This is a genomic window from Methylophilus glucosoxydans (assembly GCF_042676145.1).
GTDB lineage: Bacteria > Pseudomonadota > Gammaproteobacteria > Burkholderiales > Methylophilaceae > Methylophilus > Methylophilus glucosoxydans.
In genome coordinates this window covers 456,720-512,456 of record NZ_JBHTJW010000001.1, presented here as the reverse complement: position 1 = coordinate 512,456, position 55,737 = coordinate 456,720, and the positions used below count along the sequence as shown (strand labels likewise).

The following is a 55,737-nucleotide window of genomic DNA, read 5'->3' as shown; positions in this document are numbered from 1 at the left end:
CGATTGAGATTCCGCACGTGAAAGACATGCAGGCAGGCGGCACTTACGCAGACAAGATGATACTTTCGGCGGCAGAATGGGATATGCCTACCCACGACCATGCCAACGTGGTCATGTTCCAGAATGAATCGACGCTGGAGACGTCTACCGATGGCGCCAAAGAATTCCAGTACCTGTTTACCACCCTGTCTGAATCGTTGTTTAACCCGCAGGATGTCGCGGCCTGGAAAAACAGGAACGGTTCGGTGCGCCCGAACCAAACCGGGGCAGACGCATTATCAGCAATCGCCTGGTTAAAAGCCCATTATCCGACCACCAGCTTTGCCACCATCAACCACCCGTCTCGCAATCCAAACAAGTATACGATCAAGGACTTTCGTCAAATGAATGACTTGGCCCCGGATATCGTGTTTATGATTGAAGGCATGGTCGGTAACCAGATGGAACCAGACCGTGGCGGCTATACCTCTGCCTATATTGACGCGAACCTGCCTAACCGCACCTATGGCGGCGTGGACGCCGTTGTTGCCAAAGTGGGTGGCGTATGGGATGCGCTGTTAGGCGAAGGTCGCCACGTTTGGAACATCGCAGACTCCGACTCACACTTCAAGATTGATGCGGCCAGCAACAGCAGCGGCTACTATCCAGGCGAATATGCCAAGAACTACGTGTGGATGCCAGAAAGCGGCAAAGGCACAGCCACCGGCTTGATCGCCAGCCTGCGTGAAGGCCGCATGTTTGGCGTGTTTGGTGACTTGATCAATGCGCTGGACTTCCGCGTCGTCGGTTCGTCTGGCACCGCATTTATGGGCCAGGAAATCAAGGTTGGTGCGGGTGAAAAAATCAAATTGACCATCCGCTTCAAGAGCCCGGATCTTAACAATTACCTGAAGCCGGTTGATGGTAACACCCTCGCCAACATGAAACCTGTGGTCAACCATGTGGACTTAATTGTCGGTGATGTCACGCCCAAAGCCAGCCCGGACTCTGCGGCTTACAACGTTGCCACCAACCCGTCTACACGCGTGCTGAAGCGATTCACCGCAGCCGACTGGAAAGTAGGCAAAGATGGGTTTGCCTCGGTGACTGTGCAGCTGGTCGCCAACAAAAACCAGTACTTCAGATTGCGCGGCACCAATCTGGCGGTGGATGCGCCTGGATTCAGCTACAACGGCGAACCGCTGGCAGACCAGAAAACCTGGGTACTGAACAATCAGGGCGGCGTGGATAACAATGGTCGTGTCAACGCGATTAACGACCGCAACTACAGCAGCCTCTGGTTTTACTCCAACCCGGTGTTCGTTTCCGTTCGTTAAGATGAAATAGGAGGCGCAAGACGCGCCTCTTCATCGACACATGACGGGCGTTTGATTGATTTAACTTTTTTAGGATTTGTGATGCAATTGATTAAATATTTAGTAGTGTTTCTGGCGCTCACCTTTGCTGGTAGCGGTGTAGCACTGGCCGATTATCGTTACAACATTGTGGCGGTCGATGATGTGAATGGCGACCCAACCTTCTCTGGCAGCATGACCACCAGCGCGCCATTTTCATTAAACTATCATTTCAGCGTGCTGGACTTTGTCCTGAATGACCCCTTGGACAACGTCAGCTATCGCTCTAGCGATGCCAGCATTAGCATAGACAAACAGGGCTTTACGTTTGCAGCCAATAACGGCGCGTCGACGTTTATCCTGACGTTGTATCCTGATAATAGCTATTTCTCTGAGTTCACCGCACAGGGATTATCCACGGTCAACAACTCCGGTTATATTAGCTTTATTCAGCAAACGGCAGCGGTTCCAGAGCCAGCCACCAACGCCCTGCTGTTAGCTGGCCTGGCTGTGTTTGTTTTAGTGGCCCGTCGCCAACAAAAAGCCGGTTAGTTTCAGCGTGGCCTTGTGAGATACTTCAAGGCCACGTCCGAATCAAGCGCGAGCAGTCAACTCCTGACTGCTCGCTCAGGCAAGGTGAGTGCTGATCTGCCACTCACCTTGCAACCCCAGATATCCTCGCTATCAGGACGTGAGACCGTAGCAACGGCCACCTTCAGAAGCCTTGTAAGTCCACCAGCAATTGCCGGGTATGCAAGGGCTTTTCACCCAGATAATGCTGTAATAAATAACGCATCAACTGCTTGCTTTGCGCTTGAGTGGTGCTATCGCTGTAGTCGCCACGCGCCATTTGTAAGAGCGTATTACCCAGAATCAGCAGGCCGTTTTTAGTGGCAGACGGATCACAGGCGCCATAATCTGCCTCAAAACGGTAGGTGCTATCGGCATGGATGATTTCACCATGTTCATCATGGGTGAGCGGAACGGCGTAGCCGAGTTCTTGCAACATTTTGAGTTCAAACTTGCGCATCACCATGGCCAGTTGCGTGCCATCTACCGGCATTGGCAAGGCCGACAGTATCTGTACGGTTTGTGCGTAATATTCAAATAGCTGCACATGGGCATCGTCGCGCGGCAGCAGCCGCAGCAACAGCTCGTTCATGTAAAAGCCGCACATCAGCGCATCGCCCCTGAGCAAGGTGAGGCCGGTCATCCACTCCAGGTCATGCAGGGTTTTGAGTTCATTTTTACCCGACCAGGTGCCAGCCAGTTGCTGAAAAGACTGCAGCATGCCGCGCATGGCTGAAAGCGGGCGGCGCGCGCCTTTAGCCACGGCGGCAATGCGGCCCAGGTCGCGACTGAACATTTCGACGACCAGGCTGGTTTCTTTAAAGGGATAGGTATGAAGAATGAAAACCGGTTGCAGGCTTTGTTTGTGGCTGCCTGAATCAGAAGGTTTTACTGCCATGTGGATGCCAGTAGATAAGAACCTGCCAGGCTAGAAACCCAGGCTTTTTAGCGCGCGCGCATCGTCTGCCCAACCACCTTTTACCTTGACCCAGGTTTCAAGATAGACTTTGGAGCCAAACAGCTTTTCCATGTCCTGGCGCGCTTCGGTTGAAATCTGTTTTAATTTCTCGCCACCCTTGCCAATGATCATGGGCTTCTGGCTTTCTTTATCGACAATGATCGCGGCAAAAATGCGGCGCAGGTTTTTCACCGTTTCAAATTTTTCAATTTCTACCGTCACCGAGTAAGGCACTTCATCACCCAACAGGCGGAACACCTTTTCGCGGACCAGTTCGGCGGCCAGAAAGCGCTCGTTTTTATCTGTCAGTTCATCTTCGGCATACATGGCAGCTTGCTCGGGCAGATGCTCGCGAATCGCGGCTAACAGCTCATCCAGATAAAGATTCTTTTTGGCACTAACCGGGATAATGCCCGCAAAGTCAAACAGCAAGTCAAAGTCCTGAATCAGGGGCAGCAAGTTGCCTTTGTCGCCCATGAGGTCGGCTTTATTCACCACCAGCAATACCGGTTTGTTCTTAGGCAGCAGTTTAAGCACCAGCTCATCGGCCTCGCCCAGTTTCATCGGCTCGATCACAAACAGCACTACATCGACTTCGGTCAATACCTGGGTGACGGTCTTGTTAAGCGACTTATTGAGCGCGTTAATATGCTTTTGCTGAAAACCCGGGGTATCGACAAACAGAAACTGCGTGTCTTCAGTGGTATGAATCCCGAGCAGACGGTGACGGGTGGTCTGCGCCTTGCGCGAAGTAATCGCCAGCTTCAGGCCCAGAATATGGTTGAGCAAGGTCGATTTGCCCACATTGGGTCTGCCCACGATGGCAATGGTGCCGCAACGGAAATGGTCTGAGGCTGTTGTCTGTTCTGTCATGATTGTATCTTGTCCATGGCCAATTTGGCCGCTTGTTGCTCAGCCACGCGGCGGCTGGTGCCCACACCTGTGGTCGTCAACTTGAGTTTTTTAATTTCACATTGCACGGTAAACGTTTGTGCATGTGCTTCGCCTTCGATAGAGACCACCTGATATTCAGGCAAATCCATTTTTTTGCTTTGCAGATATTCTTGCAACTGCGATTTGGCATCCTTGTCGATCGATGTTGGATCTATGGTCTGCAGCTTGTCGCGATACAACAACGCCACCACTTGCTGCGCAGCGTCAAACCCGCCATCCAGATAGACAGCACCGACAATCGCCTCCAGCGCATCGGCCAGAATAGAAGGGCGACGCCAACCAGCACTTTTCAACTCGCCCTCGCCCAACTTGAGCGCATCGCCCAAATGCAGGCTGATGGCAATCTCGGCCAGGCTGGATTCTTTGACCAGCTTGGCCCGCAATCGGCTTAAATCGCCTTCTGGGATATCAGGAAACAAATTGAACAGCTGGTGCGCAATAATAAAGTTTAAAACGCTATCGCCTAAAAACTCCAGCCGCTCATTATTGGTGGCCGAAAAGCTGCGGTGCGTCAGCGCCTGCTGCAACAAGTCAGGTTGCGAAAATTGGTAACCAATTCTGGTTTGTAAGACAGGCAGTACGCTCATTGAATGACGATCCCTTTTGCCACTAGGGTTTGCTGGCAGCATCAAAATCAATCAACAGAGACATGGTCTCAGTGAGCGGGATCTTTTTCTGGTAGCGCATGGCCACCGCCCCTGCACTGATTTCGAGCTCACGGCTGGAAACGTCTTTAATACTATCGACCTGCATCTGACGATCAAACGCCGTACGCATGTCCTGCTCGCTTTGCAACAGCGGGTCATGCGCAATCCGGTTAATGGTGGATTGAATCGAGAAATACTCCATATAGGCAGGCAAGGCTTTCAAGGCGACTAGGCCCAAAATGCCAAATGCCGTCAGTACAAGTAAAAAACCGATAAAGCCGATCCCGTGTTGATCAGAAATCTTTGAGTATTTCATAGATGCTTTCCTCAAAAAGAGACGTCTCGCCACGGCTGACCGCAGCATTAGCCGATACGTTGCCCGATACGGCGCCACTGGTCAAAATTGAACCAGATAAAGAAGGCTTTACCCACCAGATGTTTTTCGGCAACAAAGCCCCAGACACGGCTGTCAGAACTATTGTCACGGTTATCGCCCATGGCAAAGTATTCGCCTTCAGGCACGGTAATGGTTTCGCCCTGCATGAAGCGGTCACCCAGACTACCTGGGCCATATTGGTTCATGATGTCATGAATCAGTACATCATGCTTGACGTCGCCCAATTGCTCGCTCAGGCGTGAGGCGGTGACATCCACCGCACGGGCGTTGCCGCTTTCGTCGTTGACGCTCAAGGCATATTGGTAAGGCGCGATAAAATCCAGGCTAATCACCTTGCCGTTAATAGTCAGCTGTTTGTCACGGTACTGAATCTTGTCGCCGGGCAGACCAACCACACGCTTGATATAGTCGATTGATGGGTCTGGCGGATAATGAAACACAAACACATCCCCACGCTGCGGTTTCCCCATGGGGTAAAACACATTATTGAGGATGGGTACACGCAGGCCATAGGTGAATTTGTTGACCAGAATATAGTCACCCGCCAACAGCGTCGGCATCATGGAGCCGGAAGGAATCTTGAATGGCTCGACGATAAATGAGCGGACGGTAAATACCAGCAGAATGACCGGGAAAAAGCTTTTACTGTATTCCACATACCATGGATCAGGCACCTCTCCGAGCGCCCCGGCTTGGCGCTGCTTGCGCAGCACCAGGATATCCAGCAGCCAGATCACCCCTGACACCAGCAAAATCACCAACATAAAAATTGCAAAATACATGCTTGTTTCCTGAGTAAGCACCATCACGCGCGGTGATGATGAATCGTGATTATTTATCTTCTACACGCAAGATCGCCAGGAAGGCTTCTTGTGGAATTTCCACATTGCCCACCTGCTTCATACGCTTTTTACCTTCTTTTTGTTTTTCCAGCAACTTGCGCTTACGCGTAATATCGCCGCCGTAACATTTAGCCAGTACGTTTTTACGCATGGCCTTCACAGTTTCACGCGCAATAATATTGGCGCCGATAGAGGCCTGGATGGCAATATCAAACATTTGCCGTGGAATCAGCTCGCGCATTTTAGAAACCAGTTCGCGGCCACGGTAAATGCTGTTGGCGCGGTGCACAATCAGGCTCAATGCATCCACACGCTCACCGTTCACCATGATATCCAGCTTGACCAGATCGGCCGCACGGAACTCGAGAAACTCGTAATCCATCGAGGCATAGCCACGCGAAACCGACTTCAGTTTATCAAAGAAATCGAGCACCACCTCATTCAGCGGCATTTCATAGCTCAACATCACCTGACGGCCCATATATTGCATATTGCGCTGCACACCACGCTTGTTATTACACAAGGTCATCACCGGGCCTACATAATCTTGCGGCATGAGCAGGTTGACCACAATCATAGGCTCACGGATTTCTTCAATGCGTGAAGGCTCTGGCAATCGTGACGGGTTTTCGATTTGTATGACCTCGCCGCTTTTGAGCAATAGCTCATAAATCACGGTCGGCGCGGTCGTAATCAGGTCCATATCGTACTCACGCTCCAGGCGCTCTTGTACGATTTCCATATGTAACAAACCAAGGAATCCGCAACGGAAACCAAATCCCAGCGCAGTGGAGTTTTCTGGCTCGAACTGCAAGCTGGAGTCATTCAGGCTCAATTTTTCCAGCGCAGTACGCAACGATTCAAACTGGTTGGATTCGACTGGATACAGCCCTGCAAACACTTGTGGCTTGACTTCTTTAAAGCCTGGCAGTGGCTCAGTGGCAGATTTCCCGGCCCCGGCAAGCGTCACCGTATCGCCGACTTTGGCCGCCGCCAGCTCTTTAATACCGGCAATGATAAAGCCGACCTCACCCGCACTCAGTTGCTGGCGCTGCAGAGACTTGGGCGTAAACACCCCCACCTGCTCACACAGGTATTCGGCACCGGTGGCCATCAGGCGGATTTTTTCCTTGGCGCGCAACACACCATCCACCACGCGCACCAGCATGACCACACCCACATAGTTATCAAACCAGGCATCGATCACCAGCGCTTTCAATGGAGCCGACACATCGCCTCTAGGTGGTGGCACTTTGGCAACCACTTCTTCGAGCACGTCTCGCACACCTTCGCCGGTTTTGGCTGAGCAACGCACCGCATCAGTGGCATCCACCCCAATCACATCTTCAATTTCCTGTGACACGCGCGCAGGGTCTGCCGATGGCAAGTCGATCTTGTTCAGAACGGGCGTCACTTCCACGCCGAGATCAATCGCGGTATAGCAGTTAGCCACACTTTGCGCTTCGACGCCTTGCGAAGCATCCACCACCAGCAATGCACCTTCACAGGCCGATAAGGAGCGGCTGACTTCATAGCTAAAGTCAACGTGCCCAGGGGTATCAATCAGGTTGAGGAAATAGGTTTCGCCATTATTGGCTTTGTATTGCAACGCCGCTGTTTGTGCCTTGATCGTAATGCCGCGTTCACGCTCGATATCCATGCTATCGAGCACTTGCGCTTCCATCTCGCGTGCTTCCAGGCCACCGCACAACTGGATAATGCGGTCAGCCAAGGTGGATTTGCCGTGGTCAATGTGGGCAATGATCGAAAAATTACGAATATTTTTCATGTTCTGTTATGCGTTATTTACAAGCAAGAAAGGCGCTTGAAGCGCCTTTCAAATCGTGCGTATTTTACAGCAAATGCATGAATATCAGTGATTTATTTTGTTTGCGGCAAGTGCGGGCGGCCCTATAAAGCGCACAGCCAAACCCAGGAAAATTTCCCAATTAATCGCATTTTAATGCGAACAGCATGCTCGCCTGACCGTTCTGCATTAAAGTTTGCAAACGTCCACGCTTATGGGGACGCTGCATTCACTAAAAACATATTTCAGGGAGTAAATCTTATGTACAAAGTCGTGCTTGTACTCACTTCAGCACTCTTGGCTGGTTGTGCCTCACCCGCCGCCATTGACAAAATGACAGTCAAACCGGCGACTCACAGCTCTTTGCCTAATGCGCAACTTAAAGAAAACGTCACCATTCAATCAGTCTCTGGCGGAAAATCGACCAATCCCCTGTGGGTTTCCAAGGTGGGCAATGATGGATTCAAGCTGGCACTTGAGGAGTCTTTGCGTAATGCAATGTTACTGAGCAACTCAGGACAAAGTAGCAAATACACACTGGACGCCAAATTACTAAGCCTGGATCAACCGGTTGCCGGGCTGGACATGACAGTGACAGCTGCCGTGGAGTACACCCTCACAGAACGCGCAACCCAAAAAGTCCTTTACTCAAAAATCATTTCTACGCCCTACACTGCGACGTTTAGCGACTCAGCGATTGGCTTTATTCGCATCAAAATTGCTAACGAGGGTGCCATCCATGAAAATATTCGCAGTGTGATTGAAGCGTTGAATCAATTAAAACTCAGCAGTGACACTATTTCCATGCTCGCCTACTAAATCCCCCACCTCAAAAACAAAAAAGACAGGTCGCCCTGTCTTTTTTGTTCACTGCAAGCAGCCGTGCCTTATTTTACTTTAATCGGCACATACAGCGTGCTATCTCCACGCTGCACCAGCACAGCAATCGTTTTGCCACTGGCAACCGCATTGATCTGCTTGTTAAAGGCATCCACGCTCTGGCTTTCATTGTTATTCAAACCGAGAATGACATCACCGCGACGGATCCCGGCCTGTGCAGCCGCGCCCACACTTTCAATCACAAGCAGGCCATTCTTGCCGTTGAGCTTTTTCTTTTGCTGTGGCGTCAATTCACGCAGGGTCAAGCCTATCTTGTTGGACTCTGCCTTAGTGGGTTCTTTGCTGGTTGCGGCAGCTTCAGGTTGCTCGCTCGGCATTTCACCAACGCCCAGTTGCAAGGTTTTGCTGGCGCCTTTACGCAGGATTTCTACCGGCACCACTTTACCCGGTTTGGTGGCTGCCACGACACGAGGCAAATCACTCGATGTCGTAATCGGCTTGCCGTCAAACTTGAGAATAATGTCACCGGCTTCCAGCCCACCTTTGTCGGCCGGGCTGTTTTTCTCGACGCCGGCAATCAAGGCACCGCTGGTTTGCTTGAGACCAAAGGACTCAGCCAGGTCCTTGGTCACTTCCTGAATACCAATCCCCAGCCAGCCGCGTGAAATGCGGCCATTGGCCTTGAGCTGGTTGGAAATATCAATGGCAACATCAATCGGAATACTGAATGACAAGCCCATGGAACCGCCATTCTTGCTGTAGATTTGCGAGTTGATGCCGACCACTTCACCGCGCAAGTTAAACAATGGCCCACCTGAGTTACCCGGGTTAATAGCGACATCGGTTTGAATAAACGGGACATAGTTTTCTTGCGGTAAGGCGCGCCCCTTGGCACTGACTATACCGGCCGTCATCGTGTTTTCGAGACCAAATGGCGAACCAATCGCTGCCACCCATTCCCCGACTTTCAACGCATTCGGGTCCCCTACAGTCACCTTGGGCAAGCCGGTCGCCTCGATCTTAATCAAGGCCACATCGGTGCGCTTGTCCGCACCAATAATCTTGGCTTTGAATTCACGCTTGTCATACAGTTTCACCAGCACTTCATCGGCCTCGTTCACCACATGCGCGTTGGTTAAAATATAGCCATCGCTACTCAGGATGAAGCCCGAGCCCAGTGACTGGGTTTTATAATCCTGCCCACCTTCCTGACCTGGCATCCCGGGCATGCCTGGAATGCCGAAGCGGCGCAAAAATTCTTGCAAGTTCTCATCGTTGGGCATGCCTGGAAAACCGATGGTACCGCCGCCGTGCACCACCGAAGTAATGCTGATATTCACGACTGCCGGACCTTGTTTTTCCGCCAGTTCGGTAAAATCAGGCAAGTCCTTTGCCTGGGCATGCAAGATTGGTTGGGTCAATGTGATGGCACACGCGAACATGAGGCCAGACATCCATCGTCTCATCATGATTATTCCTATCATTTAATGATTATTAAAAATTATGTTGTTGATTGTACATGCCGACCATTCCTGACCAGCATGCGTTTGCTATTGCATGTAAATGGTGCCATTGCTGAGAAATACAAGCGCCAACTCACACGCGCCAAAGCACAACATAACAGCGAATGAAAGAGGATAGCAACGAAATATTGCGGCATGATTTCAAGGAGGCGGGACCAAGGCAGGCACAAACAGACAGGCAGTCATTACTTTTTGAAGGTCACTTGCTGCGCAATCTGTTCCACGGTTTGCGCCGGAACTTCCCCCACCACCACCAGCTGGTAGCCATTGAGGACATGGGCGTACACATTGGTAGAGCCCATATTTTTCTTACCGACGCGGGGCTGCATGCCTTTGACCATCGGCTCGACAAACAGTGACACCGAAGCCAATCCATCAGAAAAAATCCATTGTTGCACGGGAGCAGCCCTGCCGGGCACTTTTAAACTGATCTGGTCAACCTTTTTATAGCCCGTCGGCAAATTCGGCACCACCAGATTGTCTTCTACATGCGTAAGCTCGGTGGTGTCATCCATCACATAAGGCTTGGTCGCATCAATCTTGGGCTGAAACCAGTCCAGATCTTTGGTATGCAGCATAGACACCTGGTTAAACCCAATTTGCTCCAAGGTATGCCCTTGCATATCCATCATGCTCATTTTGAGCAACAAGCCATATTCAGTATCAGACCAGATACGATATTGGTAACGCAGATTGTCATTCGGCACCATGTCGATGACCTGGGCCAGACGCCCGGCAATGCGTTCCTGTCCGACAAACTTGAGCTTGTAATTTTGCTTGAGGGGATACAGCTGTGTGGGCAGCATGGCCGGAAACAGGTTTTGGCCTCGGCGCTTCTCGATCACGACCTTGTCATTTTTAGCATTAAAAATGACGATATCATCGCCTTCACTGAATACTTCACGTGGGCGGCCATCCAGCACCACATTGCGTGTGAATTCGCGGCCGCCTTCATAAATGTGGGTGATTTGCACCGAACGGATCATGGAGCCATTGTGATAGACAAACAGCCCCTGATAATTGAGCTCTCTGGCAGCAGAGGCGGTTTTCTGCATGGTTGACCATAAATCTTCTTCAGCAAAGGCTGCCTGCTGTACCATGAACAGGCATGAAATCGAAGCAACAATCCGCCAAAACATAGCAGTAGCAACAACCAAATGATGAGTGAAAGAAATTTTATTCGCCAGCCGTATAGGCAACATTATGCGTGTAATAAGTCACACTACTCGGCGCATAATTATGATGAGCCAATACATATTGCTCGGTATCATTGTCGGCAATCTGCGCAGGGGCAGGCGCCTCAGGTTGATTAAGCACAAACATGCCAACAAAAAAGGCAGCAGCCACAGACGCGGCAATAGACCAGGTGTACTTGTCAAAACGCGGGCGGATACGCGTCACTTTGTCGGCATTGGCGATGGCTTGCGGCGCCAATAGTGTCGGTTCATCTTCAAGTGCGGTCATAATGCGGCTGGTCATGTCTGACTGCATCCACAGCTCATCGCGCATGACGTCACGGATCACGTGATACTCGCGCCAGGCTTGTGCAACCTCGCCAGTAGATTTGGCCGCCAAGAATATATGTTCACAGCGTTCAACATCGACCTCACCGTCGACCAAGGCAGATAATTGCTGCTTCATAATAACCCCAAATCAATCAATGTTTTTATGTTAGCATTTAACAAAAAATTTGTCATAACACCTACACACCCAATCAAATTTTTATAACAAATCATGCCACTACCAGCGTTTATTGTGTGGCGTATCCAACAACGGCCTCAATTTCGCGGCAATGGTCTCACGGGCACGGAAAATACGGGATCGCACCGTGCCAATCGGGCACTGCATGACACTGGCAATGTCCTCGTAACTCAAACCCTCTAGCTCACGCAAGGTGATCGCAGTGCGAAGCTCATCTGGCAACGCTGCAATCGCATCATTCACGGTTTGCGCAATTTCCTTGGTCATCAGGGATGTTTCAGGCGTCTCCATCGTACGCATGTCTTCACCTTCATCGAAATTCTCGACATCCTCAATTTCGACATCCTGCATCACCTGCGGCTTGCGGCCCATGGACACCAGATAATTCTTGGCCGTGTTAATGCCAATCCGGTACAACCAGGTATAAAACGCACTGTCCCCACGGAAGCTGTGCAGCGCACGATAAGCCTTGATAAAAGACTCCTGCACCACATCTTCCACTTCTGCCTGATCGCGGATCATACGCGACAGCAAGCGGCCCAACTTGCGATGGTATTTTTCCACCAGCAATCCAAAGGCGCGTTTATCGCCTTGTTGAGCGCGTTCAACCAGCATCTGGTCAAACTCTTTATTCTCTTGCTGTTTGGCGCTCGCCGCCTGAACAGTCATATCGCGATGACTCCCTTGGGTAATTTTATGATTGGGAGTAGTATACGCTTTTGTGTTATTTTCGACGAACCCAGTGCGCGTTAACGCCTCTAAATTTGCTGTGTGTAACATCGTCTCATCCCTTAGTATTGTTTGCAGTTGCAACACGCAATGCGAACACTAGTACGACTGACCGCCCTCTTCAAAAGTTCCGTTGACCACGCCCGTTTATGAATAAAGTGTTTGATGTCTTGATTATTGGTAGTGGCCTGGCTGGCCAATCGCTGGCCTTACGACTGGCCGATCAATACCGGGTATGCATCTTGAGCAAACGCGAACTGACCATGAGTGCCAGCAACTGGGCACAGGGCGGCATAGCGGCGGTACTCAATAGCGAAGATTCGGTAGAGGCGCATATCAAAGACACGCTGGACGCCGGCGCGGGCCTGTGCGACAGCGAAGTCACCCGCATGGTAGTGACCAGTGGCCGCGACAGCATAGACTGGTTATTGCAGCAAGGCGTGAATTTTACGCGTGAAGCTCAAGATGACCGCCTGCATCTCACCCGCGAGGGGGGGCACAGCCACCGGCGCGTCGTCCACGTGGCCGACGCCACGGGCCAGGCGGTGCAAACCACACTGACCGATCGCGTACGCGCGCATCCCAACATTACCATTCTGGAACACCATATTGCGGTGGACCTGATCACCACACACAAACTGTTCAAGCAAACCGAAAATGATGGCCCCAACCGTTGCCTGGGGGCCTATGTGCTCAACAACCAGACCGGCAAAGTAATCACACTGTCTGCCCAATACACAGTGACGGCCACAGGGGGCGCGGGTAAAGTCTATTTGTATACCACCAACCCTGACATCAGCACCGGCGACGGTATTGCCATGGCCTGGCGTGCGGGTTGCCGCGTGGCTAACCTGGAGTTTGTGCAGTTTCACCCTACTTGCCTGTATCACCCGCACGCCAAATCATTTTTGATTTCAGAGGTGCTGCGTGGCGAAGGCGGCTTGCTATTATTGCCTGATGGCACCCGCTTTATGCCTTGGCATGACGAGCGTGCGGAACTGGCCCCGCGCGATGTAGTTGCGCGCGCCATCGACTTCGAGATGAAAAAGCGCGGCCTGGATTGCGTTTACCTGGACATCAGCCATAAACCACTGGACTTCATCCAGTCCCACTTCCCGAATATTTACCAGCGCTGCCTGCAATTGGGCATTGATATCAGCAAGCAACCGATTCCCGTGGTGCCTGCAGCGCATTACACCTGTGGCGGCGTCATGACCGACATCCATGGCCGCACCGATATTGACTGCCTGTATGCCATTGGCGAGACCGCCTGCACCGGCCTGCACGGCGCCAACCGCCTCGCCAGCAACTCCTTGCTGGAGTGTCTGGCCTTCAGTCGCAGCTGTGCCGAAGATATCCGGTCAGAGGGTCAGCAACCGACCATTTCCTTGCCGGACTGGGACGAAAGCCGCGTTACCGATGCCGATGAAGAAGTGCTGATCACCCACACCTGGGACGAGTTGCGCCGGTTCATGTGGAACTACGTAGGGATTGTGCGGACCACCAAACGCCTGAGCCGCGCACTGCATCGCATCCATATGCTGCGCGATGAAGTACATGAGTTTTACAGTAACTTTAAAGTCAGTCACGACCTCATCGAACTACGTAACCTGTTACAGGTGGCGGAATTGATTGTCCGCAGCGCCATCGAACGCCATGAAAGCCGTGGCTTGCATTACAGCAAAGACTACCCAGACCTGTTGCCCGAAGCCATTCCTACCGTACTGACCCCGGACAACTATACCAGCTTGCTTGATTAGGACATGACCACTCGCGTTCGTGTGTTGTGCAGATGGCTGGCCCCCTGCCTGTGGCTCATGCTCTGCAATAGCAGTATTGCCTCCACGTTGCTCGAAAAAATCATTGATGGCGACACGGTATTGATACAGGCGCAAGGCAGTCGTTATCGCTTGCGTTTGCTGGACATTGATGCGCCTGAGCTGCACCAAGCATTTGGCAAGCAATCCCGCCGCAGCTTGAGCCAACTGTGTGCCGGTGCAAAGATTACGGTCAACACCCAAGGCCAAGATCAATATGGCAGGCAACTGGGCCACCTCTACTGCGATGGCACAGAGGCCAGCCAGTTTCAGGTGGCGCAAGGGATGGCTTGGTTTAATGCGCGCTACTCAACACGCACCGCCTTGCAGACCTTGCAACAGCAGGCACAACAACAAGGCTTGGGGTTGTGGCAATCAAGCGAGGCGATGCCACCCTGGCAATGGCGAAAATTATACGGTCAACATTATCGTCACCAAGACTGACACTGTCGCCACAATATCCTTTAGAATATTGTTTTAACAGCGAACTTTAGGATTCAACACATGCAAGTAGCAATGAACACCGTGGTCTCCATGACCTATAAACTGCAAAATAGCGATGGCGACATTCTGGAAGAAAGCCAGGAGCCGGTGGCCTACCTGCACGGCGGCTATGACAACATTTTCCCCAAAGTAGAAGAAGCCATGCATGGCAAAAATGTCGGCGACAAGGTAGAAGTAAGTCTGGACCCTGAAGATGCCTTTGGTGAGTACGACGACAATCTGGTGCAAATTGAACCGGCCAGCGCCTTTCCGAGCAAAGATCTTAAAGTCGGTATGCAGTTTGAAGGCGAAGACGAAACCGGCGACGTGATCCTTTACACCATCACCGATATTGCAGATGGTAAAGTCGTGGTCGATGGCAACCATCCGTGGGCCGGCCAGCGTCTGCTGTTCACGGCAACGATTGCCAGCGTACGCTCAGCCAATCAAGAAGAAATCGAGCACCAGCATGTGCATGGTGCCGGTGGTCATCACCACTAATCAACCCGCCAGCGCAAGCTGGCCTATCGCTTCTGGCTGGCGCAACTGACCCTGCGCCAGCACCAACACATCATCGGCAATCTCTGCTAATTCAGCCCAGGCGATTTTTAAGCTTATCCCACCAGCACAAGCCGGTCAGCGACTGTTTGACATAAATTCCAACCGGAATGGTCAGGATACCGCGCGAGTGCCATCTGTTTGACCAAAGTCCCGGAGCCCCCCCTACACCGTCATCACTCACATACCAGCTTTGCTGGCTATTATTGTCTGGAAACTGGTTCATGGCATCCGTCAGGCTGGCTGCCGCGAATATCATGCGTTTTTTTGTCTTCAGCCCTGCTGAGCAATACATGTGCCATCAAGCGGATGAGACCGGCGACCAGCCATAGCACTTTGTTCCTGTAGAGTGTACCGCATCCCAGATCTTAATCATGTGCGCCTGATTGATGGCAGGCGATAAAGCAAGGCTGTGATGCTATTATCGTTATATTCAAATGCATATTACGAAACTTGAAAAATACGGTTTTTTTGAAAAAATCAGTTTTTTTGCAGGTGCTGGGTGATAAAGCCAAGCTCATCCGCCGCCGCTTGCGCAGACTTTTGCAGGATGTGCTCATAGGCCTGGATCAGCGCCAAGCCGAAGGCCGTGACCTGTGCGCCGCCGCCGTGCGCGCCTCCAGCGGCACTGATGACGACCGCCTCGTCAAAACAATGATTCATCAAATCAACAAGCTCCCATGCCCGGCGATAAGACATGCGCATTTGCTTGGCAGCGGCCGAAATGGAACCGTATTGCACAATGTGCCGCAACAACTCGATTTTGCCTGGACCGAGCGCGATGTGACCTTGATGGCTGATCCTGATTTTAAGCAGTGAGGCGGACATAGGTAAACTACTCTGACTGAATATCTGTTTGCACAAAGGTTTCAAAAGGCGGCAACTCGGCCAGCGAACGCAAGTTCAAATCATCGAGAAAATGTTTGGTCGTGGCATACAGTGACGGGCGTCCGGGGACTTCACGCTGGCCGACCACATCTATCCAGTCACGCTCCTGCAATTGCCGAATCACATTCGGATTCACCGCCACGCCGCGGATCTGCTCGATATCGCCCCGCGTCACCGGTTGACGATAGGCAATAATCGCCAGTGTTTCCATCACTGCGCGTGAGTATTTTGGCTGCCGCTCAGGATTCAGACGCGCCAGGTATTCGCTGTATTGAGCTTTGGCCTGAAAGCGGTAGCCGCTGGCCACTTGTACCAGATCCAGCGTTTTATCCGACCAGTCGGCCTTGAGTTCATCGAGCAACATGCGCAATGTCGCACGCTCCATGCGTCCAGCAAACAATTTGAGCAAATCGTCCAGAGACAGCGGCTGCGGCGAGGTGAGCAAGGCAGCCTCCAGCACTTGTTTCATCTCGGTAATGTTTTCCGGAGTATGCACGTCAAGTCTCCCGGCCAGTGGTATTGGCTTGCAGGTAAATGGTACCAAAAGCCTCCTGCTGCGTGATCAGAATCAAGCCTTCTTTGGCCAGCTCCAGCATGGCCAGGAAATTCACCACCAGCTTGGGAACGCCCTCAGTCCCCATATCGAACAGCTCGTCAAACCGCAATACCGGCGTTGCCGACAAGCGCCGCAACAACAGACTCATATGCTCGCGTACAGAGAGTTCGGCACGCCCCAGTTTATGGTGCTGATTGAGCCTGGCGCGCTTGAGCACATTACGCCACGCCTCTACCAGATCATCCAGACTGACTTCAGGCGGCTTGACCAGTGACAGCCGCTCGTAATACGCCGCAGCCACCTCAATGTCTACGCCGACTTTGGGCAAGGCATCCAGCCGCTGTGCAGCTTGCTTGATCGCCTCATACTCCATCAGCCGTTTGACCAACTCAGCGCGCGGGTCGTCTTCCTCCTCCAGCTCTTGCGGCTTGGGCAACAGCATGCGTGACTTAATCTCAATCAGCATGGCTGACATGAGCAAATAGTCGGCAGCCAACTCCAGATTCACCGCTTTCATTTTTTCCACATAGCCCATGTACTGCGTGGTCAGCTCAGCCATGGGGATGTCGAGAATATCCAGATTGTGCTTGCGGATCAGGTACAGCAGCAAATCCAGCGGCCCCTCAAAGGTCTCCAGATACACTTCCAGCGCATCCGGCGGAATATACAAATCTTGCGGCAAAGCCGAGAGCGGCTCGCCATTGATTCTGATCTGGGTGCTGTTGACGGAAAGCTCCATGCACGGATTGTAGCGACTTGTCGCCGGCGCTTAAAGTTTATTCTGCATAAGGGTTGGGGAAGCCCAGCTTTTGCAGGATGCCGATCTCCAGAGCCTCCATCAGCGCCGCCTGCGCCTCCACCTCATGGTCGTAGCCATGCATGTGCAGGACGCCATGCACCGTCATGTGCGCATAATGCGCCAGCACGGACTTGCCCTGCTCAGCGGCCTCTCTGCTAATCACCGGCGCGCAGATCACAATGTCGCCCATCAGGCAGGGCTCCTCCGCCAACGGGAAGGTGAGCACATTGGTCGCGTAATCCTTGCCGCGGTAACTCGCATTCAGTTGCTGGCCTTCTTCAGCATCGACAATACGGATCGTCAGGCTGGTATCTACGCGCAAGCTGGCGCGGATCCAGCGCTTGAATTGCGACACGCTGGGCACATCTGCCGCAGGTGTCGCCACTTGTAATGAAAAATCGAGTTGAGGCATAGCATCAAGTTTTATGTACAATATCCGACATTATAGAAAGAAAACCCTCAAAGGAAATGGTGTGATGACAAATCGCCCCAAGCTGGTGGTTGCCAACCGCAAAATGAACGGCAACCTGCCAGACAATGCCCGCTTTATGCAAAGTGTGTTGCAAGAGACGCGCCATCACCGGGCGCGCTATGCGGTGTGCCCGCCACATCCCTATTTGCAGCAGGCGCAACAATTACTGCAACACAGCCATGTGGCCTGGGGCGGACAAAACATGAGCCGCTTTGAGCGTGGTGCCTACACAGGTTCCGTGTCGCCGCTCATGCTCAAGGAGTTTGGCTGCACCTACGTCATTATCGGCCACTCTGAACGCCGCTTACGTGGGCACGAAAGTGATGAGAGCTGCGGAGAGCGTTTTGAGGCAGCCCTCAAGGCTGGGCTGACGCCCATCCTGTGTATAGGCGAAACCCTGGAAGAATACGAACTGGGCGAAACCGATCTCGTGGTAGTGAGGCAGTTGAACCCCGTCATTTCACATGTAGGCATCCAAGCGCTCGCCAAAGGCGTCATTGCCTATGAGCCGATATGGGCCATCGGCACGGGTAAAGCCGCCAGTCCGCAACATGCCCAAGCAATTTTGTCTTTCATCCGCGGCCACATTGGGCTACTGGATGAACAGGTTGCAGAACAGATAACCTTGCTCTATGGTGGCAGCGTCAATCCCGGTAATGCTGCGCAATTAATGAGCATGCCAGATGTCGATGGCGGGCTGATCGGCGGTGCATCGCTGATCGTCGAAGACTTTATTCAAATCTGCCAGATTGCCAACGAGTTATCCTCCCTCAAGTCAGCTGCCTGAAAACACGTACCGTCCCGCCCCTGAGTGGTTGAGGTGCTCAGCGCGCAGCCAATAAAAAAGCCGACTTTCGTCGGCTTTTCTACATCCAAGTAAAACCAGATTACGGATGTCTGGATTACTTAGCTTCTTCAGCAGGAGCAGCTTCAGCAGGTGCAGCTTCAGCAGGAGCAGCTTCGGCTGGTGCAGCTTCAGCAGGAGCTTCAGCAGCAGGAGCTTCAGCAGCAGGCGCTTCAGCAGCAGGTGCTTCTTCAGCTGGTTTTTCACCACAAGCAGTCAAAGCCAAAGCCAACAATGCAGCCAACAATGCAGAACGTGTCATCTTTATTTCCTTAGTATGTATGAGCAAAAAATTATGTACGGGTAACGCTGCGGGTGCAGAATCAACCGAGTGAAAAAATTGTATCAGCAATTGATTAAAAAAAGAACGAAAAACCAGTGAAAAAGAAAGGATTTTTTTGTGTCAGAACAACAACTCTGTGTTTTTTTCACAAAAAATCCGCCAAATCCTTTGCAATCAATGCAAAATTAACCGGCTCAATCAGAAAAATGCACGTATCCAGACAGGTAAATCCCCTGCAACCAGGGCAACAAGGGATGAATGGCTGCTGTTTGGCAGTCTGCGGCCGTCAACAGCCGCTGGTTAGCGAATGTATTGAGCAAAGGCCCCGCCTCCGCTGACACACTCACGCGCTCGCCATTGATAAAGTACTGGCCTTGCCAATGCAACATCTGCGTCTGCAAGTCCATCACCAGTCCAGATTGCTGGGCGCGTTGCAAAAACTTCTCTGCACTCAGTTTGCGGTTGGGCGAAAACACAACATACGCTTTGGGCTCTGAAAAATATTTTGCCAAAAACGGTCCCAGTTGCTCAGCCTCCCAGGGCAAGCGGCGCAACATGCCAGCCACTTGACTGACCATCTGCGGGTCAATCGCTGCGGCATCTTGAACGGGTTGCAACTCGGGGTCGCGATACAGTTCGTCAGGCAGCATCTCCTGGCGGCAGGCCTCAAGAAACTCAATGGCCAGTTCACGCGCGGCGGGCGCCCGGAAGCCGATGGAGTAGGTCATGCAATCATCATCTTCTGCAATGCCCCAATGCGCGACATTGGGCGGCAGATAGAGCATGTCGCCCGGTGCCAGCACCCACTCCTGCTCGCATTCAAAGTGCGACAAAATGCGCAAGGGTGCATCGGCAATCAATCTTAAATCCGTTTGCTGGCTGATACGCCAGCGGCGGTGCCCCGCGCCCTGCAGCAAGAAGACATCATAGCTGTCGATATGTGGCCCGACGCCACCACCAGTCGGCGCATAACTGACCATGACATCATCGAGTCTGGCGTTGGGGACAAAGCTGAACTGCGACAGCAAGGCTTGCGCCTCTGGCAGCACATGGTTCACCCCCTGCACCAGCAGGGTCCAGTCGCGTGCAGGCAAACTGGTAAAGTCTTCGTCATCAAAAGGGCCTTGCCTGACCTGCCAGCCATCTCCCTGGTTCATGCGCTCAGAATCAAACTGTATCAATCTGGCCGGCACCTCAGCCTCACAGGCCAGCCCCGCCAGCTCGCTTGGCGTCAGCAATCCCTCAAAACCAGGGATAGCACCCCGGATTAATAATGGTTTCTTTTGCCAGTAGTCTGCCATGAATTGCGCAGGGCTTAATCCGTTCAGTAGGGTCAGGGCTTGATGCATGATGATGAAGATTATCTAAAAGGAAGAAAAGGGGCGGTCGTGATGCTTTGTGTCAGCCGCGAGATCAAGCGCTGCGACTTCTCGGCCAAGGTCAAGGCCAGCAAATCTGTGCGGGCAACCAGCTTGCTAAACTCGCGCTCAAAGCTCAGATTCTGTACCTCACCTGTCAGGCTATTGGTCAGCAACAACAGTTCACCCTGGGCATTTTTGGCATTCGCCAGTTTCCACATGGCGATTTCAATATTTCTGGCGGCATTGTATAGGTTTTGCGGATCTATGCTATCTAGCAAGAAAAAAGACGACTTGCTGCCATGCGCGCGGTAAAGCATGGACTGGATCCCCACCACCAGTGCCAGTACGCGATCGCCACCAAATTGCGGGTTTAATGCCAGCTTGATCGCAGCGGTGTCTTGCGCATGCCCAAGCGCCTCCAGTTGCCAGCCATGCACGTGAGCCTGCTCAAACACATAGGTGGCGATCTGTTCGGGCCCGCCCAAGCCAGATTTCTGCGCTTCAGCCGGGTTGCGTTTATACAGTTTGAGCATCAGCAAGCGCAAGGTGCTGACGTTTTCGGCATATTCAATATCCGCCAGGCGATCCAGATCGGTTTTCACCAGTTGATGCAAGGCATTCCGGTCTTGCCGCACTGGCACCGGACGTCCATTCGGCGAATCGACATACCCTGAATGAGGGGAGGTCGTACAGGCGACCAGCAGCAATAGCAACATCAGGCCACTGCAGCCGATGCAACTCATGCAGGCAAGATCCTTTGCGCAGGAAACACGATACGGAAACAGCTCCCCAGCCCAGGCTCACTCTCCACCTGCAAGCTGGCCTGATGATGATGCAGAATATGTTTGACGATAGACAAGCCCAAACCTGTGCCGCCGGTATCGCGGCTCCGGCCGCTGTCCACACGATAAAAACGCTCGGTCAGTCTGGGTAAATGGTGTGCTTCAATACCGATGCCATTATCTTGGACGCTGAACACCACGTCCTCCCCCCGCATTTGCCAATAAATATCAATCTTGCCTTGTGGCGGGGTATAGCGTACAGCATTGGTGGTCAGGTTGCTCATGGCACTCATGAGCTCATTATAACTGCCCGTCAGGTTAACGTTCGCCTCCATATGCAAGGTGACCTGATGCTGCCCCTGGCTCAATGCCTGAGCATCGCGATGCAATTGCTGCAACATGGCCTTCATGTCAATCTCGGTTTCATCCTTGAGCGTGACATTATTCTCCAGGCGTGACAAGGTCAGCAAGTCCTCGATAATGCGGCGCATGCGCGTCGTTTGCGCCTGCATCATGTCAAAATAAGGCTGGATATCGGGAGAAATCTCCCCCTGCATGTCACTGATGGTTTCCAGAAAGCCACCAATCACGGTGAGCGGTGTACGCAACTCATGTGACACGTTGGCGATGAAATCGCGGCGCATGACTTCGGTTTTTTCAATGGCGGATACATCGCGGCAAATCAGCAGTCGCTGCTTGCTGGCAAACGGAATAATCTGCAACTCCAGCGTGATATCGGGACTGCGCCAGGATTTAAGCTTGAGTGGTTCGCTGTACTCTTCGGCTTGCAGGTATTCCACGAACTCGGCCTGGCGTAATAAATAATAAATCGGCTGACTTTCGTCATGATGGCGCTTGAGACCCAGGCGTTGCACGGCAGGCTCATTAAACCATTCGATTTCATTACGATTATTCAGCACGACCACGCCATCCGGCAAAGCACTGGTGGCATGACGCAAGCGCTCCAAGGTACTGCTTAACTGGCTTTGGCTACGCGAATGGCGGCGCATTTCATGATAGAGATTGGCAAAAATGTCTTCCCAGATACCTTTGCCGTTGGGGATAAAATTCAGGCTGGGCTTAAGGGCCCACTGGTACAGACGGTGTATCCAGTATAAATGTCCGGCCAGATAGGCCAGCACACCACATAAATAAGTCAACCACGCCAGATGCGCATTTGTGAACCAGCCAAGGAGCAGGCAACCAAATGCCCACAGAAACAAAGTCCAAAACGCTTTTAAACGAATATCTTGCACAAGCCAATCTCACCGGATAGATGGCAGCGATTATACGACACAACGATGCAGGCACAATGACAGGAAAATGACGTAAGCGCAGGTGCAATGACCATCGCTCACTCATCCACCACCTGGACGCTTTTGGCGTAGGGTTTGGCCAGCGGCTCGCCAATAAACACGCCCTGCATCGGCCATTTCACGCTTTTCCAGTAGGCCTCAATCAGGGTTTCACCGGCCAGATAATGGCCAATTAACACCTGCGGGTTGGGGAATTTTTGCCAATAATTACAAGGCTCAGACACAGTGCCATAACTGCCGGTAACCCCCGCATCCAGCCAACGCGAGGCGGGCATTTGCGGATTGTAATTAGACAAAATGCCTCCGGTCGAGGTCAAATGATCGGCAATGGCGCCGGGCAAATAACTGTTGGTAAGCAGATAATCGACCGATTTTTGCCCGGTGAAATAAAACATGACTGAGGGCTGTTTTTCTATCGTCTCCTGACTCAAGGTATGCAAGGTCAGTTTTTTGGATTTGACCGTCATGCCCTCTTGCGGGAAAAAAGGTTCACGTGGCTTGGAGCGTGCCGCATCCTGGGTTTTTAGAAAAAACCCATTCGCGTCATTTAAACTGAATTCACTCATGACGCCACGGTCTATGAGTGCCTTGGCCGCAGCGACACTGGTGATGGGCAACAACATGGACAAACGCAAATGGTGATCCGTCCATGGCCGCAATGAGGGGCTGTTAAAGTAAGGGCTGTCGCGGCCAGGGTCACAGGTCTTGCGGCATTGATTGAGATCCAGCCCGAGCGTCAGCGCACTGGTAAGGCTGTTACATTGCACGGCAAACGGGGTGCGCCAGACCAGCAAGACCACTTGCTGCGTGGTCAACTTGGCATCCAACTGGGCTTTGAGTGACTCAAACTCGGGAACCGTCAGCGCATCTTTAAAATGGCGGGGCAATTCCACCCCGATCAGATTTTCCGCAGGGACTTGCCTAGCTTGCAGGTAGTAACGGGCGACCTCTTCGCTTTGCGCGTCATTGAGGTTATACACCACTGCCACATCTTCCGGCTTTAATAATGAGGGCCGCAACGGGATTTGCTTGCTGAGGTCTACCGCGCCAGCAACACTGCTCACCATAAAAAGCAGGCAGATACCCACTGCCCCCCACTGACTGATCAGCCACTGCTTTACTGCCTTCAACTCAACACTCCATTGCGATTGCAAAGATACTACGCCTGTCATTTCAACCCGCGTAGAATGACATCATAACTTAAATTAAACCACTGCATGAAGGCGAGGTTCACAGCATGAATACACAAACCATCTTAATCACTGGCGGCAATCGCGGCCTCGGCCTCGAGTATGCCAGGCAATATGCCGAAAGCGGCCAGCAGGTCTACGTCACGGTACGCGATCCCGCCCAGGCTCCCGCGTTACAACAACTGGCCAGTCAACATAGCAACCTGCAGCTGCTTGCGCTGGATGTGGCCGATGTCGATTCAATCCGGGCGCTGGCAAGCCAGCTGTCAGCACTGACGCTGGACATTCTGATCAGCAATGCGGGCACCTATCCTGAGAGCAGCTTTGGCCAGACCGACGTGCAAGCCTGGTTACAGGCTTTTCAGGTCAACACGCTGAGCACTTACTATCTTGCAGAGGCTTTCTTGCCGCAGCTGCGACGTGCTCCGCAGGCAAAGCTGATCGCCATGACCAGCAAAATGGGCAGCCTAGAAGACAATGGCAGTGGCGGTGAATATATCTACCGCAGCAGCAAAACTGCACTGAATATGGTCGTCAAAAGCCTGTCTATCGATTTGCGCGGCTTTAACATTGTCGTTGCTGCACTGCATCCGGGCTGGGTGCGCACAGACATGGGCGGTCCAAACGGCCTGATTGATACCGAAACCAGCGTGCAAGGCCTGCGCCAGGTGATTGCCAGTTTAACCCCTGCACAATCGGGCCAGTTTATCGCCTATGATGGCAAACCGATTCCCTGGTAACGCAATCACGTCGATAAAGGGATATGCGGCAGGCCAGTGTCATTGATATCCGGTATGTTTTTGTATGGACTGCGCTCCTCTAGCTCATTGACATATTGCTGCATGCCCTCGGCCTCCCGGCGCAGAAAGCGCGCCACACTCTGGTGAAAATCGGGATGGCTGAGCCAGTGGTAAGAACAGGTGGGGTAAGCGACAAAGCCACGGGCAAGCTTATGCTCGCCTTGTGCACCGCCTTCAAAATAGCGGATCTGCTCGCGGATACAGAATTGCTGCGGCTGGTAATAGCACAACTCGAAATGCAAGCAAGAAATATCGCGCAAACTCCCCCAGTAGCGGCCATACAGCGTCGCTTCACCCAGCACACACAGACTGGCCGCCACATCCTCGCCATGCTGCGAAGCAATAAATAACTGTAAATGCCCGGGCAGGTAGCGCTGCAAATGCTCGAAAAATGCCAGGGTCAGATAAGGTGAACTGTGGTGGCGGAGATACGTCTGGCAATAGCATTGATAAAACAAGGCCAGGTCTTGCGCAGTCATGTCGTGACCACTTACCACGCGGCAGGTCACACCCTGTTGCGCAACTTTTTGCCGTTCTTGCCGGATTTTTTTGCGCTTGTCCCGGCTCAATACGGCCATAAAAGCATCCCAGTCGACATATCCCGCGTTTTCCCAGCGGAACTGCACGCCCTCACGCCTTAGCCACCCCTGCTGTTCACAAAAGTCAGCCGACATGGCATCGGGAAACAACAGATGCGCGCCGGACAGGGCATGTTCCTGACAAAAAGCCTGCAGCTGCTTGAGCATGGCCTCGGCAATCAACGCAGGCGCGTCACAGGCCGGGTTTATCAGCAGGCGTGGGCCAGTGACGGGTGAGAAAGGAATGGCGGAGATCAGCTTGGGGTAATACTGCCCACCCGCTTGCTCATATGCCTCGGCCCATGACCAGTCAAAGACATACTCGCCGTAAGAGTGCGTTTTGAGATAACAAGGCATGGCTGCCACCAACTGCCCCTGGTCAAACGCAGTTAAATGATAGGGCATCCAGCCCGTCTGCGCACCGACACAAGCGGTGGCCTCAAACGCCAGCAAAAACTGGTAGTCGAGCATGGGGTGCGTGCCTGCCAGGCGCTGCCAGTCGGCAGGTGCGATCTCCTGCAAGCCACGGGACCAGACAAAGGATAATTGCGAGGGCAGCATCAAGCAGGTCCAGAGTCAGCGACAAAGCCACTAAACAGCAAAAATAATGAAGGCAATCTGCTTGTTTGACACGCCGAAACGCTGAATGGCATGTGCATGTTGAGACAAAGGAAATTAACTAGGACGCTTGCGTATGACCGAAACGTCTTTACCACTTGAATTGACAGGGCTATTGGCAGGAATCACTGCCGAGCTTGCTTTGGATTTGTTTCTGGACTTGGCATCAGGCTCTGAGTCGCTGACGATATTTTGCTGGTTCTCGATTTTTGCCTCGGTTCTGGCTTCGGCTTCACGTTGACGCTCCACCATTTTGGCATAGGCGGTTTCAAGTTCGTCTAGCGTGATCACGCCATTGCCATCAAGATCAACATAGGAAAAATGGCGGGCCACTTGTGGCAAACACAGCGTCGCTTCTTCGCGGTCTAGCGAGTCGTCATTGTCGCGGTTACACTCATTGAACCGTTGTGCGATGCTGTCATGCATGGCCTTGCGCTTTTGCAACATCAACTGATGGTCGGGATCGGTGTTACGGGCGTAATCAGAAAGGGCCTTGCGCAAACGTGCACGGTCTTCTGGGCTAAAGTTGTGCTCTAGCGTTTTGGAAAGGCCGGTATCATCATTGTCAGCCAGACGGATCTCTGTCAATCGGACTGGCAATTTAAGATCAGCCAAAGCAGGGAATGCCAGCAACATGGAGGTTGTCAGCAATACAATTCGTTTCAAATGTTTAATCGCTCTACACATCCAAACGCAATACCTTTATTCCTGTTCCATCGAAAGCACTTGTGTTTAAGCTATTATTGGGTGCTCTCAAGCATGAATCTCATGGCAAACGAGGGACCGATTTTAAAATCAGGTCGATCACATTAACGCAATTGCAACTTTAGCGGCAACAAATTTAACAAAAAATAGCGTTTTCGGATGCCCCTGCCGATAGCAGAAGGCAATCATGCATCAGGATTGTAACTGCAATATTTCATCCCCAACGCCATTTGTAACGAAGTTGTAACTGGCACACTTCATGCGCTCCAATGCTTGGAGTATAATTATCAAGGATAAGTTTTTGGCCTTGCCGTATTTATCTTCCTGCGGTCATCCTGATCGCAATAAAATGCGTTAAGCAAACACTTGCTTCAAATAACAAAGGTCCGTATGTCAGAACAGTTAAAAAAAATCTTGATGGTCGATGATGATTTACGTATGCGCGAGCTGTTACAGCGCTACCTGACTGAACAAGGTTTTAATATCAAGTCCGTATCAGATGGTAAGGAGATGGACAAAACGCTGGCCAATGAACATTTCGACCTGCTGATTCTGGACCTGATGCTGCCGGGCGAAGATGGCCTCGCCATTTGCCGCCGACTGCGTGGAGCCAACCACATGACCCCCATCATCATGCTGACTGCACGCGGCGATGAAGTGGACCGCATTGTCGGCCTGGAAATGGGGGCGGATGACTACTTGCCCAAACCCTTTAACCCGCGTGAACTGCTGGCCAGAATCAATGCGGTCCTTCGCCGTCACGAGATTTCGCCAAAACAGGCAGTTGAAGAAAAATCCGCCGCGTTCCAATTTGGCGAGTTTGTGTTTGATACCAGCACCCGCAGCCTAAGTAAAAACGGCGTGCCCATTACGATTACCAGTGGTGAATTCACCTTGCTGAAAGTCTTCACCGAACACCCACGCCAACCACTGTCACGTGACCGACTCATGCAACTGGCGCGTGGCCGCGAGCTGGATGTATTTGATCGCAGCATAGACGTGCAGGTCTCTCGCCTGCGCCGCATTATCGAGCCTGATCCGGCACATCCTCGCTACCTGCAAACCATGTGGGGCTTTGGCTATGTCTTTATTCCAGATGGTGAAGCACCACAATAATCCGGCCAAGCTTTAATCCCCGTGCGCTTACTGCCCCGCCGACTGCTGTCCCGCATCATGTTGCTGATCGCCATCTTACTGGCGGTCAGTATCTATGCATCGCTCAAAATCTTTGATTATTTTGACCGCGAACCACGCGCAACCGCCGCTGCCCTGCAAGCCGTCACCATCGTCAATTACACCCGCGCCTCACTGATCGCCTCGCACGAAAACCGCCGCCTGGCCTTGTTATCCGAGTTATCGGGCCGTGAAGGCGTGCGCGTCTATGCGGCGGACTTTCTGGAAGATATCGAGCCCTTACCCGCAGACCCTTTTATTAATTTGGTCGCACTCAAAATCCGCGAACGGCTGGGCGAAGAAACCATTATCACGGTCAATCATTATGATATCCCTGGCTTGTGGATCAGCTTTAATGTCGGCCAGGATGACTTCTGGGTGGTCATCCCCAAAATTCAGGTAGACCGCCCTTTCCCCTGGCACTGGCTAGGCTGGGCAGCGGTAGTCGGCTTGCTTTCACTGGTGGGTGGCTATTTACTGACGGCCCGCATCAACCGGCCTTTGACCATGCTGGTGCATGCCGCAGAACGGCTGCGTAATGGCGAGCCCGCGCCTAAACTGCCGGTGGACAGCGTCGAAGAGTTACGCGAAGTGACGCAGACCTTTAACGAGATGGCGGAATCCCTGGCCCGCCTCGATGCGGAACGCACGCTGCTGCTGGCAGGGGTCTCACATGACATCCGCACGCCGCTGGCGCGGTTGCGGCTAGCGGTAGAAATGCTGCCGCAAGAAGCCGATTATATGAAACAGGGCATGATTGAAGACATCTCCGATATGGACAATATCATTCACCAGTTTCTGGACTTTGTGCGCGGCGTAGAGGGCGAGCCCACGCGCATGATGGATATTAACGATTTGCTCAATGCACTGGCAGAACGTCAGCGTCGCGCGGGCCGCGAGCTCAAAATTTCGCTGGGGCCCAAATACTTTATTCCCATCCGTCCGCTAGCCATGCAACGCCTGCTCGACAACCTGGTTGGCAATGCTTACAACTATGGCAAAGGCAAGGTCGAGGTGCGCAGTCAGGTCATGGCCGACAAGATCGTCATCAGTGTGCTGGATAACGGCCCAGGCATCCCGCCTGAACATGCAGACCGCTTGCTGCGACCTTTTGAGCGCATGGACAGCGCGCGCAACAAATACGAAGGCGGCAGCGGCCTGGGTCTGGCGATTTGCAACCGCATTGCCGCTTTACATAGCGGTCAACTGGCCTTGCTCAACCGCCCGGAAGGCGGGCTGGAAGCCAGGCTTTCACTGCCGATCCTACCTAACACTTAATCTGGCCCAACACTTAAGCTGGTTGAGCGCAGCGATTAATCCGCCGACGGCGTAAACCAGTTCAGTCGCTCGCGCAATTTCACCACTTCGCCAATAATCGTCAAACTGGGCGGCTTCAAGCCCGCGGCCGCCACCTCTGCTGCCAGATGCTGCAAGGTTGATTCCACCACGCGTTGCTTCTGCGTTGTCCCCTGCTGGATCACTGCCGCCGGCATGTCCGGCGACACGCCTTGTGCCATCAGCTTGCTGCAAATCTGCTCCAGCCCTACCAGGCCCATATAAATCACCACCGTCTGCTTGGGTCTGGCCATGGCCTGCCAGTCCAGATCAATGGTGCCATCTTTAAGGTGGCCGGTAATAAATAAACAGGCCTGGGCGTAATCCCTGTGCGTGAGCGGAATCCCGGCATAGCTAGAGACACCGTTGGCCGCGGTAATGCCGGGCACCACTTGAAATGGCACCCCATGCTGCATCAGTGTTTCGATCTCTTCGCCGCCACGTCCAAAGATAAACGGGTCGCCGCCTTTAAGCCGCAATACGCGCTTGCCTTCCAGCGCCAGCCTGGCCAGCAAGGCATTGATTTCTTCTTGCGGCAAGGTGTGCTGGTCACGTGACTTACCCACATAAATCAGCTCGGCATCGCGACGCACCAGTTCCATGACCTCTTTGCTCACCAGCTTGTCATAGACACAGACATCGCACTGCTGCATCAGTCGCAATGCCCTGAACGTCAGTAGATCTGGGTCACCCGGCCCACCGCCCACCAGATAAACCTCGCCACGCGTAGGCGCGTCTTCACGCTGATTGAGCAACTCGGCCAGCAAGGTCCGCGCTGCCTGCTCCTGCCCGGACAACACGCGCTCCACCAGCGGCCCGTTCAACACATCCTCCCAAAAGCGACGACGTGCAGGCAGATTAGAGAACTTGGCTTTCACCTGGTCGCGAAATTCACCTGCGATAGTCGCAATCCGGCCATAAGCCGCAGGCAACATGGTTTCGATTTTGCTGCGGATATGCCTTGCCAGCACCGGCGCATTGCCTTCACTCGAAATCGCAATCACCACCGGGCTGCGATCAATCACCGAGCCCATGGTAAACGTGCACAGCGCTGGCGCATCGACGACGTTGACCGGAATATTCAGCCGCTTTGCCGCCACCGACACTGCTTCATTCACCGCTTCGTCATCGGTGGCTGCAATCACCAGGCAAGCACTGGTCAATTGTTCGGCCTGAAACTCGGCAGCCACATAGTCAATCTCGCCCTGCGCATGCATCTCGCGCAACTCGTCGCACAATTCGGGCGAGATCACGGTAACCTGCCCTTGCGCCTTGCGTAGCATGATCACCTTGCGCGTCGCGACATCGCCACCGCCGATGACGATACAAGGGCGTTGTGCAATATTGAAAAAAATCGGTAAAGCTTGCATGCAGATGGGACTTCAACAAGAAAAGCGTATTTTACCGCAGTCCCCAGTGTTAGCTGGGGTTTCCCCTGCAAATACGCTAAAATACTGTTTTTGTGAGAAATTTAGCGTTCGATGAAGCACGAAAGCGGAAAAAAGATATTCATTAAATCGTTTGGTTGCCAGATGAACGAATACGATGCGTCACGCATGATAGACCTGATGCGCGAGCATGAAGGCATGACGCAAACCGAGAACATGGAAGAAGCAGACGTGATCTTGCTCAACACCTGTTCAGTCCGTGAAAAAGCCGAAGAAAAAGTGTTTAGCCATCTCGGCCGCATGATTCCGCTCAAAGAAAAAAATCCCAACCTGGTGATTGGTGTCGGCGGTTGCGTGGCCAGCCAGGAAGGCGAGGCCATCATTCAGCGCGCGCCCTATGTCGATGTCGTGTTTGGTCCGCAAACCCTGCATCGGCTGCCCGAGCTGATCAAAGCCAAACAAGCGGCAGACAAGCCACAGGTAGACATTGCCTTCCCCGAGATTGAAAAGTTTGACCATTTGCCGCCGCCCCGCGTCGAAGGGGCGACTGCCTTTTTGAGCATTATGGAGGGCTGCAGCAAATATTGCAGCTTTTGCGTAGTACCTTATACCCGCGGCGAAGAGTTTTCTCGTCCGTTTGAAGACATCATTACCGAGGCGATCCAGTTGGCTGAGCAAGGCGTCAAAGAGATCACGCTGCTCGGCCAGAACGTGAACGCCTACCGCGTGCCTTATCAAGGCATCGAGGCCGATTTGCCACTGTTGATTGAAACCATCGCAGAAATCCCGCAAATCGAGCGTATCCGCTACACCACCAGCCACCCCAACGAAATGAGCGAGCGTCTGATTGCGTGCCATGCGACGGTGCCCAAGCTGGCCAACCAATTGCACCTGCCAGTGCAGGCAGGCAGTGACCGTATCTTGATGGCGATGAAGCGCAACTACACCGCGCTGCAATACAAAGGCCTGATCCGCAAACTGAAAGCTGCCAATCCGGCCCTGACCATCACCAGCGACATCATCGTCGGCTTTCCTGGTGAAACCGAAAAAGACTTTCAGGCCACACTCAAACTCATGCGCGATGTGGGATTTGATTACAGTTTCAGCTTTTTATACAGCCCGCGCCCAGGCACGCCGGCCAGCTACCTGCCCGACGAAACCCCGCAAGCCGACAAAGCGGCCTGGCTCAAGCAACTGCAAACCGAGAACGAAACCAATGGTGACGCCATCAGCCGCGCCATGCTGGGGACCGTGCAACGCGTGCTGATCGATGGCCCGTCGTGGAAAGACCCCAATTTGTTGGCAGGCAAAACCGATAACGGCCGCGTGGTGGATATCGCTGCCGATAGCCGCTATATCCACCAGATGGTGCAAGTCAAAATCACCGACGTCTACAACCCAAAACGCCTGGTTGGCGAAATTGTGAATTAAGCATGGAAATTACCCTCAGCCCCGAAGACAACCTGATGCTGGCCAACCTGTGCGGCCCGCTTGATGAAAATATCCGCCAACTGGCGAATGGTCTCGATATCGACATCAACCGCCGCGGCAGCACGTTTTACTTGAGCGGCAACCAAACCAATATGCGGCTGGGCGCGCAAATGCTAGAAAACTTCTACGCACGCTCAAAAAAGCCGATTGACCTCGAAGATATTCAGCTCGGCCTAGTAGAAATCGACAAACTCAAACCCGAAGAAGTCAGCAGCAGCGCCATGCCTGTACTGATGACGCGCCGCGGCGACCTGCATGGTCGCACCCCGCGCCAGGTCAGCTACTTGCAACAGATACAAGACCATGACATCACCTTTGGCATCGGCCCAGCGGGTACAGGTAAAACCTATCTGGCTGTCGCCAGTGCAGTGGATGCCATGACCCGTGACCGCGTGAAAAGAATCGTGTTAGTCCGCCCGGCTGTAGAAGCAGGTGAACGTTTAGGTTTTCTACCTGGTGATTTGAACCAAAAGGTCGACCCGTACCTGCGCCCTTTATATGACGCCTTGTATGACTTGGCTGGTTATGACACCGTGAACAAAATGTTTGAACGCGGCGCCATTGAAGTTGCCCCACTCGCCTATATGCGCGGCCGTACCTTGAACCAGAGTTTTATTATTCTGGACGAAGCGCAAAACACTACGCCCGAGCAAATGAAAATGTTCCTGACCCGCATCGGTTTTGGCACCAAAGCCGTGATTACCGGCGACGTGACACAGATTGACTTGCAACGCCACCAGAAAAGCGGCTTGGTCGAAGCGCAAAAGATTCTCAAAGAAGTGAAAGGCATCGCCTTTACCCAGTTTATGTCGCAAGACGTGGTAAGACATCCGTTGGTGCAGAAGATTATTAATGCTTATGAGAAGTTTGAGACCTCGCAGAAAGATTAGTCATAACGATACATCAACTTTAACCTAGCCCAATTTACTTTGATTCAATTGAGTAGTTTCTGATTACAATCGCCATATAAATTTAAGAATAAATCTTTTTGGTCACTACCGATAGATTTTATAACGCTAAACCCCTGAACCTTAGAGACAGTTAACTTAACTGTATTAGGACTCATTCCCATAATACTGAATCAAAAGTAAAAGATTCATAGTCCCTACGCCAAATCACTTCTTGAGTATTCACAACCAGCCACCAAGTCTGTTTTTCTGGTCTAGGCGTGTTCTCTTTAAACGCTTGCGGATTTAATACTGCAACACACCACGCTGGTTGCGGGTCTCTCACAGAGGTGTAAATGATGGCGCCTAACTTCACCTCCCTTGCTGTAACTGCTAAAGCTTGGGTCGGTTGATAGTTGGTTTTATGTTGCCATACCGCATCTTGATTAAACGGTGGATTTCTTAAATCAATGGCTTGGGTGGCGAGTGACACTTGAAAAGCGGTGTGTGGCACGGGCTCTATGCGGCTGAGTGCTGGCGCATCCATGAGAAAGCGCCAGCGCCAATAGCCGAGTTCAGCTGCGGCGGTACGAACTGTTTCTGCGGCATAAAACACGCCGGGGTCATTTGGACCGCGAAAGCGTGAACCTCCAGCGCGGCTGGGGTAACGGAATGGTGTGGAGAGCAAGTAATCAAGATGCTCGGTATCCGCGGCGTACGGTGGCTTGTTGCTATCGAGCAATGCTTCAAGCAGGGTTTGCTCGGCCTCAGTATCGACCAGCTTCATGGTGGAGGCGACATGTTGCGCCTCGACCATGCGCCAGGCCAACGATGCCCAAGCAAAAGCCTCAGACGATACCGCGTGAGGTGTCCAGATATTGGACGACACGAACCAGGCCTTCAGTTTGTTTAATCAGGTCGATGGGGCGCGCATTGAGCGCCAGGTTTTGATTGTTTAACCAGACACGGGCGGTTTCATCATTGTTGACAATGGAATCCAACGAGCGGAACGCTCGGACAAATAGCAAAGCAAAATCCCACTCTTTGCGTTTTTGGTCGAGGACATATTCACCACTATACAGGCGGGTAATGGTGGCAGGACTCAGGCCAAGAATGCTTGCCAACAAGGCTTTGGAAATCTGCAAACGCTCAGCCGCGCGACTTACCGCTTTGGTTAACACGGATTGTGCATCGGCTTGGGGGACGTTATTTTGTGTGGTCGCGACCATAGAAATTCCTTTCCATGGAAACTCTAACACAATATTATTTCAACAGGAATGTTTACTGTGTGTAAGTCGGAAACTTCTGCATCACTTTTTCAAATAAGGGGCTTTGCAACCACCCTTCTAACCAGCCACGCAGTTTCGGATATGCGCTGCTGGCAAACCACTCCGCATCTACTGCCGCAAACTGACGGATAAACGGGAAGATCGCGATATCGGCCATGCTGGGTTTATCGCCAAGCAAATAGTCATGCTGCTCTAATGCAGCTTCTAACCTCTGCAAAAACTGCTCACCTTGTTCACGATAAACCAGTTGCGCTTGCTCGTGGTAACGGTCAGGGTATTTATAGCGGTCAAGTGCTTGTTTAAACTCACCATCATTGATAGTTATCAGCGCGTTCACTGCATCGTGGTCTGCATTCAACCAACCTTGAGGATCGTTCTGGGCAAGTGCCCACTGCATGATATCCAGACTTTGCTCCAGCACAGTGCCGTCAGGCAATTGCAATACCGGCACGGTGCCTTTGGGGGAAATCTGTAGCAAATGTGCAGGTTTCTCTCGCAGGGAAATCTCTCGCACTTCTACCTGAATATTCGCCGCCCAGATCGCCATACGGGCGCGCATGGCGTAGGGGCAGCGGCGGTAGGAGTAAAGGATGGGCAATGCCATTAGAGCAAGGCTTTGCGGCAATCTTTAATTAACTGCGGGCCTTTATAGATGAGTCCGCTGTAGAGTTGAACCAGGCTGGCACCGGCCGCCATTTTCTCTTTGGCATCGTCGCCATTGAGAATACCACCGACGCCGATAATCGGCAGGCTGCCTTGCAAGCTGGCCGCCAGTGTTTGAATCACGCGTGTAGAACCCGCTTTTACCGGTGCGCCTGACAGCCCACCCGCCTCTTCCGAGTTTGGCAACCCGGCCACAGCATCGCGCGACAAGGTGGTGTTGGTGGCAATCACGCCGTCCATTTGGTGCTGCATGAGCAGTTCAGCAATTTCTTGTACTTGTTCGGTGGTTAAATCGGGGGCGATTTTGAGCACAACGGGCACATATTTGCCATGCAGTTGCGAGAGGATTTTTTGCTCGGCTTTGAGCGTCGCGAGCAGTTGGCCCAGCGCCTCTTTTTCTTGCAGGGCGCGCAGGTTTTTGGTGTTGGGTGAGGAGATATTCACCGTGATATAACTGGCATAGTTATACACCTTCCGCATGCAGCTCAGGTAGTCTTCAGCGGCACGGTCGTTCGGCGTATCGAAATTTTTGCCGATATTAATGCCCAGGATGCCTTTGAATTTGGACGCCTTCACATTCTGGATCAGTTGATCGACACCGAGGTTGTTAAAGCCAAAGCGGTTAATAATGGCCTCGGCTTGTGGCAAACGGAACAAGCGTGGTTTGGGGTTGCCAGGCTGCGGGCGTGGCGTGACGGTGCCCACCTCAATAAAGCCAAAGCCTAGCGCGGCCATGCCGTCAATCACAGCGGCATTTTTATCCAGCCCGGCCGCCAGGCCGACCGGGTTGGGAAACGTGAGGCCCATGACCTGCGTCGGTTGTGCAGGTAAACGGCAGGCGGCGAGTGTGAGCAGGCCGAGCTTTTCTGCACGTTTGAGCGATTGCAAAGTAATATCGTGTGCTTGCTCTGCATCCAGTTGAAACAGCAGAGGTTTAAGCAGCGAGTAAACATTCATCCGTTTGATTCCTGAACTTTTAATTTTCCAACTCTATCGTTGCATTTTGCCAGCAGTGACTGCCAGACAATACAGTCACCAGGTGTCGCTGACATGACTTTTGCGTTACATCAAAAACCATGATGTCATAAGGGTTCAAAATCCTCTACAGATTCATTGCGTGCAACATGATTCGCTTACTGGAGGAAACCCATGAAAATTTTGATTGATTTGTTATCGACTGACTACGGTTTAATGAGTTTTATCGTGATTGCTGTGATTTTAGTGGTCATGATTTGGGCAGGGATTTATGTCTATGTCAAAGCGCGACAATCATAAACCCTTTGCACTGACACGATACGCCGCCACTTAAACAAACCCCGCTTACGCGGGGTTTGTGGGTTTACAGCAATACTTTCTCAATGCCACCGTTATTGGCCTTCTGGATGTAATTTTCCATCCAGTTTTCACCCAGCACGTGCTTGGCCATTTCCACCACAATGTAGTCAGCTTCAATGCCAGTGTCATCACCATAGCGTGACAGACCTTGCAGGCAGCTTGGGCAAGACGTCAGGATTTTGACTGGCTGCTCGGGGGCGCCCACGGTCAAGCCCATTTTCTCCATGCCTTTTTCCAGCTCTTCCTGTTTGCGGAATTTGACCTGGGTAGCAATGTCAGGACGCGCCGCAGCAAAAGTGCCGGACTCACCGCAGCAGCGGTCATTCAACGTCACGTCAGTGCCCATCAGCTTGTTGGTGACTTCCAATGGCTTGTAAGTCTTCATCGGCGAGTGGCATGGGTCATGATACATATAGCGCGTACCGGTCACACTTTGCAGGCGCATGTCTTTTTCCATCAGGTACTCGTGGATGTCGAGCAGACGGCAGCCCGGGAAAATCTTCTCGAACTCGTACTTCTGCAACTGATCCATACAGGTGCCGCAAGACACAATCACGGTCTTGATATCCAGGTAGTTCAAGGTGTTGGCGACGCGGTGGAACAGCACGCGGTTGTCCGCCGTGATTTCCTGGCCCTTGTCGTGGTTGCCTGAGGCTGTTTGCGGGTAACCGCAGCACAGGTAGCCAGGTGGCAAGACCGTAATCGCGCCCACCTCGTACAACATGGCTTGAGTCGCCAGGCCGACGTTAGAGAACAGGCGCTCGGAGCCGCAGCCCGGGAAGTAGAACACGGCTTCCGAATCCTCGTTCACCTTTTGCGGGTTGCGGATGACCGGAATCATGGTGTCATCTTCCACGCCCAGCATGGCACGTGAGGTCTTGGACTGCATTTTCTTCGGCATCGGCCGGTTGATGAAGTGAATCACCTGCGCCTTGATCTCTGGCTTGCCCACCGTCGCCGGTGGTGCTTTTTTGTCCTTGAGCAGGCCAAATTTCTTGGCCAGGCTGTTAGCAATATTAATCGCCTTGTAGCCCATGCCTATCATGGTTGCACGCAAGAACTTGATGGTGGCCGGATCTTTGGCATTCAGATACAGCATACCGGCAGCCGTGCCAGGGTTGAATTTCTTCTTGCCTTGCTCGCGCAGGAAGTTACGCATCTTGACGGACACATCACCAAAGTCAATATTGACCGGGCAAGGTTTTTCACAACGGTGGCAGACCGTGCAATGGTCAGCCACATCGTTGAACTCGTCAAAGTGCTTGAGCGAAATGCCGCGACGGGTTTGCTCTTCGTACAAGAAGGCCTCGATCAGCAAGGAGGTGCCGAGAATCTTGTTACGTGGGGAATATAGCAAATTGGCGCGTGGCACGTGGGTAGAACACACGGGCTTACACTTGCCGCAACGCAAGCAGTCAGAAATATCATCGGCAATCTCGCCTATGGCAGACTGCTCCATGATGATGGACTCTTGCTCGAGCAAACCAAAGCTGGGGGTATAGGCGTTTTCCAGCCCGGAACCCATCATCAGTTTGCCTTTGTTGAAACGGCCTTCGGGGTCTACCTTGGCTTTGTAAGCAGCAAAGGTATCAATGGTGGCCTGATCCAGGAACTCCATCTTGGTGATACCGATCCCATGCTCGCCAGAAATCACGCCATTGAGGCTACGTGCCAGGGCCATCACGCGCGCAACAGCGGCGTGGGCGTCTTGCATCATGCCGTAGTCGTCAGAGTTGACCGGGATATTGGTATGCACGTTACCGTCACCAGCGTGCATGTGCAGTGCGATAAACACGCGGCTCTTCAACACGGCTTTCTGAATCTCATCCAGCTTGTCCAGAATCTTCTGGTATTCACGGCCAGCAAAAATATCCGCCATTGGCCGCTTGAGCTCGCGCTTCCAGGAAACGCGCAAATCGTAAGACTGCACGGCGCGGAACACGTTTTCATATTGGGCATAGGCCTTGCCCATCTCGCCCAGCACGGTGACAGGCTCGTCCAGGGTATTCAAAATCAGGCGCCATTTGGCACGCACATCACGCAACAACTGCAAGGCAATGTTTTGTTTGGATTTGACCCCTTCAGGGTCGGAGTTGCCGTCTTCATCCGGCTGCAAAGGCAGGTCACCAGCGACAAAGGCTTCCAGCGCATCCACCAGACGCAGCTTGTTATTGATAGACAGCTCGATATTAATCCGCTCAATGCCGTCGGAGTATTCGCCCAGGCGCGGCAATGGAATCACCACGTCTTCGTTAATCTTGAAGGCGTTGGTATGGCGGGCAATTGCCGCCGTGCGTGAACGGTCCAGCCAGAATTTTTTACGGGCCTCGGCCGAGACGGCAATAAAGCCTTCGCCGTTACGTGCATTACAGATGCGCACTACGGCAGAAGCCACTTCACCGACGGCGTTTTCATCATCAGACGCGATATCGCACAACAACACCATTTTTGGCCGTTGCTGGCGTGCGGCCTTGGTCGCATAGCCCACGGCTTTCACATAGCGCTCATCCATGTGCTCCAGACCGGCCATGATCACCGACGGGTCTTGCTTGGCAGTAGCGTCCAGATAATCCTTGATCTCGACAATCGCGGGCACGGCATGCGACACATTGCCAAAAAACTCCAGCGCAATGGTGCGTACATGTTTGGGCATGCGGTGCAAAATAAAGGTGGCAGAGGTAATCAGACCGTCACAACCCTCTTTTTGCACACCAGGCAAACCGGACAGAAACTTGTCGGTCACGTCTTTACCCAGGCCGACCTTACGGAAGCTCGGCCCCGGAATTTCAAGAATCTCAGGCTCGGACAGCAGGTTTTTATGGTCGATGTCGTAGCGGCTGATTTTAAAGCGCGCCATGTCAATATCGTGAATTTTGCCCAGGTTGTGATCCAGACGCTCCACTTCCAGCCAGGTCGCATCTGGCGTCACCATGCGCCATGAGGCGAGGTTATCCAGCGCCGTCCCCCACAGCACGGCTTTTTTACCACCAGCGTTCATGGCGACGTTACCACCAATGCAACAGGCATCGGCAGAGGTCGGGTCGCAGGCGAATTCCAGGCCGGCAGCCGTGGCCGCATCCATGGCGCGACGGGTCACTACACCCGCGCCGCACTCAATCGTAGCCACCTGACGGGAGACGCCGGGCAAGGTGCGCATTTGCACACCTGAGTGTTGGTCCAGTTTTTCGGTGTTGATGACTGCAGACAATGGCGTCAACGGTACCGCGCCGCCCGTGTAACCCGTTCCGCCCCCACGTGGAATAATGGTCAGACCCAATTCGATACAGGCGCGCACCAGATAAGAGATCTCGGCTTCAGTATCCGGGTTGATCACCACAAAGGGATATTCGACGCGCCAGTCGGTGGCGTCTGTCACATGTGAGACACGTGCCAAGCCATCAAACTGCACATTGTCTTTGCGAGTGTACTTGGTCAGTTTGGCCAGGGCTTTTTTGCGTAACTCGGCCGTTTGCTTGAAATCATCGGCAAACTTCTCTACCGCTTTGGTCGCCGCAGAGACCAGTTTTTGTACTTTTTCATTGCCACCGCTACGCTCCTGAATGGCAGCAATACGGTGGTATAGCGCCTCGATCAAGGCCTTGCGGCGCTTGGGATTTTCCAGCAGGTCATCTTGCAGATAAGGGTTGCGTGACACCACCCACAAATCGCCCAACACCTCAAACAGCATGCGCGCACTGCGGCCTGTTTTACGCTCGGCGCGCAGCACATTAAGGATTTCCCAGATTTCTTCGCCGAGAAACCGGATGACGATTTCGCGGTCAGAGAAGGAGGTATAGTTGTACGGAATTTCGCGTAATCGTGCGAGAGGGGTAGAATTGCGCTTTAACAAATCTGCGTTGACAGGTGCGTTCATTGATAATTTATCAAAAACAAAAGTCAATTATACCATGTCGTATACAGCACAAACACGTTACACGGCCTATGGTTTTTAGCGTGCATTTTTGAGTCATCCGTTTTTTAAGAGGCTAAGTTGAAATCAATATTCAGAACATGGGGCGTAGCAATAGTTGCATTGGCGCTCATCGCAGGCCTGGTATTTGCTGTCATGCAAAAACCGCAGGCACCAGAAGTCACCTTCACCACGCTGGATGGCCAGAAAATCAGCATGCAAAGCCTGCGCGGCAAAACGGTGCTGGTCAATTTCTGGGCGACAGACTGCCCGGGCTGCATCAAGGAGATGCCTGACCTCATCCACACTTACCAGCAGTACAAAGACAAAAACCTGGTGGTGATTGCCGTGGCGATGCCGTATGACCCGCCTGCGCAAGTGCTCAATTACACCCAGGAAAAAGCGCTGCCGTTTGCCGTCATGCATGACGGTTACGGCGAAATGGTCAGGGCGTTTGGCAATGTCAACTTGACCCCGACCACCTTTATCTTTGACGGCAACGGCAACCGCATCCAGAAAACCATAGGCGAACTTAACTTTGCCGAATTACACAAACTCCTGAATCAGAAAGCCAGCTAAATGTTGTGGGTCAAAGCGCTACATATTATTTTTGTCACCAGTTGGTTCGCCGGCCTGTTTTACCTGCCCCGTATCTACGTCAACCTGGCGATGGAAACAGAAACTCACGCCTATGCGCGCTTGCTGCTCATGGCGCAAAAACTTTACCGTTTCATGCAGCCCCTCATGCTGCTGGCGCTCGCATTTGGCTTATGGTTATGGCTGGGTTACGGCATCACCGGTGGCTGGATGCATGCCAAACTGACCCTGATCATCCTGCTGATTGGCTACCATCACTATTGCGGCAAACTGCTTAAACAATTTCTTGCGCAGCAAAACAAGCGTAGTCATGTCTGGTTTCGCTGGTTTAATGAAGTCCCGGTGCTGATCCTGTTCGCCGTGGTGATTCTGGTGGTCGTCAAGCCATTTTAAGCAGGTATGTTGCACGCATTATTACAATCAGATTGGCTGATAACCATGCTGGACAAGTCCGGCAAGCAGGCCGCGCACAAGCTGCTAGGCTTATTCAATATTCTGGATGACTTGCTCTCCAGCCCGCTCGCAGAGGCGCAAACCACGCCCGCGACAACATCGACCCAGCCTGGGCGACTGCAGGCATACCTGAGCACACAGGCACAACTGGCAGGCGCGCGCCTGCCTGACATGCTCGCTAACCAGTTATATTTCATGGCACTAAGCGCCTGTCAGGAAAAGCTGGCACACAGACAATCCAGCGCCCTGCAACATGCAAAACAGGCAGCAAAAGCACTTATCGACGAGCAAACCAAACTGCAAATCGACTGGCTGGCCATCCGCAACTATGGCGTGGTGGCGGTCACCTTGGTCTGTGGCGTCGTGGGCGGTTATTACTGGCATATGCAGCTCGAATCCGCGCCCAGCCTCCAGACCGCAGCGGTGCATCAGCCTCCGCCCCGCCCGTTATCATTCGAGGCCAGTCCCACCGAAACCGCAGCCATTTACAGCCGCCTCGAAACCATGAAACATGGTGATTGCCGACTGATCGAAGCGATTCAACTGCCAGAACGTTTGAAAAGCGTTTACATCGAAAACATCATCAATGGTCACGTCACAACCAACCGTGACGAGCAAGTACTGGTCAACCAGCTGCTTGACCAGGTGCAATGCAATTACACGCCCAAACTGATGGCCAACTCCAGACAGTAGACTGCCTGACAATAAAACAGGCCGTCGTTGCATAACAAAAAAGCCGCCACTGCTCGTGACGGCTTTTTTTACAGCAAACGCTGATTTATTGGAACAGGGTTTTAAGCTGATTCAAACCACCATCGTAAACGCCTTTAATCGCGTCAGAGGCTGCTTTTTCATCTGCAGGCGCTTTTGGCAAGAAATGACTTTCCCACACCACCACAGACTTGCCATCCCCATTGCTATGCACACTCACGGTGGATGCGTAGTCATTCACCGGTAACACGCCATCAGTGATCCTGTAGCCATAGCTTTTCTGTTTTGGATTGTAAGCGGTCAGTGTTTCATTCACTTTGCCGCCATCCTTGAGCGTCAGCACGCGTTTGGCGCCCACGCTGTTATTTTTACCCGCAACGATCTCGGTTTTGGCAACGGCTGGATGCCAGGCACCCAAATCGCCAAAGTCAGAGACTTTTTTCCAGACCACGTCTACCGGCTGATTCAGCTCCACAGATTTAACGACATACAGTGGCTCGGCCGCAAATGCCGTGCTTGAGAGGGCGAACAGGCTAGCTAATAATAATTGACGCATGATTTTCTCCTTGTTGTAGATGAAGTACATTGTAAATAAATTGACCATAAATGTATACTATACGGTATAGTATATTTAACACGGCAAGCAAAGTCAAACAATAGGATTTGTTCCCTGGCTGAAAGTTCTGGGGGTATACAAACTTGTATAGGGTGTTATAATTTTAGGCATGAATGCGCTTAAGCAAAAAATTTTGCAGGTATCGACGGATCTGTTCCAGACACGTGGCATTAATTCCACGGGGGTAGACACGATTGTGGCTGTCGCAGGCACCACCAAAATGACGCTTTACAAGTATTTTGAAAACAAGGAAGAACTGATCCTGGCCGTGTTGCAACAGAGCCACCAGGACTTTCAGGACTGGATGAATGAAAAACTGGGCGGTCTTGGTGGCAGCCCAAATGAAAAAATCCAAAAACTGTTTGAGTTTATTGAAGAGTGGGTGACTTCCCCCTCGTTCACCGGGATCGCTTTTATCAAGGCTTCCGCCGAGTTCCCCAATGAAGAAAACCGGATTCATCAGCTGTCTTCGCAACAGTCCCGTGAATTCAGGCAATTTATTACCAAGCTGGCACAAGAAGCCAATATCAAAGATGCCGAAGGACTGGCGCTGCAACTCTCCATTCTGTTTGAAGGTGCCGTACAGGCCGAGCAAATCAAACGCGGCTCAGGCGCCATCAAGTCTGCCAAAAAGGCCGCCAAAACGCTGATTGATCTGGCCATCAAGCAGTCGTGACCACTCTTAGCCGCTCGTAACACTTGCCACACTGCTGGCGCACAGCAATAATAGCCCTACTTTTATCCAACCCCGTATTCACTTCATGAAAATTCTTATTTGCGGCTCACTCGCCTACGACACCATCATGGTGTTCCCTGACCAGTTTAAAAATCATATTCTGGCAGACAAAATTCATAAACTGAGCGTGGCATTTCTGGTCCCTGAAATGCGCCGCGAATTTGGCGGCACCGCGGGCAATATTGCCTACAACCTGCAATTGCTCGAAGGCCAGCCGCAGATCATGGCGACAACCGGGGATGACTTTGCCCCCTATGAGGCATGGCTGAACCAGCATCATATTGATACGCAGCACATCAAGGCGATTGCTGGTACCTACACTGCTCAAGCATTTATCACCACCGACATGGATGATAACCAGATTACCGCGTTTCACCCCGGGGCCATGCAATATGCGCATACCAACAGCGTGAACGAGGCCAAAGATATTGCCTTGGCCATCATTGCCCCGGATGGTCGCGATGCCATGTTCCAGCACGCAAAAGAGTGTCATGAGGCCGGGATTCCCTTCATGTTTGATCCGGGCCAGGGCTTGCCGATGTTTAATGGCGAAGAACTCATGCACTTTATTGAAATGGCTGACTATCTGGCAGTGAACGATTACGAGTCACAAGTCATCCAAGACAAAACAGGGCTCAGTCTGGAACAACTGGCGGCCAAGGTCAAAGCCTTGATTGTGACCTTGGGTAGCGAGGGCTCGCATATTTATGCTGATGGTCAACGCCATGACATTCCGTGCGTTAAAGCAGATAAGGTCGTAGACCCAACAGGATGTGGCGATGCTTACCGTGCTGGCCTGCTGTATGGCATTGTGCGTGGCTGGGACTGGAAAGCCTGTGGTCGGCTGGCGTCTACCATGGGCGCGATCAAGATTGCGAGCCGTGGCGGGCAGAATCACCAGCCGAGCCGGGCCGAGATTGAAAACATTTACAGTCACGCCCTGGTACAGGATGCCTTGAAAGAGGATCCTAGTCTGGGCCAGGCTACCCATTAAAAGAAGCTTGTTCAATATTGGAGAAAAAAATGAAAACACGTGTATTGCAATGGCTTGCTGTCGCATTGGTCACCGGCATTCTGGCCGCGTGCGCGAGCTCTAACTCTGGTAGTGTGTATTCGCGTGATGAAGCACGCAGAGCACAAACGGTGAAAACCGGGGTAGTGGAAAGCGTGCGTGCCGTCAAACTTGAAGGTACCAAGTCCCCTGTCGGCACGATCGCAGGGGGGGCAATTGGTGGGATTGCTGGCAGCTCAGTGGGCGGTGGTCGCGGCAGCGCGATTGCAGCTGTCATTGGTGCCGTCGCCGGTGGCCTGGCTGGTTCAGCCGCCGAAGAAGCCGTCACCCGCAAAAACGCACTGGAAATCACCGTCAAACTGGATGGCGGCGGCCTGGTGGCCATCGTGCAGGAAGCAGACGAACAGTTTAATGCGGGCGACCGTGTACGCATCGTTGAAAACGGCGGCACCTCACGTGTTTCCCACTAACAGAAGCAGGCGTTAAGCGCCGCATGGCAACCATCCCCTTCTGGGGTGTGGTCCTTAAAAAGAGCAGCCTAGGCTGCTCTTTTTGTTAGTGCATGGGGCATGTCCGCCACCATAGTCAACGTCACAGAATTGTCATGTGAACGTCACCAATCATTCATGTGACACTTCTAATATCACCCTAAACCTCAACCAAGGAGTCGCGTGATGTTAGAACGCAATTTGCAGGAACATGGCCTATATCAAGCCGAAATTCAGCCAACTACCGAGAACAACCGTAAAGTCAACTCAACGCTGAGTGTTGCTCTGGCAACAACCGCAGAAGAAATCATGGAAGCGCAACGCTTGCGCTATCAGGTGTTTGCTGAAGAAATGGGCGCGCAGATCAAGAGCCAGAATGGCCTTGATGTAGACGGCTTCGATGCCTTTTGCGATCACTTACTGGTCCGCGATGATGCCACGCAGCAAGTGGTGGGCACTTACCGCATCCTGAACCCGATGCAGGCCATGCTGGCAGGCGGTTACTACTCTGCCGGAGAGTTTGATTTGAGCCGTCTGGCTCCCTTGTCTGACCGGATGGTAGAAGTGGGCCGTGCCTGTGTGCATGCCGATTATCGCACCGGTGGCACCATCACCATGTTGTGGGCAGGCCTGGCCAAATACATGATGGCCCGCCAGTATGAATACATGATTGGTTGCGCCAGCATTTCCATGCACGATGGCGGCCACACCGCTGCCTCGCTGTTCAACAGCCTGCGAGAAGACTATCTGTCTCCCGCGGAATATCGTGTGTTTCCGCACCATCCATTGCCGATCGAGGCCCTGGATCAGTCACTCGAAGTGACCTGCCCACCCTTGGTGAAAGGCTATTTGCGCCTGGGGGCTTATATTTGTGGCGAACCTGCCTGGGATCCGGCTTTTAATACAGCCGATATGCTGGTATTGTTACCTTTATCCAGAATCAATCCCAGATATGCTGCGCATTTCTTGAAATAACTTGCCAAAAACAAATTTTCTTACCTTCTGCTGGCGCACCGCCCGCATTTTTCTCCACACACTCACCGGACTCACATTGGCAACGCTCGTGTTGCCTGTGTGTGGCCGTCGTGGCCGCGAGCAGCTGATTCGCTGGTGGTGTGCCAAACTATTGCGCTGTTTTAACCTGCAGTTATCGGTGAGCGGCGTACGCCCGGCGCCGCAGTCCAAGCATGTGCTGTTTGTTGCCAACCATATTTCCTGGTCAGATATCCATGCCTTGAACAGCCTGATTCCAGTGCGTTTTGTCGCAAAAGTCGAAATCAAGGATTGGCCAGTGTTTGGCTATCTGGTCAAAAAGTCTGGCACCATTTTTATTAACCGGACACGCCAACGTGATGCGGCACGCGTGCTGAAAGTAGTCACGCAGGCGATGAAACTGGGGGACAATCTGTGCGTGTTTCCCGAAGGCACCACCACCGATGGACAGCAAGTATTACCGTTTAAAAGTAGCCTGATTCAGGCCGCGATTGATGCAGAGGCGACGGTGATCCCGATTGCAATCCACTATCCCATGCCTGACGGCAGCCCTAACTTGGCAGCAGCGTATGCCGGCGAAACCAGCATGATCGAATCCATGCTGTCTTTTCTGAACATGCAGTCACCCAAAGTGCATTTGCATTTTTGTGCGCCGATAGAGGCGCGCCTGCTGGACCGGCAAACGCTGGCCAGCCAGGCAAGAAATGAAATCATGGCGCGCTTACCCTGGGCGACCGTGCCTGAAACCGTCAGCGAACCAGCGGTGCAAAAGCAAGCCTGACCGTGATGGCTCAGCCCATCGTTAGACATATGCCTGCCAGGCCGTTTTAAGCAGCAAAAGCGTCACAACTGCCACAAACACCCGGCGCACCAGCGTGGTTCCATGCTTTAGCGCCAGTGCACTGCCTAACAGGCTGCCCGCGATATTGGCGGCCGCCATGGCCAAGCCCAGTTGCCACCAGACTGCACCGCTCCAGCCCAGCACCGCTAACGTTGCCAGATTGGTACTGGCGTTTAACACTTTAGCAGAGGCAGAAGCATGCAAAAAATCCTGGCCGAGAAAACGCACCAGCATAAAAATAAAAAAACTGCCGGTGCCTGGTCCAAAGAAACCGTCATACCAGCCGATGCTGACCCCAATGGCCAACGCAATCATCCATCGCTGCCGCACGCTGTGGCCCCGGGCCCCCTGTTCGACCCCAAACTGCGGAAACTTGAGCGTATAAACCAACACCAGCAATAACACCGCTGGTAATAGCTTGCGCAAAAAATCTGGCGCGACCCAGGTCAAGGTCCATGCCCCCAGGCAGGCGCCTAAAAATGCAGCCAGCATTGCAGGGACTAACCAGGCCCAATCCAGACGCACATGCCGACTATAGCGCCATGCGGCAACACTGGTGCCAAACACACTGGAACACTTATTGGTGCCAAGCAACAGCACCGGCGCGGTATTCGGAAAGCTGGTTAGCAAAGCTGGGACGGTCACCAGCCCACCGCCGCCCACCATGGCATCCACCACGCCCGCCCCAAAAGCGGCCAGAATCACCCACCAGAGTTCCACCCCTACCCCCGGACTAATCGCCACCCAGGCCGGGCGGCTGATCACGCGGATCCAGCGCCACCTGCGTCGCCTCGCCAGTGTCCAGGGCGTATGCCGTCAGTTCTCGCCCCCATAAACAACCGGTGTCCAGCGCGATCACGCCATGCGCTTGATACAGGCCCAACGCCGACCAGTGCCCACACAGGATGGGCTGCTTGGCCTGGGCGGACTGGCGACCGGCCGCCTGAAACCAGGGCAGATACCCGGCCGGTAGCTCAGACAGTTCGCCTTTGAACGCGAACTCCATCGCGCCGGCCGCATCCACCACACGCATGCGGGTCAGCGCATTGGTAATCGCCCGCAAGCGGTCCATGCCGGTCAAGTCCGCGTGCCAGGCGGCAGGCTGATTACCATACATCTGTTGCAAAAAGCCCAGATAGTCGGGCGATTGCAACACCACCTCAACCTCGGCAGCCAGCGCCCTCGCTTGCGGCAACAACCACTGCGGATACAAGCCGGCATGTATCATGGCATAGTCGTCTTCCAGCACCATCAATGGTTGATGCCGCAACCAGTGTAATAACGCTTCGCCATCCTCGGCTGCCAATAAAGGCGCTAAAGTGTCAAAGCGATGCGGTGGCCGCACGGCGTGTGCGACGGCAATGGCATGCAAATCATGGTTACCCAGCACCACCTTGATATGCTCGCGATGCGCATATAACCAGCGCAATACCGGTAGTGATCCCGTGCCGCGGTTGATCAAATCGCCAACCAGCCACAACTGGTCGCGCCCAGGCGCAAAGTTTAGCTTTGCCAGCAACTGCATAAAAGAATGATAGCAACCTTGCAGGTCGCCAATTGCGTATCTCGCCATGGCTATGCACCTATCTGAAATCGATTTACGGGCACTGCTACACACTCAACTTCCGTCGCGATACGGCGTTGCTCATCAAGAAATTTCTCCTGCCATATCAACTATATGCAGCATCAAATTTTTTCATGCGCGCCTTGCCTGGCTTAGCGATTTGAAGGTGTAGAAGCGCCCTGACCAATAAAAAAGCCGCTTGAGATTCAAGCGGCTTATCGCAATATTGCTGTTTATTTTTTCAAGCTGGCAGGATCAAATTTGGCCCCTGCCTGATTCGCCATATAGGCCACAGCATCCGCGACTTCGTGGTCAGTCAACTCTGCGTTACCGCCGCGCGCTGGCATGCTACGAATCCCTTCGATGGCATGTTTTACCAAGGTTTCATAGCCTTGTGCAATACGTGGACCCCAGTCACCGGCATTACCGATTTTTGGCGCACCCAAGGCACCCACACCGTGGCAAGCGATACACACGCCTTTAACAATCTCTTCACCGCTCTTTTCAACGTGCGCGCCACCTGCTTCAGCCACGGCCACTGTCGCAACCGGGGCAATATTGGCCAGCACTTTTTGCTCTGCTGCTTCAGCCGCTTCTTTGCTTGGGGCTGCTTTTTCGGCACCAAACACGCCAAAAAGATATGCCAGCAGCGAAACCAGCAATGTGAAAGCAATAATGGCGCCTGGAATGGCAATAATTAACTCTTTAATGCTTGAACTCTGATTGTAACCCGACATATCTGCATCCCGTTGCGTTAGAAAAATTTTCCACGTGATTATAGCGCAGAACCGCCAGACAGGAAACGCGCACCGGTATTTACTGCCATGCAAAACAAACAGCCGGGCTGATTCCCAGACCCGGCTGACATTCGCACAGATAAAACCGTACTACTTTTGTCGACGACGCAACATCGCCAATGAGAGCAAGCCCATCCCCAGCATCGCTGCGGAGCCGGGTTCAGGGACAGCACTGACCTTGAACAAGGAAGTGGTGTTGGAGCTTTCATTCGAGAACGCCAGGAAAATCTGTCCGGCTTTTTCAAACGCAACCAAGCCTTCTGGCGCTTTGTCGCCGTCTGAGACAATCATATCAATAAAGCTGACTTTGGTAGGATCAGTGATATCAAACAGCGCTACGGCCCCTTTCAGGGTTCGCTCCAAACCGATAGCAGCGATGGTACGGCCACCGAGGGTAAACAAGTCCACACCTTCTGGCTCAACCCCTTTGTCGCGGCTACGGGCGTCATCATAAATCCCACGTGCAAAAGCTTCTTTATCAAGGATATCGCCACTGTCGTAAACCAGACTACCATCGGCATTACGGATGCTGAAAGAACGCGCACCCGCGGCGTACAGATCGCCTGCAGATGAATCGGTGTTTGATACGCGGATATTGGCCAAATCCCCAGTCGCGCCTAATGAACTGGCATTAGAACGATCACCGTCATCCTCCCGGAAATCACCTTCGTTCGCAGTCACCAAGTAGTCCTTGCCAGCGACGTTGTAAGTCGCGATCCCGTCAGGCATGTACAACCCTTTTACGTTGGCACTAATAAAATTAACGCTACCATTGTTAAGCGGGTCTATGCTGTTGCCCGGCAGGCTGAAGTCTTTGGCACCCAAGCCAACCACCTGGGTAAATGAATTGGTGTTCATGTCCAAAATGCCGATGGCATTCGCCTCTTGAAGGGTCACGTAAGCCTTGCTGCCATCTGCACTGACGGCAATATACTCAGGCTCATAATCCATGCCAGTATTATTGCGAATATGGCTACCTGAAGTAGGCACTCCAGACAACGTGGCAGTGGCCGCCACGCTACGATTGGTTACATCAATAATAGTCACGCTACCGACTGGATCATTGGCTGCCGGATTGAATACGCGTGGCACCGTGCTGCCTTTACGTGTGCCATACACATCTGGCGTCCCTTCATTGGCAACCAAAATCTTGCTGCCATCCGGCGTAAAAGTCAGCATATCTGGCAATGCACCGACCGTAAATGTATTAGTCCCAGACGCAAGACTTCTGGTTGTGGTGTTATATAACTGCACGATCCCCGGTTGAGTACGTGCACTGTTTTCGATGGCAAATGCCGCCATGCCATTGCTGATGCTGACGCTATTGATGTTACCGAAGCTACTGGTGTCAATATGCTGCACCAGGCTGCCAGTAGCCGCATTCAAAACATCTACGCCTTTGACGCCGGCGACCCATAAAGTATTGGTCATGGCATCAAATGCCGGAATTTCAGACAAATAACCACTCCCACTATGGCTAAAGGTCCACTCTTTGCTAATCTGATAACTGGTTGCAGCCTCAGCCACGCCCATGCTGCCCACTAGCAAGCCAATCATTAAAGTCATTTTTTTCATGTGTATACTCTCCTCAAAAAGTGAGAAAAGCATAGGCATCATGCATGACAAATCCTTGACAGTTAAATGTCAATTAAATGAAAACGGACTAGTCATGTAAAATCAAACCGCGCTGAAATTACAACCTCGCATAAGCGTAGTTTTGCGGATACACCACTTTTTCCCGTGCATCAGTCCAGATAATGTCGCAACTGTCATCATCCATATGCACCATGCGGCCATTACGGTCTACGCAATACTCGCCACAGACGATGCGCTCAACAATTTCATAGCCCTGCGCAATACGGGTGTAATCAAACAAAATGGAGCGGATGACGGTGCTGTCGCGCTGGATATGGCACCCAGAATTAATCCAGGTCGGGCCAACAATACGGGTATTTTTATCAATCCGGCTACCAGCACCAATGTATACCGGCCCTTCAATCTGCGTGTGCTCCCAGTCAATATGCACGTTGAGGCCCACCCACACCCCCGGCTTGACCTGCTTGCCCGGAATCGGCATCGACGGGAAGAAGCCTTGCATCATTTGCTGCATCACCAGCCAGTAATCGGTCACCACGCCAATATCAATCCAGTTAAACGGATGCTGGATCGCATAAAACGGCAAGCCTTTTTGCACCAATAAAGGAAACAAGTCCGAGCCAATATCAAACTCGCTGCCAGAGGGGATCAAGTCCAGCACCTCCGGCTCAAAAATATAAATGCCGGTACTCGCCCAGTTAGAGCGCGCCTCCAGCTGGCTAGGCTTCTCCTGAAACGAAATAATGCGCCCTTCATTGTTGGTCACCACCACACCATAGCCAGACACCTTGTCCATTGGCACCTGCATGGTCACCAGGCTCGCCAGTGCGCCTTTTTCCTTGTGCTCTTTCACCGCACGCGTAATGTCCAGATCAATAATCGCATCCCCGCACAACACAATCGTGGTTTCATCAAAAAAGCCGCTAAAGTCCTGAATCTTGCGCATGCCACCGGCTGAGCCCACTGCATGCGGCACTACCTGACCATCCACAATATCGCCCTCAAACGAGTAGCCAATATTCACGCCAAATCGATGACCATCCTCAAAGTAATCCTGAATCTTTTTGTGCAGATAACTGACATTGACCATAATATCCGCCACCCCATGCAATGCCAGGTGCTCCACCAGATAAGCCATCACCGGCTTGCCCAGCACCGGAATCATCGGCTTGGGTAAATCATAAGTCAGTGGCCGAACGCGAGTGCCCTTCCCCGCAGCTAAAATCATGGCTTTCATCGTGCTATATCCTCATATGTTTAGATTTATCAGCCAAGCATAGTCACGCTCTATGACACGATTATTGCAACCTTTAGTACGCTCCCCGAGTCAAGGCAAGGTGAGCGCTACCCCCTGCCCGCCAAACGACTGCCGCTTTTTTAGTGATACTTACTAAAAGCCCAGGCATTTGGGCTATGATTTAAGCGTTTCAAATGCAACCACAAACATAACGCCTGCCCTGCCCCCACATGATTTATTTAAATGTTTTCCTCATTGCCTTCATCGCGTTTGCAATCAGTATGGTTTGCGGCGGCGGCGCAGGCCTGCTACTGATCCCCATTCTGGGCCACGTGCTCCCGGCGTCTCAGGTGCCAGCGGCGCTATCGGTAGGCACCTCAGTGAGTTCACTGACCAAGCTTTATTTGTTCTTCCAGCACATTAACTGGCGCATCGTCAGGCACTTTCTACCCCTCGCCTTACTGGGGGTGATCGTCGGCGCCTGGCTACTCAGCTACCTGGCCCCGATGTACATCGAGCTGTGCATGGCCATTTTTCTGGTCTGCAACCTGCCCTACCTCTTCAAAAAAACCACCGCCCCCAGTGCAGACAAACCCGCGCTATCCAACCACTTTCTTAAATTCATCGGTTTTCTCGCAGGCTTTATCTCCGCCCTCACCGGCGCAGTCGGCGTCTTGTTCAATGGTGTTTACCTCAGATACGGGCTCAGCAAAGAAGAAATCATCGCCACCCGCGCAGCCAATGAGATTTTTCTGCACATCGTCAAACTGGGCCTATATGCCTATTTCGGATTATTTACGCTAAAAGCACTCACCATCGGCATACTGGTCGCCATTGCTGCCGTCGCAGCCACCTACCTGATGAAATACGTGCTACCTAAAATCTCCATCAGCCTCTTTAGCAAAATTGGCTACGGTGCCATGGTCTTGTCAGGCGTCGTCTTGCTCAACAGTGCCATCATCCGCATTCAAGAAGCACACGACCCCAACGTACACATCGTCCGCGTCTCCAAGGGCTATGACGCCACGCTAAACTGGGATGATTTAATCTACACCATCGAGTTCAAATACGGCGAAGGCTTTGAATTTGAAAGGATTATTCCATTCACAGCGCTGGACGCGCCAAGACAAGCCCATGTAAACGAACAGAATATAGGCGCTGACAAAATTGTCATCGAAAAAGTCTATTCTCTGAAGAAAATCTCATACGAAGCCTATTACTACAAAGGCGAAACTAACTTGATCAAAAAGATCAAGTTTAAGTAACAGCGAGAAACGCTTTGAATCAAACACACCTAAAAATTGAGCGGCGACAAGCGAAGCCAGCCGCACTTAATTTGCTATAATGGCAGGATTGCGCCCGTAGCTCAGCTGGATAGAGTATTGGTTTCCGAAGCCAAGGGTCGTGGGTTCGACTCCCGCCGGGCGCACCATCAAAAAAATAAAAGCCAAGATAGTGATTTCTAACTTGGATTTTTTGTTTCGACTTGGTGCTCTTCTTATAGCTTATAGCTACCCTCCCAACTCTTACTGATCAAGCCTGTCTCTGTATGAAGGCGGATTATCAAGGCTATCTCTAGGCGGCTCTGCTGGAGACACTTTATGCTTGTGAGAATAGGGTTGCCTGGGTTTATAGCCACTACAGACATTTATACAATTTTTATTTTTGGCTTTTTTCAATTTACAGGTTTTTAATACCTGTTTTAATAGACTGAATACCTCGTAACAACATGAAAGAGTGAGGTATGTTTTATTTAATTCCTGATGCACCATTGCAGCATTCGCTTACCAAAGCGCTTTTAAATATCCCATATATTCATTCCAGACGCATCCTACGAACACCTAGACACATAGCCAATCATCTGGACTATATTCGAATGACGGTCACCATTGATGTGCATTTAATGTCTCAATTCCGATTCATCTTAGCCACACAGTTCAAAAACCTAGTGCCTTCTTACAGCGTGAAAACAGTTGACCGTTCCAAACGTGTCAAAATATCTATCAAAGCAGTGTCCGGCTGTGAGCAGAAAATCATGTCAGTGGTCATGCAATTCTTTGAATCTGCCGAGTTTGGCCATTTCACGAAGGAGGTTTGAATCATGGATGGAGACTCTGCTTGTTTGGTATCGCATGGATATGAGAAGGTTAAAGACGTACACTCAGTGGTCATAAACGATAAAACACCACTGGAAGGGATCTGGGTACCCTTGGTAACGCCATTCAAACATGGCGAGCTTGATCTGGATGCATTAAAAACGCTTACGCAACGCATGGTAAATTATGGCGTGCATGGTCTGGTGGTCTGTAGCACCACAGGCGAAATGGGTAGTTTGCGACTAGATGAACAATTACAGATCATCCGAACGGTACAGCAAGTCACGCACAAAAAAATGCCAATTCTAATCGGTCTGCTTGGCACAGATACGCGTGCATTAGTACATCAGGCGCAATTACTAGACTCATTAAACCCTTTTGGCTTTCTGATCGCTCCACCATCCTTTATCAGACCATCCCAAGAAGGCTTGTTCGCTCACTTCAGCGCATTAGCTGACGCCATTTCTTCCAGCATTGTGTTGTATAACATTCCCGCACGCGCTGGCGTTCCGATTCACCTGGAGACAGTGCAGCGTCTCGCAAACAATCCCACCTTTATTGGTATCAAGGAATCCAGCGGCAACTCGGAAACTTTGTACCGCACTATTAAAGAAACCAATCTGCGCGTGATGTGTGGAGACGATAGCCTTATTCTGGATGGATTGCTGCATGGTGCTGCAGGTGCTATCTCGGCTTCTGCACATATCCATACAGAAAGCTTCCTTCGTCTGTACGAGCTTGCTAAACAGCAGAAATGTCGTGAGGCCAGCCAACAATTTGCCCACTTGGAAACACTGATTCATTTATTGTTTAAAGAGCCTAACCCGGCACCTGTGAAAACGTTACTGGGGCATCAAGGATTGATATATCCGGAGCTAAGACTACCAATGACTGATGTGACACCTGCGCTCAAAAAAGAACTGATTCAAGCATTTAGCCTGTCAGAGACAGTCCTTATTCAAGCCGCTTAAGCTGTGTCAGCATCCAGTACCAGCCTGTAGCCAACCGCAATTTCGGTTATAAAATGCTTGGGCTGGGCTGGATCTTCTTCCAGTTTGTTACGCAAATGGCCCATATAAATACGCAAATAGTGCGTATGTTCAACATTAGATGGCCCCCAAACTTCTTTCAATAAGTAACGCTGGGTCAACACACAGCCTGCTGAACGTAACAAGACGGTTAATAAACGGTACTCAATCGGCGTCAGCGATACGGGCTGTCCATCCCGATACACATGGCGCTTGATAAAATCCACCGTGATACGGCCAAACTTGATATTGGACTGGCTATTATTCTGCTGAACTGTATTGTGCCTTCTCAAATGGGCACGTATTCTGGCCAATAACTCTTCAGAACCAAATGGCTTAGTAATGTAATCATCTGCGCCAGCATCTAGCGCGTTGACTTTATCGTGTTCGTTAGAGCGGGCAGACAGCACAATAATTGGGATAGAACTCCAGGTCCGTACTTCTTGAATCAGTTCAACACCATTCATATCGGGCAATCCCAAGTCAATAATAGCCACCTCAGGCTTTCGCGTGCCAATCTCCACCAAGCCACGCTTGCCATTTTCTGCAGAGTAAACCGCAAAGCTCTCTGCTTCTAAAATAATGGTAATGAGGCGACGAATTTGATCTTCGTCTTCAACAACGACGATATTACCCTTTGTATCAGACATCTTTAAATCTCCATTTCACTAACCAGTGGCGGTGTTTTCACAGGTAAGGTGAAAATAAAGGTCGTTCCTTTTTTCGGATTTTTTTCCGCCCAGATTTTGCCACCATGGGCATCAATAATTGCCTTGCAAATTGACAGACCTAACCCTATACCAGGAATGGATGATTCGCTACGGCCACGGGTAAACTTCTGAAAGATGCTAGCCTCCATCCCATCTGGCAATCCTTGACCTTCATCAGTAAATGACACATGGATATGTTGTTTATTTTGCTGTGCCGCAATGATGACCTCTGTGCCAAGCTCGCTGTATTTACAGGCGTTATCTAATAAGTTACTTAATACACGTTCAATCAGAATGGCATCAACAAACAGCAATGGAATATGCTCCATTGGTTTTACTGTCACCCGATGACCTTGCAGTGTCGTTTGCAAGCCATTAATAGCAGAACCGACTATTTCTTCTAGCACATGCCAATCACTGTTTAATTTCACAGTACCGG

Annotated in this window: 60 protein-coding genes and 1 tRNA gene (2 of these 61 running past the window's edge); 25 read left to right on the top strand and 36 right to left on the bottom strand. The window is 52.1% G+C overall.

Features of this window, described 5'->3' with window-relative positions:
• Positions 1 to 1,316 carry the 3' portion of a hypothetical protein gene (locus ACFQ1T_RS02490; RefSeq protein WP_228518932.1) on the top strand. 334 nt of this gene lie to the left of the window's left edge, so the window shows 1,316 of its 1,650 coding nt (coding positions 335–1,650); its start codon lies beyond the left edge, outside the window; its stop codon occupies positions 1,314 to 1,316.
• A gap of 81 nt (positions 1,317 to 1,397) precedes the next feature.
• Positions 1,398 to 1,886 carry a PEP-CTERM sorting domain-containing protein gene (locus ACFQ1T_RS02485; RefSeq protein ID WP_379073722.1) on the top strand — a complete coding sequence of 163 codons (489 nt, stop codon included), beginning with the start codon at positions 1,398 to 1,400 and terminating at the stop codon, positions 1,884 to 1,886.
• Between the two features lie 163 nt (positions 1,887 to 2,049).
• On the opposite strand, the gene recO is transcribed toward ACFQ1T_RS02485, so the two are convergent.
• Genes recO through lepA form a run of 6 tightly spaced genes read right to left on the bottom strand, consistent with a single transcriptional unit; the run spans position 2,050 to position 7,491 of the window.
• Positions 2,050 to 2,802, bottom strand: a complete 753-nt coding sequence (recO, locus tag ACFQ1T_RS02480) for a DNA repair protein RecO (RefSeq protein ID WP_379073720.1) — start codon at positions 2,800 to 2,802, stop codon at positions 2,050 to 2,052.
• Between the two features lie 30 nt (positions 2,803 to 2,832).
• Positions 2,833 to 3,735: a GTPase Era gene (gene era / locus ACFQ1T_RS02475; protein ID WP_379073718.1), complete on the bottom strand. Its 903-nt coding sequence runs from the start codon at positions 3,733 to 3,735 to the stop codon at positions 2,833 to 2,835.
• Positions 3,732 to 4,403: a ribonuclease III gene (gene rnc, locus ACFQ1T_RS02470; RefSeq protein WP_275356765.1), complete on the bottom strand. Its 672-nt coding sequence runs from the start codon at positions 4,401 to 4,403 to the stop codon at positions 3,732 to 3,734. Before rnc ends, era begins: the two co-directional genes overlap by 4 nt.
• 22 nt (positions 4,404 to 4,425) lie before the next feature.
• On the bottom strand, positions 4,426 to 4,779 hold the full coding sequence (locus ACFQ1T_RS02465) for a DUF4845 domain-containing protein (RefSeq protein WP_194749479.1): 354 nt from the start codon (positions 4,777 to 4,779) through the stop codon (positions 4,426 to 4,428).
• 47 nt (positions 4,780 to 4,826) lie between these two features.
• Positions 4,827 to 5,642, bottom strand: coding sequence for a signal peptidase I (lepB, locus tag ACFQ1T_RS02460; RefSeq protein WP_194749478.1), 816 nt, complete (start codon positions 5,640 to 5,642; stop codon positions 4,827 to 4,829).
• A gap of 49 nt (positions 5,643 to 5,691) precedes the next feature.
• Positions 5,692 to 7,491 (bottom strand): translation elongation factor 4, encoded by a 1,800-nt coding sequence (gene lepA / locus ACFQ1T_RS02455; RefSeq protein ID WP_194749477.1) that lies wholly within the window; start codon positions 7,489 to 7,491, stop codon positions 5,692 to 5,694.
• A gap of 279 nt (positions 7,492 to 7,770) precedes the next feature.
• Between lepA and ACFQ1T_RS02450 the strand changes: the two genes are divergently transcribed.
• A complete protein-coding gene (locus ACFQ1T_RS02450; protein WP_379073715.1) occupies positions 7,771 to 8,328 on the top strand; it encodes a hypothetical protein in 558 nt (185 codons plus the stop codon).
• Positions 8,329 to 8,396: 68 nt separating this feature from the next.
• Here the strand turns inward: ACFQ1T_RS02450 and ACFQ1T_RS02445 are convergent, their stop codons facing one another.
• The 4 genes from ACFQ1T_RS02445 to rpoE form a co-directional block, all read right to left on the bottom strand.
• Positions 8,397 to 9,818: a DegQ family serine endoprotease gene (locus ACFQ1T_RS02445; RefSeq protein WP_379073713.1), complete on the bottom strand. Its 1,422-nt coding sequence runs from the start codon at positions 9,816 to 9,818 to the stop codon at positions 8,397 to 8,399.
• Positions 9,819 to 10,057: 239 nt separating this feature from the next.
• The gene (locus ACFQ1T_RS02440) at positions 10,058 to 11,011 is read right to left on the bottom strand and encodes a MucB/RseB C-terminal domain-containing protein (RefSeq protein WP_338656727.1); all 954 of its coding nucleotides are present in this window, start codon (positions 11,009 to 11,011) and stop codon (positions 10,058 to 10,060) included.
• 37 nt (positions 11,012 to 11,048) lie between these two features.
• The gene (locus tag ACFQ1T_RS02435; protein ID WP_194749474.1) at positions 11,049 to 11,513 is read right to left on the bottom strand and encodes a sigma-E factor negative regulatory protein; all 465 of its coding nucleotides are present in this window, start codon (positions 11,511 to 11,513) and stop codon (positions 11,049 to 11,051) included.
• A gap of 99 nt (positions 11,514 to 11,612) precedes the next feature.
• On the bottom strand, positions 11,613 to 12,242 hold the full coding sequence (gene rpoE / locus ACFQ1T_RS02430) for an RNA polymerase sigma factor RpoE (protein WP_194749473.1): 630 nt from the start codon (positions 12,240 to 12,242) through the stop codon (positions 11,613 to 11,615).
• 209 nt (positions 12,243 to 12,451) lie between these two features.
• Between rpoE and nadB the strand changes: the two genes are divergently transcribed.
• The 3 genes from nadB to ACFQ1T_RS02415 are packed head-to-tail and all read left to right on the top strand — an operon-like array spanning position 12,452 to position 15,103.
• On the top strand, positions 12,452 to 14,062 hold the full coding sequence (nadB, locus tag ACFQ1T_RS02425; RefSeq protein WP_379073710.1) for an L-aspartate oxidase: 1,611 nt from the start codon (positions 12,452 to 12,454) through the stop codon (positions 14,060 to 14,062).
• 3 nt (positions 14,063 to 14,065) lie between these two features.
• The gene (locus ACFQ1T_RS02420) at positions 14,066 to 14,563 is read left to right on the top strand and encodes a thermonuclease family protein (protein WP_379073708.1); all 498 of its coding nucleotides are present in this window, start codon (positions 14,066 to 14,068) and stop codon (positions 14,561 to 14,563) included.
• 60 nt (positions 14,564 to 14,623) lie between these two features.
• On the top strand, positions 14,624 to 15,103 hold the full coding sequence (locus ACFQ1T_RS02415; protein WP_194749471.1) for an FKBP-type peptidyl-prolyl cis-trans isomerase: 480 nt from the start codon (positions 14,624 to 14,626) through the stop codon (positions 15,101 to 15,103).
• A gap of 91 nt (positions 15,104 to 15,194) precedes the next feature.
• Here the strand turns inward: ACFQ1T_RS02415 and ACFQ1T_RS02410 are convergent, their stop codons facing one another.
• The 5 genes from ACFQ1T_RS02410 to ybeY all read right to left on the bottom strand — a co-directional run bounded on the left by ACFQ1T_RS02410 (position 15,195) and on the right by ybeY (position 17,815).
• Positions 15,195 to 15,419: a hypothetical protein gene (locus ACFQ1T_RS02410; RefSeq protein ID WP_379073706.1), complete on the bottom strand. Its 225-nt coding sequence runs from the start codon at positions 15,417 to 15,419 to the stop codon at positions 15,195 to 15,197.
• A gap of 221 nt (positions 15,420 to 15,640) precedes the next feature.
• Entirely contained in the window at positions 15,641 to 15,988 is a 348-nt protein-coding gene (locus ACFQ1T_RS02405; RefSeq protein ID WP_194749470.1) for a winged helix-turn-helix domain-containing protein, read from the bottom strand.
• A 7-nt stretch (positions 15,989 to 15,995) separates the two neighbouring features.
• Entirely contained in the window at positions 15,996 to 16,517 is a 522-nt protein-coding gene (gene scpB, locus ACFQ1T_RS02400; RefSeq protein ID WP_228518940.1) for an SMC-Scp complex subunit ScpB, read from the bottom strand.
• A 28-nt stretch (positions 16,518 to 16,545) separates the two neighbouring features.
• Positions 16,546 to 17,343, bottom strand: coding sequence for a segregation and condensation protein A (locus tag ACFQ1T_RS02395; RefSeq protein ID WP_379073704.1), 798 nt, complete (start codon positions 17,341 to 17,343; stop codon positions 16,546 to 16,548).
• Between the two features lie 37 nt (positions 17,344 to 17,380).
• Positions 17,381 to 17,815 (bottom strand): rRNA maturation RNase YbeY, encoded by a 435-nt coding sequence (gene ybeY / locus ACFQ1T_RS02390; RefSeq protein ID WP_275356755.1) that lies wholly within the window; start codon positions 17,813 to 17,815, stop codon positions 17,381 to 17,383.
• Positions 17,816 to 17,879: 64 nt separating this feature from the next.
• Between ybeY and tpiA the strand changes: the two genes are divergently transcribed.
• On the top strand, positions 17,880 to 18,662 hold the full coding sequence (gene tpiA / locus ACFQ1T_RS02385; RefSeq protein WP_194749466.1) for a triose-phosphate isomerase: 783 nt from the start codon (positions 17,880 to 17,882) through the stop codon (positions 18,660 to 18,662).
• Here tpiA and ACFQ1T_RS02380 read toward each other — a convergent pair.
• The 5 genes from ACFQ1T_RS02380 to ACFQ1T_RS02360 form a co-directional block, all read right to left on the bottom strand.
• Positions 18,651 to 18,926 (bottom strand): hypothetical protein, encoded by a 276-nt coding sequence (locus tag ACFQ1T_RS02380; protein WP_379073701.1) that lies wholly within the window; start codon positions 18,924 to 18,926, stop codon positions 18,651 to 18,653. The genes tpiA and ACFQ1T_RS02380 overlap by 12 nt on opposite strands.
• A gap of 270 nt (positions 18,927 to 19,196) precedes the next feature.
• The gene (locus ACFQ1T_RS02375; protein WP_379073699.1) at positions 19,197 to 20,351 is read right to left on the bottom strand and encodes a cupin domain-containing protein; all 1,155 of its coding nucleotides are present in this window, start codon (positions 20,349 to 20,351) and stop codon (positions 19,197 to 19,199) included.
• A gap of 11 nt (positions 20,352 to 20,362) precedes the next feature.
• Positions 20,363 to 21,106, bottom strand: coding sequence for a hypothetical protein (locus ACFQ1T_RS02370; RefSeq protein WP_379073697.1), 744 nt, complete (start codon positions 21,104 to 21,106; stop codon positions 20,363 to 20,365).
• Complete coding sequence (gene phoR / locus ACFQ1T_RS02365; RefSeq protein ID WP_194749463.1) at positions 21,103 to 22,401, bottom strand: phosphate regulon sensor histidine kinase PhoR; 1,299 nt, start codon at positions 22,399 to 22,401, stop codon at positions 21,103 to 21,105. Before phoR ends, ACFQ1T_RS02370 begins: the two co-directional genes overlap by 4 nt.
• 98 nt (positions 22,402 to 22,499) lie before the next feature.
• The gene (locus ACFQ1T_RS02360) at positions 22,500 to 23,633 is read right to left on the bottom strand and encodes a TIGR03790 family protein (protein WP_379073695.1); all 1,134 of its coding nucleotides are present in this window, start codon (positions 23,631 to 23,633) and stop codon (positions 22,500 to 22,502) included.
• Positions 23,634 to 23,698: 65 nt separating this feature from the next.
• Here ACFQ1T_RS02360 and ACFQ1T_RS02355 point away from each other — a divergent pair, with 65 nt between their 5' ends.
• Positions 23,699 to 24,391: an SDR family oxidoreductase gene (locus tag ACFQ1T_RS02355; RefSeq protein WP_379073693.1), complete on the top strand. Its 693-nt coding sequence runs from the start codon at positions 23,699 to 23,701 to the stop codon at positions 24,389 to 24,391.
• Between the two features lie 5 nt (positions 24,392 to 24,396).
• Here ACFQ1T_RS02355 and ACFQ1T_RS02350 read toward each other — a convergent pair whose 3' ends face one another.
• Both ACFQ1T_RS02350 and ACFQ1T_RS02345 read right to left on the bottom strand, forming a co-directional pair.
• Complete coding sequence (locus ACFQ1T_RS02350; protein ID WP_379073691.1) at positions 24,397 to 25,590, bottom strand: GNAT family N-acetyltransferase; 1,194 nt, start codon at positions 25,588 to 25,590, stop codon at positions 24,397 to 24,399.
• Positions 25,591 to 25,704: 114 nt separating this feature from the next.
• Complete coding sequence (locus tag ACFQ1T_RS02345; protein ID WP_275356748.1) at positions 25,705 to 26,313, bottom strand: EF-hand domain-containing protein; 609 nt, start codon at positions 26,311 to 26,313, stop codon at positions 25,705 to 25,707.
• Between the two features lie 429 nt (positions 26,314 to 26,742).
• Here ACFQ1T_RS02345 and ompR point away from each other — a divergent pair, with 429 nt between their 5' ends.
• A complete protein-coding gene (ompR, locus tag ACFQ1T_RS02340) occupies positions 26,743 to 27,468 on the top strand; it encodes an osmolarity response regulator transcription factor OmpR (RefSeq protein ID WP_313987169.1) in 726 nt (241 codons plus the stop codon).
• 21 nt (positions 27,469 to 27,489) lie between these two features.
• Complete coding sequence (locus ACFQ1T_RS02335; RefSeq protein WP_313987167.1) at positions 27,490 to 28,803, top strand: sensor histidine kinase; 1,314 nt, start codon at positions 27,490 to 27,492, stop codon at positions 28,801 to 28,803.
• Between the two features lie 35 nt (positions 28,804 to 28,838).
• Here the strand turns inward: ACFQ1T_RS02335 and cysG are convergent, their stop codons facing one another.
• On the bottom strand, positions 28,839 to 30,230 hold the full coding sequence (gene cysG, locus ACFQ1T_RS02330; protein ID WP_379073688.1) for a siroheme synthase CysG: 1,392 nt from the start codon (positions 30,228 to 30,230) through the stop codon (positions 28,839 to 28,841).
• Positions 30,231 to 30,341: 111 nt separating this feature from the next.
• Between cysG and miaB the strand changes: the two genes are divergently transcribed.
• Both miaB and ACFQ1T_RS02320 read left to right on the top strand, forming a co-directional pair.
• Complete coding sequence (gene miaB / locus ACFQ1T_RS02325; protein WP_379073686.1) at positions 30,342 to 31,679, top strand: tRNA (N6-isopentenyl adenosine(37)-C2)-methylthiotransferase MiaB; 1,338 nt, start codon at positions 30,342 to 30,344, stop codon at positions 31,677 to 31,679.
• A 2-nt stretch (positions 31,680 to 31,681) separates the two neighbouring features.
• Complete coding sequence (locus ACFQ1T_RS02320) at positions 31,682 to 32,629, top strand: PhoH family protein (RefSeq protein ID WP_379073684.1); 948 nt, start codon at positions 31,682 to 31,684, stop codon at positions 32,627 to 32,629.
• Between the two features lie 172 nt (positions 32,630 to 32,801).
• Here the strand turns inward: ACFQ1T_RS02320 and ACFQ1T_RS02315 are convergent, their stop codons facing one another.
• Genes ACFQ1T_RS02315 through ACFQ1T_RS02300 form a run of 4 tightly spaced genes read right to left on the bottom strand, consistent with a single transcriptional unit; the run spans position 32,802 to position 35,535 of the window.
• On the bottom strand, positions 32,802 to 33,515 hold the full coding sequence (locus tag ACFQ1T_RS02315) for an RES family NAD+ phosphorylase (RefSeq protein ID WP_379073682.1): 714 nt from the start codon (positions 33,513 to 33,515) through the stop codon (positions 32,802 to 32,804).
• Positions 33,475 to 33,855 carry an antitoxin Xre-like helix-turn-helix domain-containing protein gene (locus ACFQ1T_RS02310; RefSeq protein ID WP_275356742.1) on the bottom strand — a complete coding sequence of 127 codons (381 nt, stop codon included), beginning with the start codon at positions 33,853 to 33,855 and terminating at the stop codon, positions 33,475 to 33,477. Before ACFQ1T_RS02310 ends, ACFQ1T_RS02315 begins: the two co-directional genes overlap by 41 nt.
• A 52-nt stretch (positions 33,856 to 33,907) precedes the next feature.
• Positions 33,908 to 34,519 (bottom strand): glutathione S-transferase, encoded by a 612-nt coding sequence (locus tag ACFQ1T_RS02305; RefSeq protein ID WP_379073680.1) that lies wholly within the window; start codon positions 34,517 to 34,519, stop codon positions 33,908 to 33,910.
• Complete coding sequence (locus ACFQ1T_RS02300; RefSeq protein ID WP_313987149.1) at positions 34,519 to 35,535, bottom strand: quinone-dependent dihydroorotate dehydrogenase; 1,017 nt, start codon at positions 35,533 to 35,535, stop codon at positions 34,519 to 34,521. Before ACFQ1T_RS02300 ends, ACFQ1T_RS02305 begins: the two co-directional genes overlap by 1 nt.
• Before the next feature lie 192 nt (positions 35,536 to 35,727).
• Between ACFQ1T_RS02300 and ACFQ1T_RS02295 the strand changes: the two genes are divergently transcribed.
• The gene (locus ACFQ1T_RS02295) at positions 35,728 to 35,853 is read left to right on the top strand and encodes a DUF3149 domain-containing protein (protein WP_194749452.1); all 126 of its coding nucleotides are present in this window, start codon (positions 35,728 to 35,730) and stop codon (positions 35,851 to 35,853) included.
• A 64-nt stretch (positions 35,854 to 35,917) separates the two neighbouring features.
• Here ACFQ1T_RS02295 and ACFQ1T_RS02290 read toward each other — a convergent pair whose 3' ends face one another.
• Positions 35,918 to 39,787: a DUF3683 domain-containing protein gene (locus tag ACFQ1T_RS02290; RefSeq protein ID WP_379073677.1), complete on the bottom strand. Its 3,870-nt coding sequence runs from the start codon at positions 39,785 to 39,787 to the stop codon at positions 35,918 to 35,920.
• A gap of 117 nt (positions 39,788 to 39,904) precedes the next feature.
• Between ACFQ1T_RS02290 and ACFQ1T_RS02285 the strand changes: the two genes are divergently transcribed.
• Genes ACFQ1T_RS02285 through ACFQ1T_RS02275 form a run of 3 tightly spaced genes read left to right on the top strand, consistent with a single transcriptional unit; the run spans position 39,905 to position 41,566 of the window.
• Positions 39,905 to 40,402 carry a TlpA disulfide reductase family protein gene (locus ACFQ1T_RS02285; protein ID WP_379073675.1) on the top strand — a complete coding sequence of 166 codons (498 nt, stop codon included), beginning with the start codon at positions 39,905 to 39,907 and terminating at the stop codon, positions 40,400 to 40,402.
• Entirely contained in the window at positions 40,403 to 40,813 is a 411-nt protein-coding gene (locus ACFQ1T_RS02280) for a CopD family protein (RefSeq protein ID WP_379073673.1), read from the top strand. It begins immediately after the preceding gene.
• A gap of 6 nt (positions 40,814 to 40,819) precedes the next feature.
• Positions 40,820 to 41,566 (top strand): hypothetical protein, encoded by a 747-nt coding sequence (locus ACFQ1T_RS02275; protein WP_313987140.1) that lies wholly within the window; start codon positions 40,820 to 40,822, stop codon positions 41,564 to 41,566.
• 85 nt (positions 41,567 to 41,651) lie between these two features.
• On the opposite strand, the gene ACFQ1T_RS02270 is transcribed toward ACFQ1T_RS02275, so the two are convergent.
• On the bottom strand, positions 41,652 to 42,140 hold the full coding sequence (locus ACFQ1T_RS02270) for an SRPBCC family protein (RefSeq protein ID WP_379073671.1): 489 nt from the start codon (positions 42,138 to 42,140) through the stop codon (positions 41,652 to 41,654).
• 169 nt (positions 42,141 to 42,309) lie between these two features.
• Between ACFQ1T_RS02270 and ACFQ1T_RS02265 the strand changes: the two genes are divergently transcribed.
• The 5 genes from ACFQ1T_RS02265 (at position 42,310) to ACFQ1T_RS02245 (ending at position 46,210) form a co-directional block, all read left to right on the top strand.
• Positions 42,310 to 42,876, top strand: coding sequence for a TetR/AcrR family transcriptional regulator (locus ACFQ1T_RS02265; RefSeq protein ID WP_194749446.1), 567 nt, complete (start codon positions 42,310 to 42,312; stop codon positions 42,874 to 42,876).
• 85 nt (positions 42,877 to 42,961) lie between these two features.
• Positions 42,962 to 43,930: a carbohydrate kinase family protein gene (locus ACFQ1T_RS02260; protein ID WP_379073669.1), complete on the top strand. Its 969-nt coding sequence runs from the start codon at positions 42,962 to 42,964 to the stop codon at positions 43,928 to 43,930.
• A 29-nt stretch (positions 43,931 to 43,959) separates the two neighbouring features.
• Positions 43,960 to 44,418, top strand: coding sequence for an outer membrane lipoprotein (locus ACFQ1T_RS02255; protein WP_379073667.1), 459 nt, complete (start codon positions 43,960 to 43,962; stop codon positions 44,416 to 44,418).
• Positions 44,419 to 44,622: 204 nt separating this feature from the next.
• Positions 44,623 to 45,411 (top strand): GNAT family N-acetyltransferase, encoded by a 789-nt coding sequence (locus ACFQ1T_RS02250; RefSeq protein ID WP_194749443.1) that lies wholly within the window; start codon positions 44,623 to 44,625, stop codon positions 45,409 to 45,411.
• A gap of 76 nt (positions 45,412 to 45,487) precedes the next feature.
• Complete coding sequence (locus tag ACFQ1T_RS02245) at positions 45,488 to 46,210, top strand: lysophospholipid acyltransferase family protein (RefSeq protein WP_275356734.1); 723 nt, start codon at positions 45,488 to 45,490, stop codon at positions 46,208 to 46,210.
• 21 nt (positions 46,211 to 46,231) lie between these two features.
• On the opposite strand, the gene ACFQ1T_RS02240 is transcribed toward ACFQ1T_RS02245, so the two are convergent.
• The 5 genes from ACFQ1T_RS02240 to ACFQ1T_RS02220 all read right to left on the bottom strand — a co-directional run bounded on the left by ACFQ1T_RS02240 (position 46,232) and on the right by ACFQ1T_RS02220 (position 51,464).
• Complete coding sequence (locus ACFQ1T_RS02240; RefSeq protein WP_379073664.1) at positions 46,232 to 47,035, bottom strand: sulfite exporter TauE/SafE family protein; 804 nt, start codon at positions 47,033 to 47,035, stop codon at positions 46,232 to 46,234.
• Positions 47,004 to 47,843 (bottom strand): symmetrical bis(5'-nucleosyl)-tetraphosphatase, encoded by an 840-nt coding sequence (locus tag ACFQ1T_RS02235; protein WP_379073662.1) that lies wholly within the window; start codon positions 47,841 to 47,843, stop codon positions 47,004 to 47,006. The genes ACFQ1T_RS02240 and ACFQ1T_RS02235 overlap by 32 nt, the downstream gene beginning before the upstream one ends.
• A 224-nt stretch (positions 47,844 to 48,067) precedes the next feature.
• The gene (locus ACFQ1T_RS02230) at positions 48,068 to 48,571 is read right to left on the bottom strand and encodes a c-type cytochrome (protein WP_194749441.1); all 504 of its coding nucleotides are present in this window, start codon (positions 48,569 to 48,571) and stop codon (positions 48,068 to 48,070) included.
• Positions 48,572 to 48,721: 150 nt separating this feature from the next.
• Positions 48,722 to 50,206 (bottom strand): choice-of-anchor I family protein, encoded by a 1,485-nt coding sequence (locus ACFQ1T_RS02225; RefSeq protein WP_379073660.1) that lies wholly within the window; start codon positions 50,204 to 50,206, stop codon positions 48,722 to 48,724.
• 118 nt (positions 50,207 to 50,324) lie between these two features.
• Positions 50,325 to 51,464 carry a sugar phosphate nucleotidyltransferase gene (locus ACFQ1T_RS02220; RefSeq protein WP_379073658.1) on the bottom strand — a complete coding sequence of 380 codons (1,140 nt, stop codon included), beginning with the start codon at positions 51,462 to 51,464 and terminating at the stop codon, positions 50,325 to 50,327.
• 230 nt (positions 51,465 to 51,694) lie between these two features.
• Between ACFQ1T_RS02220 and ACFQ1T_RS02215 the strand changes: the two genes are divergently transcribed.
• From ACFQ1T_RS02215 to dapA, 4 genes are all read left to right on the top strand, one after another.
• A complete protein-coding gene (locus ACFQ1T_RS02215; RefSeq protein ID WP_379073656.1) occupies positions 51,695 to 52,729 on the top strand; it encodes a sulfite exporter TauE/SafE family protein in 1,035 nt (344 codons plus the stop codon).
• A gap of 90 nt (positions 52,730 to 52,819) precedes the next feature.
• A tRNA-Arg gene (locus ACFQ1T_RS02210) sits at positions 52,820 to 52,896 on the top strand.
• 312 nt (positions 52,897 to 53,208) lie between these two features.
• Positions 53,209 to 53,562: a hypothetical protein gene (locus ACFQ1T_RS02205; protein WP_379073654.1), complete on the top strand. Its 354-nt coding sequence runs from the start codon at positions 53,209 to 53,211 to the stop codon at positions 53,560 to 53,562.
• A gap of 3 nt (positions 53,563 to 53,565) precedes the next feature.
• The gene (gene dapA, locus ACFQ1T_RS02200; RefSeq protein WP_379073652.1) at positions 53,566 to 54,531 is read left to right on the top strand and encodes a 4-hydroxy-tetrahydrodipicolinate synthase; all 966 of its coding nucleotides are present in this window, start codon (positions 53,566 to 53,568) and stop codon (positions 54,529 to 54,531) included.
• Here dapA and kdpE read toward each other — a convergent pair.
• Together kdpE and ACFQ1T_RS02190 are read right to left on the bottom strand one after the other, a co-directional pair.
• The gene (gene kdpE / locus ACFQ1T_RS02195) at positions 54,528 to 55,238 is read right to left on the bottom strand and encodes a two-component system response regulator KdpE (RefSeq protein ID WP_379073650.1); all 711 of its coding nucleotides are present in this window, start codon (positions 55,236 to 55,238) and stop codon (positions 54,528 to 54,530) included. The genes dapA and kdpE overlap by 4 nt on opposite strands.
• A gap of 2 nt (positions 55,239 to 55,240) precedes the next feature.
• Positions 55,241 to 55,737, bottom strand: the 3' end of a protein-coding gene (locus tag ACFQ1T_RS02190) for a DUF4118 domain-containing protein (protein WP_379073648.1). Its footprint extends 2,233 nt past the window's final position; the window shows 497 of its 2,730 coding nt (coding positions 2,234–2,730); its start codon lies off the right edge, out of view; it ends in the stop codon at positions 55,241 to 55,243.

Coding starts and splice junctions, on each gene's coding strand:
- ACFQ1T_RS02485 (WP_379073722.1), top strand. CDS start 1,398: ATGCAATTGATTAAATATTTAGTAGTGTTTCTGGCGCTCACCTTTGCT.
- recO (WP_379073720.1), bottom strand. CDS start 2,802: ATGGCAGTAAAACCTTCTGATTCAGGCAGCCACAAACAAAGCCTGCAA.
- era (WP_379073718.1), bottom strand. CDS start 3,735: ATGACAGAACAGACAACAGCCTCAGACCATTTCCGTTGCGGCACCATT.
- rnc (WP_275356765.1), bottom strand. CDS start 4,403: ATGAGCGTACTGCCTGTCTTACAAACCAGAATTGGTTACCAATTTTCG.
- ACFQ1T_RS02465 (WP_194749479.1), bottom strand. CDS start 4,779: ATGAAATACTCAAAGATTTCTGATCAACACGGGATCGGCTTTATCGGT.
- lepB (WP_194749478.1), bottom strand. CDS start 5,642: ATGTATTTTGCAATTTTTATGTTGGTGATTTTGCTGGTGTCAGGGGTG.
- lepA (WP_194749477.1), bottom strand. CDS start 7,491: ATGAAAAATATTCGTAATTTTTCGATCATTGCCCACATTGACCACGGC.
- ACFQ1T_RS02450 (WP_379073715.1), top strand. CDS start 7,771: ATGTACAAAGTCGTGCTTGTACTCACTTCAGCACTCTTGGCTGGTTGT.
- ACFQ1T_RS02445 (WP_379073713.1), bottom strand. CDS start 9,818: ATGATGAGACGATGGATGTCTGGCCTCATGTTCGCGTGTGCCATCACA.
- ACFQ1T_RS02440 (WP_338656727.1), bottom strand. CDS start 11,011: ATGTTTTGGCGGATTGTTGCTTCGATTTCATGCCTGTTCATGGTACAG.
- ACFQ1T_RS02435 (WP_194749474.1), bottom strand. CDS start 11,513: ATGAAGCAGCAATTATCTGCCTTGGTCGACGGTGAGGTCGATGTTGAA.
- rpoE (WP_194749473.1), bottom strand. CDS start 12,242: ATGACTGTTCAGGCGGCGAGCGCCAAACAGCAAGAGAATAAAGAGTTT.
- nadB (WP_379073710.1), top strand. CDS start 12,452: ATGAATAAAGTGTTTGATGTCTTGATTATTGGTAGTGGCCTGGCTGGC.
- ACFQ1T_RS02420 (WP_379073708.1), top strand. CDS start 14,066: ATGACCACTCGCGTTCGTGTGTTGTGCAGATGGCTGGCCCCCTGCCTG.
- ACFQ1T_RS02415 (WP_194749471.1), top strand. CDS start 14,624: ATGCAAGTAGCAATGAACACCGTGGTCTCCATGACCTATAAACTGCAA.
- ACFQ1T_RS02410 (WP_379073706.1), bottom strand. CDS start 15,419: ATGATATTCGCGGCAGCCAGCCTGACGGATGCCATGAACCAGTTTCCA.
- ACFQ1T_RS02405 (WP_194749470.1), bottom strand. CDS start 15,988: ATGTCCGCCTCACTGCTTAAAATCAGGATCAGCCATCAAGGTCACATC.
- scpB (WP_228518940.1), bottom strand. CDS start 16,517: ATGAAACAAGTGCTGGAGGCTGCCTTGCTCACCTCGCCGCAGCCGCTG.
- ACFQ1T_RS02395 (WP_379073704.1), bottom strand. CDS start 17,343: ATGGAGCTTTCCGTCAACAGCACCCAGATCAGAATCAATGGCGAGCCG.
- ybeY (WP_275356755.1), bottom strand. CDS start 17,815: ATGCCTCAACTCGATTTTTCATTACAAGTGGCGACACCTGCGGCAGAT.
- tpiA (WP_194749466.1), top strand. CDS start 17,880: ATGACAAATCGCCCCAAGCTGGTGGTTGCCAACCGCAAAATGAACGGC.
- ACFQ1T_RS02375 (WP_379073699.1), bottom strand. CDS start 20,351: ATGCATCAAGCCCTGACCCTACTGAACGGATTAAGCCCTGCGCAATTC.
- ACFQ1T_RS02370 (WP_379073697.1), bottom strand. CDS start 21,106: ATGAGTTGCATCGGCTGCAGTGGCCTGATGTTGCTATTGCTGCTGGTC.
- ACFQ1T_RS02360 (WP_379073695.1), bottom strand. CDS start 23,633: ATGACAGGCGTAGTATCTTTGCAATCGCAATGGAGTGTTGAGTTGAAG.
- ACFQ1T_RS02355 (WP_379073693.1), top strand. CDS start 23,699: ATGAATACACAAACCATCTTAATCACTGGCGGCAATCGCGGCCTCGGC.
- ACFQ1T_RS02350 (WP_379073691.1), bottom strand. CDS start 25,590: ATGCTGCCCTCGCAATTATCCTTTGTCTGGTCCCGTGGCTTGCAGGAG.
- ompR (WP_313987169.1), top strand. CDS start 26,743: ATGTCAGAACAGTTAAAAAAAATCTTGATGGTCGATGATGATTTACGT.
- cysG (WP_379073688.1), bottom strand. CDS start 30,230: ATGCAAGCTTTACCGATTTTTTTCAATATTGCACAACGCCCTTGTATC.
- miaB (WP_379073686.1), top strand. CDS start 30,342: ATGAAGCACGAAAGCGGAAAAAAGATATTCATTAAATCGTTTGGTTGC.
- ACFQ1T_RS02320 (WP_379073684.1), top strand. CDS start 31,682: ATGGAAATTACCCTCAGCCCCGAAGACAACCTGATGCTGGCCAACCTG.
- ACFQ1T_RS02310 (WP_275356742.1), bottom strand. CDS start 33,855: ATGGTCGCGACCACACAAAATAACGTCCCCCAAGCCGATGCACAATCC.
- ACFQ1T_RS02305 (WP_379073680.1), bottom strand. CDS start 34,519: ATGGCATTGCCCATCCTTTACTCCTACCGCCGCTGCCCCTACGCCATG.
- ACFQ1T_RS02300 (WP_313987149.1), bottom strand. CDS start 35,535: ATGAATGTTTACTCGCTGCTTAAACCTCTGCTGTTTCAACTGGATGCA.
- ACFQ1T_RS02295 (WP_194749452.1), top strand. CDS start 35,728: ATGAAAATTTTGATTGATTTGTTATCGACTGACTACGGTTTAATGAGT.
- ACFQ1T_RS02290 (WP_379073677.1), bottom strand. CDS start 39,787: ATGAACGCACCTGTCAACGCAGATTTGTTAAAGCGCAATTCTACCCCT.
- ACFQ1T_RS02280 (WP_379073673.1), top strand. CDS start 40,403: ATGTTGTGGGTCAAAGCGCTACATATTATTTTTGTCACCAGTTGGTTC.
- ACFQ1T_RS02275 (WP_313987140.1), top strand. CDS start 40,820: ATGTTGCACGCATTATTACAATCAGATTGGCTGATAACCATGCTGGAC.
- ACFQ1T_RS02270 (WP_379073671.1), bottom strand. CDS start 42,140: ATGCGTCAATTATTATTAGCTAGCCTGTTCGCCCTCTCAAGCACGGCA.
- ACFQ1T_RS02265 (WP_194749446.1), top strand. CDS start 42,310: ATGAATGCGCTTAAGCAAAAAATTTTGCAGGTATCGACGGATCTGTTC.
- ACFQ1T_RS02260 (WP_379073669.1), top strand. CDS start 42,962: ATGAAAATTCTTATTTGCGGCTCACTCGCCTACGACACCATCATGGTG.
- ACFQ1T_RS02255 (WP_379073667.1), top strand. CDS start 43,960: ATGAAAACACGTGTATTGCAATGGCTTGCTGTCGCATTGGTCACCGGC.
- ACFQ1T_RS02250 (WP_194749443.1), top strand. CDS start 44,623: ATGTTAGAACGCAATTTGCAGGAACATGGCCTATATCAAGCCGAAATT.
- ACFQ1T_RS02235 (WP_379073662.1), bottom strand. CDS start 47,843: ATGGCGAGATACGCAATTGGCGACCTGCAAGGTTGCTATCATTCTTTT.
- ACFQ1T_RS02230 (WP_194749441.1), bottom strand. CDS start 48,571: ATGTCGGGTTACAATCAGAGTTCAAGCATTAAAGAGTTAATTATTGCC.
- ACFQ1T_RS02225 (WP_379073660.1), bottom strand. CDS start 50,206: ATGAAAAAAATGACTTTAATGATTGGCTTGCTAGTGGGCAGCATGGGC.
- ACFQ1T_RS02220 (WP_379073658.1), bottom strand. CDS start 51,464: ATGAAAGCCATGATTTTAGCTGCGGGGAAGGGCACTCGCGTTCGGCCA.
- ACFQ1T_RS02215 (WP_379073656.1), top strand. CDS start 51,695: ATGATTTATTTAAATGTTTTCCTCATTGCCTTCATCGCGTTTGCAATC.
- ACFQ1T_RS02205 (WP_379073654.1), top strand. CDS start 53,209: ATGTTTTATTTAATTCCTGATGCACCATTGCAGCATTCGCTTACCAAA.
- dapA (WP_379073652.1), top strand. CDS start 53,566: ATGGATGGAGACTCTGCTTGTTTGGTATCGCATGGATATGAGAAGGTT.
- kdpE (WP_379073650.1), bottom strand. CDS start 55,238: ATGTCTGATACAAAGGGTAATATCGTCGTTGTTGAAGACGAAGATCAA.